This window comes from Coleofasciculus sp. E1-EBD-02 (assembly GCF_040218245.1).
In the GTDB taxonomy this organism is placed as follows: domain Bacteria; phylum Cyanobacteriota; class Cyanobacteriia; order Cyanobacteriales; family Coleofasciculaceae; genus Coleofasciculus.
On the sequence record NZ_JAVJQN010000157.1, the window covers coordinates 1 to 57,671 of the forward strand.

Below are 57,671 nucleotides of genomic sequence, written 5' to 3' on the forward strand. Positions count from 1 at the left end.
AAATGGAGTGGTGTTGTTAATTAAGCCAAGCGGGTCGCCCCTACAGGAGAATTACAGGGGTTTGGGTTCTGGTATCCGGCATGGGTGAAAGGGCAAGCGATCGCCTATTCTTATCTATCCCGATCTGAAGACGCGATCGCACATCCATTAAACCCTGATAACCGAGAGTGCGATCGCGAGAATAGGGCGACCCGACCTAATTAAATGGAATAGTATTGTTAATTAAGCCAAGCGGGTCGCCCCTACAGGGCGATGATTGGGGTTTGAATGTGCTAACCAGAGAGCGATCGCCTATTCTTATCTATCCCGATCTGAAAACGCGATCGCATATCCATTAAACCCTGATAACGGAAGGGAGGAATTTCAAAGCCTCTCTCCTTGTAGGAAAGAGGTTTGGAGAGAGGTTTTCTCGATCTGACCAAAAGTAAGGGCGTTAGCGTTTTTGACCTGACCCATAAATAACTAAACCCGCCCTGACTAAAGTTAAAATCGAGCCAACTGCTTTAAAATCCTCAGCACCGTATATAAATCATTACCCGGATTCAGCAGCGAGAATAACCGGGACAACCCATACTGGGGCGACTCTCCAGATATCACTTTGAGAAAAATAAAACTCCCTCCGGTAGTAATCATGCCAAAACTCGGCTGTTCCTGATCAGGATTTGCCAACATATAAGACAGGATTTGTGCTAATCCCGCTTCAATCGAAAACTCCACTTGTTTAGATTCAATCACCATCACCCAGACAGTATCCTGTAAAACCAAAACATCCAGAGTTCCCGTAATAATTTTCTCCTCATCTTCTGTGGCAATCTTTACCGATTTTTCCGCTTTGACATGAAAAGGGGCTAAGTAAAATCCCCCAATAAACAGCAAGGGGTCAAGAATTGCCATTCTCACCACGCCTTCCAGCATGGGCGGATAATTGAGCAAGTTAAAATATCCAGCTTTCACCTGATCAAGCTGTTGTTGTTGCAACTCAGTAATTTCGGGCAGATTCCCTTGCCACTCTGGAAAAAATTGCGGATCATGGGTGAGTTGCAGACCAAAATTAGTCCTTAGTTCTCGCAGGGTAACATCTCTGGATTGAATCGTTTGAACCATCTGTCTTTCCCCCTACTTAGGGCTTGCTGCATAAGTGTTGTGGTAAGGGGGAGCGGGGGAAGCGGGGGAAGCTGGGGAAGCTGGGGGAGCAAGGGTACATTTTTCCTGAGCAAGGTGATGCCATACTCATGAAAAATACTACCCGATTTCCTTGAATCAAACCCTCTGTCAATAAAGCTCAAAGTATTGATGGGCTTTGCGGTTTCGGCTTTGTGCATCAGCCCCTACTTAGTAGCCTAATCTTATCCATTGGTATCCCGCGATCGCGAATTGGTTTGAGACGGGGCGAATGACGTAGGGGCGGGTTTCACAATTAGGGTTTTTGACCCCAATACCACTAAACCCGCCCCGACTACGTTCTAAATTCTATCGCTTCCCACTCAATTTCCGCCCTAACCGATGGAATCCACCCATAGCTCCCACCAACTCTGGATACACTGGCACCAATGGGGACTTCTCCCGACTAAACCGCACTGCCAACGTGCGAATCAAGGTCAAGATTTCCGGGCGTTCAATCTCCGCGATCGGGAATTGTAATAACGCCTCCAATGTCTGCGGTGTGCCAATCCGACTTAATGCCATCGCCGCTTGCTCCCGGACAAACCAATCATTATCCTTGAGCAAGGGCATTAATGCCTGTAATGCAGGTGCAGTACCGATACGTCCCAAGGCTGTTGCCGTTGCGCCTCGGATATCCCCATCGCTATCTTTTAATAGGGGAATTAACGCCTGTAGCGCCGCTGGAGTACCAATTCTCCCCAATGACTCAATCCCCTGTTTTCGCACTCGCTTATCCTGATCCTGAAGAATTGGGATTAATGCGGTTAACGCGGGTGTTGTTCCCATCCGCCCTAACGCCGCCGCTGCTTCCTGACGCACCACCGGATCAGTATCCTCTAACGCCGGAATTAACACCTCCAACGTCTGAGGATTCCCCGATCGCGCCAAAGCCTCCGCCGCTTCTTCTCGCACCACCGGATCAGCATCTTGCAGTGCTGGAATTAACGCCTCCAGGGTTTCCCTTGTGGCAATTTTCCCCAATACCGTCGCCGCTTCTTCGCGAATCTGATTCTGGGGATGATTCAAAGCCTGGATTAACGCCTGCACTACCGTAGGATTTTCCAGGTGAATCGCGCCACTGGCTTGCCAACGGACAAAGCTATCTGGGTGATTCAGCACCTTAACCAATTCCTGCAAGGCTTCTGGTGTGCCAATTTGCGCCAACGCCATCGCCGCTTCCCCTCGCACATAACTATCAGTATCATGGAGGGCAACCATTAACGCCTGTATCGCCGCTGATGTGCCAATCCGCCCCATCGCCGCTGCTGCTTCACCCCGAACCACGCTATCTTCATCCCGCAGGGCGGGGATTAACGCTTTCACGGTTTCGGCATCGCCAATATAGCCCAAGGCGGTAGCGGCTTCACCGCGTACATACCAAGGTCCTTGATTTAGGGCTTTAATTAACGTAGCGACGGCGGAGGGACTACCAATTTGACCCAAGGCGGCAATTAACGCGGCGACGAAATCCTTGCGGGTATAATACTGTTTCTCATCCAATTCCTGCTGTAACTTTTCCGCCATCTGGGAATTGGTTTGCCCCAAGGCGACAACGGTAGAAGCAATGAAGCCAACGAAGGGATAATGGTGCCACAAGTCATAAATGTGGTCAATCACTTCGGTAATTAAGGGATGAGACAATTGATCACATTCAGCGATCGCACGTCCAGTTAACAGGAGTAAGGTCGAGAAGATATCATCTTTTTCCTGAGTAATGCAGGCGAGTAGCGGAATCGGATCATCCATCAACCCCGCCAGTAGACTAATACTTTGATGCCAATCATAATCCCACAAATGGGCTTTCACCAACGCCATACCCTGACTAGGATTGTCTTGAATCTGCCGTCGTAAATAACAGGCGGTTAAATAATCCTGAGTAATCCGGTGAATAAACACATAGCGATCGCCTTCTTTGGTCAATCGATGCAGAATCCCCTGTTCTCCAGACAGTTGCACCAAGAGTTGGGCGGGGGTTTGTTGGCGTAAGGGTTCTAACCCCTGATCCTGGTTTAGGGCGTTGGCGATTTCCTGTTTCAATTCCTGGGAATCAAACACCTCTTGCCCTTTACAGGTAAACTGATAAGCTAAGTCTTCCAATAAGCGGATTTTCACCCCACTCTCTGACCCCCGATGATGCGTCCATTGACTTAGGAGATACTCAACAGTTTTCTGATAAATTTGACTGCGACGGGCGGGTAAGGTGAGAACTTGCTCATAATATAAGCTGCACAGTAAGTAGAGTAATCGGGGATTTTGTGCCAAGCCGCGCAGTTGGGGATTTTGTCGCAGTTGTTCAATTAAGCTGTTGGCGGCAATCCCTTCTTTCGTTTCATTAGTGCCATGTTGAAACCAGGCGTGAATAAACTGTTCAATCTGGGGTTGACTCAGTGGAATAATTTCCACTTCCTTTGCCCCATTAATAAACGCGCCACCATACCCGACAATCCGAGACGTACAAATAATCGGACAGGGATGGGTTTCCAGGAATTGGTTCAGTTTCGTGGCTAAGGCATTGCGATCGCGTTTGGGAACTTCATCTAAGGCATTGAACAACAACAGACATTTCCCCTGACGCAATTTCGCCTGTAACCAGGGTTGAATATCCGCCCAAGTTGTGGGATAATCCCGTTGAACCAGGGATGCGATCGCCACGGTGATATCATCAGCGGCTTCATACAAATCCACTAAGCGGATAAATAAGGGAAAAACAACATCCTCAACGGTAATTTTGGCATCCACCAATTTTTGCCGTTCTCCTGCTGCTGTCAATGCGGCTTCCCGTCGCAATAGCGCACTTTTCCCCATTCCCGGATCAGCTAAAACCATCAAGCGTTGATAGTTTTTCTTCGCCTGTTCCCAGGGAACCCGATAGCGTTTGGCTTCTACGTCGCGATTTTTGATCGCATAAGCGCGTTTAAGTTCAGCTTCCGATTCCGCGTATCCCCAGAAGGTTTCCACCTCATGGCGATAATTGCGTTCACGGGTGACTTGAATTGGGATATAGAGAGATTTACGGGGAATCGGATGTTGGGTGTGTAAAAGGGTTTTATATTTAAAATGGGATTCGATCTCCTCCAGGAATCGGCAAACCGACTCAATATGTGGATCACGGTTCAGTGGGCGAGTGTCCTCGGTGTGGATATCATGAGAACTAATCATAATCTTACCCCTGTTGATTAAAGCGTTTTTGAATCAATCTGAAAAGCTATAGCGCTGACTTGATGGCACTAAAGTGCCGACTACGAACGAACGAATCTGGGTGGAGTCAGGGCTATGTTGCGATCGCCTTTATTCTGGATTGTCTTAACTCACGACTCAAAGCTGATCGCTATACTATGATCCTATAATTATATCCGTTATGATTCCAGGTTTTCATCCCTGAACCCCGTTATGTCATTCTGAATGGAGTGAAGCGGAATGAAGAATCCCTACAAACGTGTTGCTTCCAAGCCGACTCTACCCCCAAAGGAAGTGAATAGCAAAGTCTAACCTATTTTAAGCCGAATCGTGTCATTCTCAGGAGAGCGATCGCGCAACGAAGACTATCGCCCCCGTCAATCCTGTCGCCACCATCGTCACCACCAGAATCACCCCAGGTAATCCCAACGCGGCAATTTTTTTGACAACTTCATCCATTTTTATGACCTCCCTTCAGCAGCTTTTTCTATCAAGTTTAACCTGCCTTGCCGGAATCGACGGAGAAAACTGTAGCCAAAGATACCAAATAGAGTTAGGCGATCGCATAAATCCATAGACTCCACTGATAGAGGGACATAACATGTTCCCTACCGATGGTGATTCAACTTAAATGGATTGCCAATGCTATATTATCCCGATTATAATAAAATAACCTCACTATTAAAAAAATGCCATGAATGATTTATTCAAAAATGCTTTTATACAAGCATTAGGAGTAGCTGCATTAATTTATATTGGGTTTCAACTTCTGGATTGGGGTATAGGTTCCATCCTTCGTATTTTAAGAAGTTTCGATAATTGGTATAGAATCTATGGATCGAAATGGGCTGAAGAAGTTGCCATTGCCTTTGGCGTACTTTATCTGCTTTTTGCGGCGGTGATTAATAGTAGAAATCGTTAATCGGTTAAAGGTTTAGAACGATAAACAATAGATTTTCGGGTTAAAGACATTTCGTGGATCGCGTCTGTAGGGGCGGGTTTAGGGAATTCTGTTTCGCTATTGATAATAACGTCAATTCAAAACCCGCCCGGATCATCTGTCGCTTTATCTGCTTTTTGCGGCGGTGATTAATAGTAGAAATCGTTAATAGGTTAAAGGTTTAACAATAGAAACAATAGATTTTCGGGTTAAAGACATTTCGTGCATCGCGTCTGTAGGGGCGGGTTTAGGGAATTCTGTTTCGCTATTGATAATAACGTCCATTCAAAACCCGCCCGGATCATCTGTCGCGACGTGACTAAATCCCCCTAATTAGGGTTTGCTGCACAACCAAAAAACCATCAGCCATCAATACTTTGAGTAGTATTGACATTGGCTCATCTTCCAGGAAAGAGAATAAAACTCATCAACACCCTTGCACCACTATCAGGAAAATGTACCCCCGCTCCCCCAGCTTCCCCCGCTTCCCCCGCTTCCCCCGCTTCCCCCGCTTCCCCCGCTTCCCCCGCTTCCCCAGCTCCCCCAGCTCCCCCAGCTCCCCCAGCTCCCCCAGCTCCCCCTCACCACACCACTTATTCAGCAGCCCCTAATTATCCATCCACCGCACAGCGAAACCCAGCCAAAATTTGACGCACACTGGGATAATACCAATTGCGGAAACTACACCGCATCGCCCACGGACGAGTTGTCCAACTACCACCGCGCAAAACCCGATGTTCGCCATCAAAATAGGCTTGAGAATAGCCGCGATAAGGATAACTGACAAACCCTTTGTATCCATCAAACCAACTCGCTGTCCATTCCCAAACATTCCCCAACATGTCATAACAACCTGATGCACTTTGCCCCTGGGGATAGGCATTAACCGGAGTCGTATGTCCTACCGTATTATCGTAGTTACAAGAATAGGATGTGGGTTCTGTATCACCCCAGGGATAGATGTAATGACACCCCTTTTGTACATCCCAACTCGCCGCTTTTTCCCATTCCGCTTCACTGGGTAATCGCTTGCCGACAAAATTAGCATAAGCCTCGGCTTCATACCAACTCACCCCATAAACCGGATGATTATCCCAAAAGGGTTCATCGGACCAATAGAGGGGATGGGCGACAGGATTATCCTGCAACCATTTCCATCCTTCCACAGACCACAAGTTATGATTTTGATATCCCCCCGCTTCAATAAAAGCGCGATACTGTTGACAGGTAACCGGGTAGCGATCAATCCAGTAGGTATCTAAAAAAACGCGATCGCACGGACGTTCGTTATCCATTGCATCAATCTCATCGCTTCCCATCTCAAACTCACCCGCCGGAATTTCAATCATCTGTCCTTTATCCGGCGTCTTATCTCCTTGAGGTGCAAAGGATTCAGTCAGGACTAATGACGTAGGCGTGCGCCCGGTTTGGCAAAGGGTATTACTCCTAGCAGATAGGCGGTGTAATTGCAAGATAAAGGCAATCGTTTCAGTATGTTGACTTTCGTGCTGAACTAACCATCGCCATAAACGTTCTTGGTGATCTAGGGGGGCAATTTCCAGATAGTCAAAGACTTGGGTTCTGACGATATCCAGATAATCTTGAATTTCTGCCAGAGACGGTAACTTTTGGCGATCGCACTTGGGTAAACCATCCGCCGCAAAAAGCCGATGATACTCTGGAAACAGGGGTTTTTTGCCAGCATAGCGTTCTAGAATCCAGTACGCTTCCGTAAAAGCAATATGACCCAAATGCCAACCCACGGGACTAAAATCCGAATGCACTTGGCGATAAAATCGGGTTTCGTCAATCCCTTCGACGAGAACTAACGTACCCATACGGCATTTTTCCATCTTTTGACGGATGCTTTTTCTACAAGCATGAATTGATATAAACGTCACAATTTTCTCCCACTCTAACTGTTATTAGTCATTTGTCATTTGTCATTTGTCATCCGTCATCCGTCATTGGTTATAATTTGCTTTTGTAAAGAAGCAAGCTACGCCACTTATGACTCTTTGCGTCTATCCCAAAAATCGTCTGCCCTTCAATTCTGTTCAAACACTAGTAGAGACGCGCCATGGCGCGTCTCTACAATGGTGTCTCAAACCCTTACAAAGGACAAATGACAAATGACAAATGACTATAACGAATCAGCGGTCTACTGAACCCATGATTACGTCAACACTACCAAGAATCGCCATAATATCTGCCACTTTCACTCCCCGCAAAATATGGGGTACAATTTGCAAGTTGTTGAAATCCGGTGGACGAATCTTCCAACGCCAAGGAAAGATATTATCATCCCCGATAATGAAAATGCCCAATTCTCCCTTTCCACTTTCCAAGCGAACATAGTGTTCACCCTGAGGAATCTTAAAGGTTGGCGGAATTTTCTTACCACTATACTGGTAATCAAAATCATTCCACTTAGATTTCTTTCCTTCAGCCATGCGTTTGGCTTCCAGATTTTCGTAAGGACCACCCGGTAATCCTTTTAATGCCTGACGAATAATTTTCAGGGATTCCCGCATTTCCCGAATCCGAACTAAATACCGGGCGAGACAATCCCCAGCGGTTTCCCAGTGGATATCCCAATCAAAGTCGTCGTAACATTCGTAGTGGTCAACTTTCCGCAAGTCCCACTTCACGCCAGACCCCCGCAACATCGGACCCGACAGTCCCCAGTTAATTGCTTCGTCACGGGTAATCGTACCCACCCCTTCAACACGACGGCGGAAGATGGGGTTGTTGGTAATTAAGCGTTCGTATTCATCGACTTTAGGGGCGAAATAATCGCAAAAGTCTTCACATTTGTCAACCCACCCATAAGGAATATCAACCGCTACTCCACCAATACGGAAGTAATTATTATTAATCAGCCGTTGTCCGCTGGCGGCTTCCCACAAGTCGTAAATTAATTCCCGTTCCCGGAAGATGTAGAAGAAAGGCGTTTGCGCCCCCACATCAGCCAGAAAGGGACCTAACCACAACAGGTGATTGGCGATGCGATTCAACTCCAGCATAATCACGCGGATATAGCTGGCGCGTTTGGGTACTTCAATATCCGCTAACTTTTCCGGGGCGTTAACGGTAATCGCTTCGTTAAACATTCCCGCTGCATAGTCCCACCGACTCACGTAGGGGACATACATAATATTCGTGCGGTTCTCGGCTATTTTCTCCATCCCGCGATGCAGGTAGCCGATAACTGGTTCGCAATCGATCACATCCTCCCCGTCTAACGTGACGATTAAGCGGAGAACGCCGTGCATGGACGGATGGTGAGGACCCAAGTTGAGAACCATTGGGTCGGTTCTGGTTTCGATTTGTGCCATAGTGATGTATTTGGTTTACCCAATTTTTAGCGATGACGCCTATTTATTTACTTACCATAGACATTCAAGTGACGTTCCAAAGTAAGAGTACGATAATATTATGCCCCGGACAGCCTGTTTGGTGATAGTCAATTAAGTAGAGGGCGACCCGACCCAATTGAGGGGAATGGTGTTGTTGATTAGACAAAGTGGGTCGCCCCTACACTCCAGACCACAGGTTTTTCGGCAATCTTTGATTTAGTGGGGGAGGATGTTCAGATGGAGTCTGAGGCGCAAGCGGCGCAGTTTTTTCATCGTTCAGTATTAAGTCAGGAGTTAATCGCCGGATTGACGATTCGTCCGGGTGGGCATTACTTAGATGCGACGGTGGGTGGCGGTGGACATAGTGAGTTAATTCTATCAGCCGCCCCAGATGTCCGTGTCACCGCGATTGACCAAGATGATCACGCGATCGCAGCAGCAGAAACCCGGTTAGCCCCATATCGCGATCGCATCCAATTTTGGCGGGGGAATTTTGTGGACTATCAACCGCCGGACTCGTTATTTGATGGCATTATTGCCGATTTAGGCGTTAGTTCTGCCCAACTGGATATTCCCGATCGCGGCTTTAGTTTTCGCCATCAAGCCTCTCTAGATATGCGGATGGATCAACGCCAATCTCTAACCGCCGCCCAGATTATCAATCATTGGGATGAAACCCAACTGGCAAATATTATTTATGAGTATGGTGAAGAACGCTTATCTCGGCGGATTGCCCGGGCAATTGTGGAACGCCGCCCCTTTGAGACAACCACCCAATTAGCCGAGGCGATCGCGCGATCAGTTCCCAAAAAATACCGTTATGGCAGGATTCACCCCGCCACTCGCACCTTTCAAGCGCTTCGCATTGCCGTTAATCAAGAATTATCCTCCCTAGAAAAATTTCTCAATTGTGCGCCTAGATGGTTAAAACCAGGCGGCAGAATTGGTATTATTAGTTTTCACAGCTTGGAAGACCGTCTGGTTAAACACCACTTGCGGGATTCACTAATATTGCGGGTGCTTACCAAAAAACCCATAACTCCACAACCAACGGAACGGGATGAAAATCCCCGCGCTCGTTCTGCCAAGTTGAGATTGGCTGAGCGTCTTTGAAGGGACAAGAGACTACAGGGCTAGAGTCAGTCAAGTCATCCTATGGGCGCTGGTACTGGATTGGGAAAATCAGACTAGAATACTCGCTTTTTCAAAGCATAGTATGACGATTTTGTCAACGGCTAAGACGAAGTTAGTGTTCTAATATACAAACAGATGGCGACGTACTTGTCGTCACCAATCTACTGTTCCTTTTTATCCCCAAGTTGGTGTCAATAAGCAGATGTTGCTGAAAAATTGCTGAACATATCACTCTGGCGAAGAAATATCAGGGCAGATGCATCGAGCCAAACTTAATCTGACACCAGGGAGTTCTACTCTTAGCCAGTTAAGGTGAATGTTTGGTGTTATTTCGTTTTTAAGAAAACATCTGACAAACCTTTGGATCTTCCAAAAGATACCCCGTCCAAGTTTAAAACTGGAGATTCTCCTAGAGAAAAACGACCGGTTTCAACGTAGACGCGGTTTAGATTGTTCCTTTTGTTGATGACTCACACTTGCCCTAAATGAATTATGAGGGAAATTGTAATTGGGAGCCTCAGGGTGTCCCTAATGATGCCTATTCTTGGTTATTTGTGGTGGATCGGCTCAAAATCACAGATTGAACGACAACCGGGCTGGTTCTATATGCTGGCAGGTTACGCTTTAATTTGTCTAGATGGGTTTATGGATTTAGTCCACCGTACTCTTGGGTTGACAACCCTAAACTCTAGTCCAATCGATACGCTGATGCCAGCGACACTGCTTTATTTAGTGGGATTTGGACTGCTAGTGCTTGGTTTATGGCAATGGTTACCGTTTGTTGCCAAGGTCAAGAAGCTAGACATTTTGTCCCCTTCATACCCTAACTCGGAAGAGTATTATACCTGCAAATTGTACGATCAAGGCGGCACGAACGCCCAGTCGGATGAACTGAAGCAAGCGATAGCAGACTGTCTACATACTAACGCCGAACTGCAACAGCGAGAAGCACAATTTCGGGCAATTACTCAAGCCTTTCCTGTACCTGTCGCGATCGCACAAGCGTCTGATGGCACGATTGTCTATGGAAATTCCCACGCGAACGTACTGTTTGGTGTCGTTACCTCAGAGTTAGTCGGTAACTCAATGCCCGATTTTTATGAAAATCCTGCCGACTGGCAAAGACTGTTAGCCAGATTAGACCAAAAGGGTGTTGTTCAGAATGATCAAGTTCGTGTCCATACCATTAATGGCACGCCCTTGTGGGTAACAGTTTCCATGCAGGTATTGACCTTAAATCAGGAAAAAACAATTCTGAGTGTATTCCATGATATCAGCGATACCTATCAGCAAATTACCCAATATCAGCAAACAGAAGCCGTTCTCAAAGACAGTGAAGCTTGCTATCGGACGTTGGTCGAACAGTCTCCCAACGCGATCGCCCTGGAAAGTCAGGGAACCCTGGTTTATATCAATCCTAAAGGTGTCAAACTACTGGGAGCCATTAGTCAAAACCAACTTATCGGTAAACCTTGGTCAGAGTTTAGCTCTAAGGATCAGGGAAATCAGAGAAATAGGAGAGATCACCAAGTTATTGGTTCTGAGCATACAGCGAAATTCTCTGACCACAAACGAAGGTCGAATCCACCTCACACCCTAACATTACCCACAAAATTTGTTCCCGAACAAGTTGTGCAGTTAGACGGTCAGATCATTGATGTGGAAATTGCCCGTTTACCCGCTATTTATCAAGGTCAAAGAGCAACCCAACTGGTGATTCGAGATCTGATCCATAGAGAACAGCCAGACCGAGACCTGAGAGTACGAGCGCGTCAGCAAGCAACTGTGGCTAAATTGAGCCAACGGGCGCTTTCGGGACTGGATTTAAATACCCTGATGGACGAAGCGGTAAGTACGATTGCTCAAACCTTAGAGGTTGAGTATTGCAAAGTGTTAGAACTCCTACCCAATGGTAATGTGTTTTTACTCAAAGCGGGTGTGGGTTGGTCACCGGGATTGGTTGGGTATGCTTTAGTCGGTGCCCACAGGAATTCCCAAGCGGGTTATAATCTGATATCTCAAGAACCTGTCGTGGTTGAAGATCTACCGATTGATCCTCGCTTTAGTGGACCGCCTCTGCTCTACAATCATCGCGTTGTCAGTGGTGTGAGTGTGGTGATTCCGGGTCAAGAGCAACCCTTTGGAGTTTTAGGGGCGCATACCACCAGCCAGCGCCGTTTTAGTGAAGATGACATTCACTTTCTCCAGGCGGTTGCCAATGTTTTAGCTTTGGCGATTGGACATAAGCAGTCAGAGGCGAATCTCTATCTGATGCAGCGAGCGATCGCGGCGAGTAATAATGGGGTGATTATTACTGACCCCAATCAGCCGGATAACCCAGTAATTTACGTCAACCCCGCTTTCGAGTCAATGACCGGTTATACCAAAGAGGAGGTGATTGGACGTAACTGTCGTTTCTGGCAAGAACCTGATTATCATCAAGCTGGGGTGACTAAGTTAGCGACAGCGATTCAAGAGCAACGAGAGTGCCATGTCATTTTACAGAACTATCGCAAAGATGGCAGCCTCTTCTGGAATGAACTCTATGTGTCGCCCGTCTTTGATGGAGACGGCTATTTAACCCACTTTGTCGGGATTCAAACCGATATTACTAAACGGAAGCAGGCAGAGGAAGCCCTACGACAGAGTGAGGAAAAGCTGGAGAGTATTCTCAGGTCTCTAGATGATGTGGTTTGGTCGGCTTCCCTGGAAAATCAACAGTTTATTTACCTGAATCCGGCGACAGAACGGGTTTATGGTCGCCCCGTATCCGATTTTGTGGATTGTCCCAGTCTCTGGCAGTTCGTCGTTCATCCTGATGATCGCCAACGGGTGGAGATAGCATCTCAAACGCTGATGCACCAGGGGAGTAAAGATCTAGAATATAGGGTTGTACGACCGGATGGCGAAGTGCGTTGGCTGCGCGATCGCGCCCGCCTAATTTATGACCATAGGGGTATTGCCATTCGCATGGATGGAATTGCTACCGATATGACCAAACGCAAACAGGCAGAGGCGGCTTTACTCAAAAGTGAGGAGCAATTTCGCCTCACCTTTGAACTGGCTCCCATTGGCATGGCAATGACATCCCTTAAGGGTCAATTCCTCAAGGTTAATCAGGCATTGTGTGACGCTTTGGGGTATACGGATCAAGAACTGTTGGCTCTCACGTTTACAGAAATTAGCCACCCGAGTGAACGGGCACTCGACTTTACCCAACACCAATCCTTGTTGCAGGGGGAACTCTCTCATCTGCAAACTGAACGGCGATTTATATCAAAATCTGGCAGGATTGTCAATGGTATTTTGAAGGTTGTCTTGGTCAGAGACGCTCAAGGTCAACCCCTACACTACATTAGTCAGGTGGTGGATATTAGCGATCGCAAACGCATGGAGGAACAGTTACTCCACGATGCCTTCCATGATGTATTGACCGGATTACCGAATCGGGCATTATTCATGGATCGGCTGGAGTATGCGTTGCGACGGGCAGGGCAACGCTGGGACTATTTATGTGCGGTGATTGTCTTGGATTTAGACCGTTTCAAGGTGATTAATGATAGTTTAGGGCATCTGGTTGGCGATCGACTGCTGAGTGCGATCGCCCACCGATTACAAAGGTGCTTACGCCCCAGCGATACCTTAGCCCGGTTAGGGGGAGACGAATTTACGATTCTACTGGATGATATCCCCAATGCAACAGCAGCCACGGATATTGCCAAATCGATTCACCAAACTTTGGAATCCTCATTTAACTTAGATGGGTATGAGGTGTTTGCCACAGCCAGTATTGGGATTGCCCTGAGTGGTATGGGGTATAACCGGGGGGAAGATTTGTTACGAGATGCAGATACCGCCATGCATCGGGCAAAACTTCAGGGAACCGCTTGTTATGTCATGTTTGATACCGCCATGTCCGGTCGCGCCCTTGCCCAGTTACGCTTGGAAACCGAACTAAGATGGGCAATTGAACGCCAAGAACTTGAGGTTTATTACCAACCGATTATTTCCCTAGGGACAGGTAAAATTACCGGGTTTGAAGCATTGGTGCGTTGGCAGCATCCAGAACAGGGAATGATTTCACCAGGCGCGTTTATTCCGTTAGCCGAGGAAACGGGTTTAATTATTCCCATTGGTCAGTGGGTGTTGCGAACATCCTGCTATCAGCTACGCCAATGGCAACAACAGTTTCCCCACTATCCCCCGTTAACCATGAGCGTTAATTTGTCGGGGAAACAGTTTTCTCAAACGAATTTAATTGAGCAAATTGCCCAAATTATTCAAGAGACAGAGGTCAATCCCAGCACTCTCAAGTTAGAAATTACTGAAAGCGGGATTATGGAACATTCAGACTCTGCCGCTGCTTTATTGGAGCGACTTAAGGCATTGAAAATTCAGTTATACATTGATGATTTTGGCACCGGCTATTCGTCGTTAAGTCGCTTACATCAGTTTCCCATTGATGCCTTAAAAATTGACCGTTCCTTTGTCAGTCGCATGGGGGATGCGGGAGAAAATGGGGAGATAGTGCAAGCGATTGTGACCTTGGCTCACAATTTAGGCATGGATGTTGTGGCAGAAGGGATAGAAACGAATATGCAGTTAGCCCAACTGCGAGGGCGGCGATGTGAATATGGTCAGGGATACTTTTTCTCTAAACCATTGAATCGGCAAGCCGCAGAACAGTTAATGATTAATTTACCCCAGTGGTAAACGATGAAATGGGGAGAAGGAAATTGCAAGCTGGCTCCCTGACTAGGTGCGCCAGCTTTGGCAGGAGGCTTAATTAATTGGAAGTTCCTCAAGGTAAATTGCTGAACTTCCACCTGACTCATCAGGATATTTCCGAGACGATTGGGCTGACTCGGGTAACCGTAACTCGCCTGATCAATCGGTTGGAACAGGAAGGGAAGATTGTGCGATCACATCGAAATCTCATCCTCACCACTGGTGAACCTTCTCGGTATAATGAATAAGCATTTTGGAAGCATCAAAACCTTGATATACTGTAGGGTGGGCATTGCCCACCAGCCTTAATCAGCGTGCCTTATTGACTTTTGAGCGTTAGAAATCCAGCACTTTGTCAGCCGCTAAAATTAAGTTAGGGATTTCATCATTCTCCAAGGCAAGTTGGCTTCCAGGACGCAGAAAATTTTCATCAATCCCGACGGCGCTAGCACAAACCGGACAGACGATAATCTTGCCACCTGCTGTCACAAAATCCTCATAGAGTTCAGCAACAGTCATAGTACCGTTTCCCCAACGCAGATCTAAGGGTTGTCGAGCATCTGCCAGTCGCACGCCTTCCAAGGTTAGCACCAGTGTAACCTGCGCCCCTTTCCTTTGCATATTGCTTCCCAGCTTCAGCGCCATAAAAACAGCGTGAAGATCATCGGTGCTGTGTTTAAGATGCACAATAATGTTCTGCTGGTTAGCGGCGGTAATTTCCTCCCCTGTGTTGGGTATCATCTCGCCTGGTTGCGCGTAACTCGGTAATGGCGTAGCTAGCGGTAATACCAGCACTGCGCCTAAAAGTGCGATCGCCCCTCTACCTACTCTTCCACTGCCCTGTTGCATAATATCCATACCTCAAGCCGTTTGACAATTGTGTTGACGTTGTTGCTTCGGTGCGGCACAACGTTTGAGAAATGCCGAATCGATGATCATGCTTGTCTTCTGTTTTGTCAAAAGACAAATGGTCAAATCTATGATTAGGGGCGATCGCACTCTATGCTCATGTCATCATACAAGTCTGTTAATTCCCGCGATCGCGTCTTTTTTTTTGTTAACCCGTCGCCTCATCTTTTTCGTTCTTTGGATTGGGTGTCCTCCGGTTGGAATTCTGTCCATCCTCTACAAACAATCTCGTAACATTTTGGTGGGGCAATGGGTAAATTTGTCAAGTTAAAAAATGCTGCTTGATTGGCATACTCCAGCAACAAAACAACATCTTTGTAAGGATTATAATGATCCACCACTTGCAGAATATAGCCATTCATGAAATGTTTTTGCAGTAGCACCGTATCAGCAGCCGCCAGCCATGCATTTAAAAAAGCAGCTAGACGACGGCGCGGTACAAAATGAGCTGGGAATGTTTCTCCAAAAGCACCAACAGTCGGAGTATTGGTACTACAGACAACAGCACCACGATCCCCACTCAAGTAGCCAACCCAGGCGTTATCACCAATGACTAATAGGTTAGTGGCGATAAAATCGTGCTGCCAATCTTGAGAGTTTGTTTCAGTCATTTGTCATTTGTCATTTGTCATTCGTCATTCGTCATTCGTCATTTAGACAGGGCGGGTTTAGTGACGTTAGGGTGGACAAAAAACGATAGTAGTGAAACCCGCCCCTACACATAAAACTCTTTTCTTGTCATTGATCATTTATCTTCCCCATCTCCCTCATCTCCCCCATCTTCCCTAAGCACTTGGGCTAGAAAACTCTGACCTTAGTCGCCAATCCCAGTCTTCGCAACAGACGAATCATCTGCCAAATTAGGTCAATTTCCCACCACAATACGCCGTACCGTGCAGAAGATTGGCAAGCATGGTGATTGTTGTGCCACCCTTCACCAAACGTCAGTAAAGCCACCCACCAGCAATTTGTGGAGTGATCGCCTGTCGCGTGGCTGCGATAACCAAATTTGTGGCATACGCTATTCACACAACAGGTACTATGAAACCCGACAAACAGGCGCACAAAAATGCCCCACACCACAAACGGCATTCCTCCTAACCCATACAATAAAATCGCCAACCCCACTTGCAAACCAATATAGTGCTGATGGCAGAACCGATAAAATTGATCATCAGCAATGTCTTGAGTAAACCGAGACAATTCAGTTTTTGCGGGCACCTCATGCATTAACCAACTGATATGACTCCACCACAATCCCTGAGTCGAATCATGGGGATCAAGGGGTTGGTCACTATACAAATGATGAATTCGATGGTAACCAACCCAACCCAGAACCGCTCCTTGTCCCGCCAACGTACCGCAGAAAATCAGACAATATTCCAACCATTGAGGCACTTGTAAACTACGGTGACTGGCTAAACGATGGAAACCCAACGAAATACCAAGTCCAATCGTTATCCAGTGCAACAATAGGGCAACACCGACAGCACTCCACTTAAAATTACTGGGCAAAAATGCCAAGAGAGTTAATAGGTGTAACGCGCCAGTCGCGAGAATAATTGTCCAACGTGGACGGGGTGAATTTGACATGCAAATGCTCAAAAATTTAACAATTATTACCGAAAACAAGGCTGAAATTCATGCCAACGCCGACGAACTTGTCGGTCACATTCAGGAGGGGAAATTTTTAGGTTATGCAACAGATGAATTTCGGTTTGAGTCTGCGCCGTGAGTAGCAAGATTACATCTTCGTCAGGGTGATAACGATCCACCAGTCGCAGAAGTTGGTCAATGACACCTTCCTCAAATTTGTGTGCTTGTTTGTGTGCTTGCATTTGACTCACCACCTGGGGTTTGGCAATGAATTCAGCACGGAACGGTATCCAATCCAGACTGATTATCTTTGATGCGATCGCGGCATCCTGCACATCCACACAAACCATCCCGCGACCGGATTCAACATAACCGTTCCAAGCGTAATACCCAATCACCAACAAATTGACATGAATAAACTCATTTTGCCAGTCGCCCAAATTACCTTGCCAAACACTATTGTCCGGACGCATGGGTTTCCTCCCGCAGGATTTTTGCCGCTTCTACCATATTTTTCAAGGCCGGAATCACTTCGTCCCAATGGCGAGTTTTCAAGCCACAGTCGGGATTCACCCAAATTTGCTCAACGGGCAAATTAGCCACTCCTGTCCGTAGTTGTTCCAGAAGGTGTTCTGTTGTGGGAATCACTGGACTATGGATGTCATAAATCCCATTCCCCACCTGATGAGCATATCCAGCATTGGTAATTTCAAACAAGGTTTCATTATTACTGCGGCTATTTTCAATCGATAAAACATCCGCATCCAGACGCTGAATGTGCTGAATAATATCCCCAAATTCAGAATAACACATGTGAGTATGAATCTGGGTTTGGGGTTTGGCAATTCCAGCACTGAGACGAAACGCATCCACTGCCCAAGACAGATAATCCTGCCACCGTTCTGGTTTCAGCGGTAAACCCTCTCGCAATGCCGGTTCATCAATCTGAATAATCGTCGCTCCCGCTGCTTCTAAATCCGCCACTTCTTGCCGCAAGGCTAAGGCAATTTGGAATGCCTGTTCCTGTCGGGAAATGTCGGTACGGGGGTAAGACCAATTAATCATGGTTACGGGTCCGGTGAGCATCCCTTTAATCGGTTTTTCCGTTAATGACTGGGCAACGTTAAACTCACGAACCGTCATCGGCGCTTGACGCACGACATCACCGTAAATAATTGGGGGACGAACATAGCGACTGCCATAACTTTGCACCCATCCATGTTGAGTGAAGGCAAAACCTTGGAGTTGCTGTCCAAAAAACTCCACCATATCGGTGCGTTCAAATTCACCATGCACCAGCACATCTAATCCGGCTTCTTCTTGATAGCGAATACACTGAGCAATTTCGGCATCAATTGCCTTTTGGTAGTCAGCCAGAGTGATTTCGCCGCGCTTCCATTGCAGCCGTAGTTTCCGCACCTGTGAGGTTTGCGGAAATGAGCCAATTGTGGTGGTTGGAAATGGGGGCAGTTGAAGTTGTAGTGGCTGTCGTTGGGTATAGGGGAGCAATCGCTCAAAGGCATCAACATTCAATGACTGAAGCTGTTGTTGAACCTGTGCATTGGGGGGACTGAATTGCTCAAACGCCGTTTGGCGTGTGGCAATATCCTGCAATCGCGATCGCGTGTCTTCCCCTTGGAGGGTTTGCGCCAACATGATCACTTCTTGGAGTTTTTGTTCCGCAAAACTCAGCACATTTCGCAGGGGTTCGGGTAACTTGGTTTCCCTTGTCGCATCGTAGGGAACAAACTGTAGGGAGGCGGAGGGTTGAATGGATAGGTTGGAGGTAATGGGTTTAATCTCGTCCAGGATGGGTAAGAGGCGATCGGGTCGAATTTGCCAGACGTTTCGCCCATCCACAATACCCACACCCAGGCGTTTATCGCTGGGAAACCCATGGTGTTTAAGTTGGTCTAGATTGCGCCCCCGGGTAAAGTCTAAACTGATGCTGGCAACGGGTAATTGGATCACCCAGGGATAACTTCCACCCAAATCATCAAAATAGGTGACCAAATCTAGCGGTATACCCACCTGCGCCAATGAAGCGTAAGTTGATTCATAGTCGTCTTTAAACTTAGCCGTATCTCCCAAAACTAGGGCAGGTTCATGAATTTGAACGTTTTCTACACCCAAGGGTTTGAGTGCCTGTAGCAGATTCACATAGCGATCGCACAGGGGACGAATGATCTCCGAAATTGGCATATCTAACCGACTCAATCGTAGGAGTGTCATCGGACCTAAAATAATCGGGTCTTCCGTAGTTAGTGTGCTAAATTGTTAGTTTGATTTGCCAGAATGTTTGACAGCAATAGCTTTAACCATTTTCACCCGAAATTCAATTCGTTTTTAGGCGGTTAAGAGCTACAGTCCTTGTGTGGCAAACTTCCTGATTCATTGAAACTGATAGTTTAGCACACTAAGTCCGGAAGACCCGCATCTGTAGCGTATTTCTGGCACGATCAGAGCGTGAAATCGCGGGATGGGACTATTCATGATTGTATACATCTGTACCTCGCAGATGGATGAAATGATTTGACTGAAATTGCTTGACATTCGGCGGGCATTCTGACTCAGAGACATCAGTCTCATTACAGCTGCGGGACAGCGTCGGATTTGCACCGACCTTTCCCCATTACTTCTAACGGCTGCTCCCCGTTAGAACCGAACGTGATTTTCACTATATCACCATCATGTCTTTTTTGTCTCCCCTGCTCCCCTAATTTTGTCCACCTTCCCCACCTTCCCCACCGACAGAGTATTCTTTCTAAGTAGCATTTGGGAAGAATATAAGCACCGTGATTAGAGTATTTGATTCAAGTGCATTGATTGCAGCCTGCGGTTCTGCTAGTGGTGCTAGCCATTTCTTTCCGCTTCAGCCGTAACGAATTGTCCGAAAGTCCACACGGTTTGTATCCGGCTCATAAAGTGTGTAGGTGGCTTTTCCGGGTTCTCGTCCCACATTACCCACCCCAATGACTCGACGAGGAGATGCTGTTGCTATCTGAACCGACTGTTGACCCTCAAGCGTGGTGATTTGTGAAGATACAGAACCTCCTTGCAGTTGGTACTCAAAAGTTAAACCTGATCGACCACAAAATAGGTTAGTTGCACCCACACGCATCAAGCGATCGCACATCTGCCAAGGGGGTGTCTGAGGCGTCAATTCATCATCCACACTCACGCTGCTACCATGAATCAGTAGACAATCGAGTTCTAAGAACCCAAAATCTAGGCAGCGAATCCATTCAACCGTTTGCCGGGAAACAGCATCCCAAAGCAATTTTACGGTGTCAGCACCATAGTTCTCAATCAGTTGAGTCGGTTCACCTGTAGCTGCTAATCCATGAAGAATCAGACATTGTTCCTCCCACCAACCGGTACAGATTTTGGGTAAACATTCGTTGGGTTTCGGAGAACGAATTCGCCGCACGACCTGTTCACTTTCGGGTCGAGAACTAATAAAATCCCCCAAAATATAAATATCATCCATCCCTTTAGTCTGGTGTTTAACATCGGATATTACTGCTTCATAAGCAGCAATATTTCCTTCAATTCCACTTAAAATTGCCCAGGATTCCATGGTTATTCAGTGTGTGGGAGAATTAAAATTAACGGTGGAGAACGTCATTTGTCAGGCTTTAAAGACAGGATAAACGTGACAACCGTCTGCCTTCTTTAACCTATGACCAAGAAGGGTTTATCGCGCACAAATATGAGTTGGGTCATCCGCTTTTTCGGCATACTCCAATCCTCGCGCCAATCGCCACGCAAAAATAGGAGGTAAGCCTTTATCAATAATTGCCGCACAGGTTTTTTGGTAGTCGTACTCAACCTCCCTCAACGTTACCTGTTCGGTGTCAGTATCGTAAATAACATAGGTAGCATTCGGGCGTCCGTGACGAGGTTCTCCGACAGAACCCACATTGATAATCCGTTTCAGCCGAGCCTGGAAAGTTTGCTGTTGTTGCTGTTCCTCGCTACTAATCTTGACTTGCAGTTGACCCGCTGCTAACGTCCGCACATAAGGCAGATGGGTATGTCCACAGAAAAGAACATCAGCACCCGTCGAGAGAACTCGTTCCACAGCTAAAAAAGCATCTAACTCCGGCAACAGATATTCATGATTACTGTGAGGACTCCCATGAACAAAACAGAGGTTTCCTTCCTTTAAGCTATAAGGCAGTTGGGCGAGGAATTCTCGTGTTTCAGGGTGAATTTCCTGATTCGTCCATTCGTGAGCAATGCGTCCTCGTTTTTCAGCTAATAGTGAAGGATAGGAACATTCGCAAGCGTTTAATCCTTCAACAACATCTTCATCCCAACATCCCTGACAGGTGGGAATATCGAGAGAGCGAATTTGTTCGACTACAGCATTGGGATGGGGTCCATAACCCACTAAGTCGCCAACACAAACGATTTTGTCAGCGTTTTGGTGATCAATATCTAATAAAACGGCATCTAAGGCTGGGTAGTTTCCGTGAATGCAGGAGATAACAGCAAGTTTCATACTACTTCTTCTTCGTCTGGGTCTAAAATAGCTAACGATTCTTTGATTTGTTGTTGGTAATGATGAACAGCTACATCCGATAAACAGCAATCTTTCAGTGTTTGGGCGATCGCGCTATTATCCAACGCCACACCCACCACCTCAATCCCACTGAAGCGCTGGGGACGACCTTCAAGCCAACGTGGAAGCGCTAATTCGGTGTAGGTACTATTGATCCCCGCGACAAAATCAAAATAAAAGGCGCGTCCATCGGCTAGGTCAAAAATTCCCTTGGCTCGATTCACATTGCCATAGGCTCCCTGGGTTAACTCAGCCCAAAAGACATCCAGACTAGCTGGATCAATCACTTGACCGCTAATCGGCGCACGCCAAAGCTCAGGATTTCCCTCTGGGGTGGCAATTTTCACCCCTGGCACGACTTGGTCTGCCCAAACGTGCCATCCGGTATCCTGAACATTAGGTGGCATCACGGCAACGCGACGATAGCAGAGGTGATCTAATACGGACAACACTGGCTCGACTGACTCTAAATCCAGATGAAATCCCAGTTCCATATAGGCAAGACACTCCAGCCGAGCTAAGTCTAACAACCTATACTCATCCCCTTCTTTGAGAAGTGTGACTTGGGGAAATTCGACAGTGATACCCGTTATGTCAATGGGAACAGGCTGAGTACCCGGACTAAAATACAGCACGGGTTGATCGGCAATAGCTAGCTGTTGTCGAATCCAAGTGGTTTTTCCGGCTCCTGGTAAACCAGCGACAGCAATAATCATTGAAGAACATTGTGGGAATGATTCTCATTATAATAACTTAAACGGTTCCCCTTAGAAAAGGAACGTCGCTCGGAGCGTACCAATCACTACATCCGGATTTCGCGCGGATTGGTTAGGCGCCGTCAACCAAATTACACCAGGAGTCAGATAAATATGATCGGTCAGCTTATACCGATAGAATCCCTCAATATGCCAAGGAATCGCATTATCTGGAATCAGGTCAGTAGAATCTTCTCCTAAATCAGAACCCAAGAACCAATTTCCCCCAGTCTGGAACGGTGTTGGAACTTCTGCTCTAGTCGCATAAGGAGAAGCGCCGATAACCAAACCACCGAGATTTCCTTCCCCTCCTAAGTCGGGAAACGCCAAAGCGATGCCATAGGTAAGAATATCAGCGCTACTGCCTTCATACTCTACATCGACGAAGCTTCCCCCTTGAAAAATGCTGGCGCTGTCCGGGTTACTATTGACGCGACTGTAGGCAAACCAGCCATTGATGGCAAACTGAGGACTCACTTGCCACAACGCACCAACACCATAGGAATCAACCGATACCTCTTGAGCCGGAATAATCGGACTATTGCTCAAGGCTGTTCCTTGATCCGCCAAAAAGATGGGTGTACTGCTAAACGGACCCCTCGCAGGATGATAGCTGTGGTTATAGGTCAAACCAAAGGAAAAAGTATCGCTGGGTTTGACCGTTAATTGTGCCAAAGCCGAATATCGACCGCCAAATAAACCCCCAGCGAGAGGATTCGTCGAACGGGCGGAACTGGGTTCATTGGCGTATGTGGCGATATAACCCGCACTCAGACTAATGGCATCACTCAAGTGGTAAGTGAATCCTAGACCGGCTCCTGACTCAAAATTATAAATGCCACTGCGTTGTCCAAAAACCGACAGAGAACCTGTACCCCCATTGTCGTCATCCCAAAGACTAAACGTGGTGGGGATGTAGTCGTGATGTTCTCCGCCGGCTGCCATAATCACGGTTCTCAGCTTTTCACCCAGGGAAAACTCATAGCTCAAACTCGTCAACCCTACAGTATTATTAGCAGGTAAGGACGCGATATCGTTAAAGGTTTGCTGACCTTCAGGGGAAAATTCCCGTCCCCCAAAGAAACCAAACAGGGGATTCGGACCATATCGAAATCCACCGTCGCCTCGATCGGGGTGGGGAAAGTTCCCACTGGCAAGTCCTATTTTTAACTCATCCTCACCCGTGAAACTGGTAAGGAAATTGAGGCGAACGCGGTTGGCAAAAACCGTATTTTGTTCAGGGCTTTCACGGGTTATGGTTCCCGTTGGGCTAAAGACTGACGGGAACGTTACTTGGGTGCCGTCTCCTGCTAAAACATCGGTAACGGCGATGATGACTTCTCCTTGCAGTTTGGTGGTGGTGGAAAACTGATTCGCTTCCAGAGACGCGGTACGATCTTCCAGATTCTCCACCCGTGCACCCAAAGTGGCTAATTCGGTTTCAAAGTCTTGTACCAGCCGTTGCAAAGTGTTTACATCGTCCTGGGAACCTAAATCCCCTGGGTTTTCCGCGAAGATACGCTCGATTTGCTGCAAGCAAGCATTCAATCCGGCGGCAAATTCATACCGACTCAACGCTCGATTCCCTTGAAATGTGCCATTGGGATAGCCAGCAATACATCCATAGCGCTCAACCAGAGTCCGTAAGGCTTCATACGCCCAGTCTCCGGGGAAAACATCCCGCAGTTGAGACACGGAGTTAACTTGGCTCATGGGATCACCTTCCTCTGGAAAAAGCACCACCGATTCATCGACGTGGAACTGAACACTGGACATGGACGGGACTTCACGGATGACTTCTTCCCTTGCCAGGGCAGTATCAGCACCACCACACAGCAGGACAACCGCTGAAATCCCGACAATCACCTTACCCCGGAACCTGTACATTTGTAGCATTTTCTCCTCCTCACACCTTAGTGGGTGAAAATGAAAATCATTCTGATATATTTGAGTATGATAATCATTATCATGCAAAAAGGAAATACGGGAAAACCACTACACAAGGCAGAACAGGATGGATCGCGTGATCGGGCAAACAGCACCGTGGTATCGGGCGCTGACGTTAATTGAACGAATCCCAGACTCAGGGACAATCAGGGAAGACTCTGACACCTATGGCTTTAATCAGGACTTAGCCGAACGCAAAATGCAGCGCTGGTGTTCCCAAATCCCCTTTACAAATTCGGCTTATTTTGATCAGCGATTGGCAATTGAGGGAATGACCCGAGAGCAGTTTCGCGATCGCCTCGGTGAATCCGTTCAATCTTTGGTCAAGCGTTTTCCCCATCCGCCTCATTGGTTAGAGGAACTCCAGCAGGCGTTTTCTCGCCCAAATTTCACAAATGTTCAGATCGCACCTGTGGCGCAACTCCCCCCTGAGCGAGCAACACTAACTTTCCTCTATGGGATTAAACCCTTACTGAGCCATGCGATCGCTCGTTTAGACGCCGGAATTGGCGAATTAGAGAAACATTACCCCAATTTACCCTTTGATCGGCAGACTATTAAGGGACTTTTAGTTGCCAAGCTCCCTGATCAGTTGATTACAATGATCAGTCAAACCATGGTATTGGAACTGAATGTAGCTCGGTTACAAGGACAATTATCTGGGGAGACACCAACCGAACGATTGCACAATTTTATCCAAGACTTAGACAATCCAGAGCGAGCCATCGCCCTGCTGCAAGAGTATCCCGTTTTAGCCAGACAATTAGTCATTCACCTGGAACAATGGGTGGACGCCAGCTTAGAATTTTTAGACCGTCTCTGTTCAGATTGGCAGGACATTTGCCAGACGTTCACGCCCCAAACCCATCCAGGGATTTTAGTGCAAGTGCAACAAGGCGCGGGCGACACCCATCGCGGTGGGCGATCGGTCATGATCCTAAAATTTAGCTCCGGGTTTCAGGTGGTTTATAAGCCCAAATCCTTAGCTATTGATTGCCATTTTCAACAACTGCTTCAGTGGCTCAATCAACGCGGTCAGCATCCACCGTTTTTCACCTTAAACATCATCAACCGGGACACCTATGGATGGGTTGAATTCCTGTCTGCCTCCAGTTGTACCACGCCTGAACAAGTTGAGCGATTTTACTGGCACATGGGCGGTTATTTAGCACTATTCTACGTTTTAGAAGCAACAGATTTTCACTTAGAAAACCTGATTGCCGCTGGCGAACATCCTGTTCCCATCGACTTAGAAACCTTATTCCGTCCCGTGCGAAGCGCCCCCAATTCCCCAGCATCTGTATTGATTGCTAACCGGAAAATGGGTGAGTCTGTAATGGGAGTGGGACTATTACCCCAACGCACTAACATCCAAGAAGCCTCACCAGGAATTGATACCAGTGGAATCGGTGCCATTGGGGGTCAAACTCTACCCACTCAATCCCCTCAATTAACTGGGATAGGAACCGATGAAATGCGCGTGCGTCGCCAGCCAGGGAGGTTAAATAGAAGTAAAAATCGACCGACGTTGAATGGGGACGTGGTTAATGTTTTAGACTACCAAGAGGCAATAGAAACTGGATTTGCCACGATTTATCGATTACTTAAAGAACATCGAGAAGACTTCTGTTCTACATGGATGACAACATTTGCTCAGGACGAAATCCGAGTGGTTTTGCGGGATACTCGACTCTATGGATTATTATTACAAGAGAGTTTTCATCCCGATGTTTTACGGGATGCACTGGATCGCGATCGCCTCTTTGATCGCCTTTGGGTTGATGTCCCGAATCGCCCGTTTCTGGATCAGGTGATTCCCTGGGAGAAAAAAGCTTTATGGCGTGGCGATATTCCCTTGTTTTCAACCTCTGTCAATTCGTGTGATTTGTGGAGTGATGGTGAACGCATCACGAACTTTTTTGAGCAATCGGGAATCGAACGAGTAGAACGTCGAATTCGACAATTGAGTGAAACCGATTTAGACGAGCAACGTTGGTTTATTCGCACAGCTTTAACGGCGTTAAAACTGGAATCCCAAAACCCTGGGCATTCAAGTTATCATTTAGTGGAACCGGAAACGATTCCAGAGCCTCAACAATTGTGCAAACGCTTGTTACAAATAGCCGGGAACATTGCCTCACGATTGGAATCCCTTGCCCTGCACGATCATCATCAAGCCAGTTGGATTGGGTTAGTCTCCGTCAGTCCAGGATATTGGACGCTTAAACCGCTGAGTTGGGATTTATTTGCCGGAATTTCTGGGATGGCTCTATTTCTGGGTTACTTCGGGGCGATGACTCAAGCAGAACGCTATGAAACCTTAGCGCGAGATGCCCTATCTACGGTATTGCATCAGGTGGAGTTTGATCAAAATTTAATTCGTTCGATTGGGGGATTTAATGGTTGGGGTGGATTAATTTATACGGTCACTCATTTAGGCAGTTTATGGCAAAATCAGGACTTATATGATCGTGCCTTGAAATGGGTTAACCAACTGCCTAGGTTAATCGAACAAGACAAACAATTGGATATTGTTTCCGGTTCAGCCGGATGTATTATCGCCTTAATGAATCTTTATCGCTGTATTGGTAATGAAGACATTAAAGCTGTTGCTTTACAATGCGGTGAACGTCTTCTGGCTTGTGCCCAACCCATGGAACGAGGCATCGGTTGGGTAACCATTCCCCATAAAAAACCCCTGGGCGGATTTTCTCACGGTGCGGCGGGAATTGCTTTAGCCTTGTTAGAATTAGCAGCATTTACGGGAGAAGAACGCTACAAAAATGCGGCGGTGGCTGCTCTAGAATACGAGCGGAGTCTCTTTTCGGAACCTGATAAAAATTGGCGAAATAGATTACAGGAAGACGAAGACAATTTTGCCGTGGGATGGAGTCATGGTGCAACGGGAATAGGTTTGGCTCGCTGGAGAATGAGCGCCTATTTAGATGATCCAGAAATTTACTCAGAAATTGATGTCGCTTGGGAAACAACCCTGAATCGAGGCTTTGGTTACAATCATTCGTTATGCAACGGAGATTTAGGAAATCTAGAATTACTTTGGCGGGGAAATTCTGGAATAAAAGTGGAAAACGATTCTCAACATTTATGGCATAAACGTTATCTCCAGAAAACGGCTGCTGTTTTGGACAGCCTTGAACAGCAGGGGTGTTACTGTGGTGTATCTGGGGGAACAGAAGTTCTCGGTTTAATGAACGGTTTAGCCGGAATCGGTTATGGCTTACTGCGTTTGGTTCACCCCGATCGCGTTCCTTCAGTTTTAGTTCTCGATCCGCCTATTTCCCTGCATTCCCACGTCTAAGACAATGGAGTTAATTCGGTTTGAATAAAATTAAAGTTTCGCGACATGACTAATGAAATACCCAGTTGTACTCCAGCACAATGAAGAGGATTGTGGCGCCGCCTGTTTAGCCGCGATCGCTAAATATTATGGTCGGATTTTCTCGATTAATCGGGTTCGAGAAGTCGCGGGTACTGGACCATTGGGGACTACCTTACTCAACCTCAAACAAGGGGCAAAAGCCCTTCGATTCGATCCGAGAGGGGTGAAAGTTCCGATTGAACTCATTGATCAAAAAATAATTCCTTTACCCGGAATTATTCACTGGAACGGTAATCATTGGGTAGTGTTGTACGAACGCAAAGCAAGAAAATACGCGATTGCTGATCCAGCCATTGGGATTCGGTATTTATCGAAAAAAGAGTTGCTAACGGGGTGGACTAATGGAGCCATGCTTTTACTCCAACCGCGTCCAGAATTTCCCTCTCAACCGGATGATCGTCATAAAATTGGCAGTCTTCAACGTTTAAGTCAACGCTTCTGGGAAAAACGAGGTCTTTTGGCGGAAGTGTTGCTGATTAACGGGGTTTTTGGCTGTCTATCTCTCACCTCTCCATTTTTACTGCAAATTCTCACCGATGATGTCTTAATTCGCGGTGATGAGCAACTGCTCAATGGTGTGATTATCGCCGTCTTATTGTCGCACTTACTCCGGAGTAGTCTCCGATTTGTCCAGTCTCATTTAGTTGCCCATTTTGCCCAAGGTTTAGAGCTTAATTTAGTCCTGGAGTTTTGCCGTTCAATTCTCGGACTTCCTCTCGCGTATTACGAATCTCATCGCAGTGGTGAGGTGGCGAGTCGTTTGCGTGATATTCAAGCGGTTAATCAACTGATTTCTCAAGTGGGTATTTTACTTCCCAGTCAGTTGTTTATTGCCTTGGCATCTCTGGGATTTATGCTCGTTTATAGCCGAAAACTCTTGCTGGTGACGTTGGTGATTTCAGCAACCATGACGCTTTCAACGTTAGTGTTTCTTCCTCAACTGAAACAGAAAACCCACAGTCTTCTGGCGTTAACTGCCGAAAACCAAGGGATTTTAGTCGAAACGTTCAAGGGAGCGCTGGTTCTAAAAACTAAAAATGCGGTGCCTCAGTTTTGGGAAGAATTCCAATCTCGATTTGGACGACAGGCAAATTTGAATTTTAAACGATTTAAAATTGCGATTATTAATACGGTGTTTTCGGGGTTTGTTTTGTTGAGTGGTGAAGCGATTTTGCTCTGGTTTGGCGGTCAGTTGGTTTTTGCCAATCAAATGAGCATCGGACAATTAATTGCGTTTAATGCGCTGAATCGCAATTGTCTAAATTTCATCACCAGTGTTATCGATTTCGTCAACCAATTGGCGTTTACAGAAGCCGCTCTACAGCGGTTAAATGATGTGATTGATGCGACACCGGAGGAGCAAGAGAACCTGTTTAAACCCCAGGTTAGCTTGGCGAATAATGCTGAAATTGTTTGTAATAATTTAACTTTTCATCATCCCGGTCGAGTTGAGCTACTCAACGACTTCTCCCTAACCATTCCGGGGGGTAAAGCGATCGCTTTAATCGGGAAATCGGGTTGTGGGAAGAGTACGTTGGCAAAACTGTTGGCTGGGTTATATTTTCCGGACTCTGGCACAATTCGTATTGGCGATTACAATCTTGATGACTTGTCCTTGGATTGTCTCAGACGGCAAATTGTTTTGATTCCTCAAGAGGCTCATTTTTGGAGTCGTTCGATTATCGAAAATCTTAGTTTGGGCGATTTACCTGTCGGGTTTTCTGAGATTGTTCAAGCTTGCAAACTTGCTCAAGCTGATGAATTTATTAGTAAACTTCCTAATAAATCTAAGTCAGGTTCTCACCTAGATTTTATGACTCCGTGAGAAGGTTGGCTGGACATTCATCCGTTACCTAACTTTTCACGGGAAGTCTACAAACTATTGTAGAGACGCGCCATGGCGCGTCTGGGCGGGTTTAGTTACATCTGGGTGCAACCGAAAAGGTAGTCGTGAAACCCGCCCCTACAAACGTTGCGCCAGATACCGTGAAAAGTCAGATCAGTTACTTCCCCTGTTAACCACGGGATCAGGCTTGACTTGAGTATAGTACAAATGTAATTTAATTGCTTAAACAAACTTTACAATAAAAATGATAATCATTATCAAAATTTAGGTAATATAGTCTCGCGGCAAAAAAGCCGCTTCAATACTAGATCGATAGGAGGACAAAAATGTCTCACCCTGATATCATCCGTGCGTGGAAAGATGAAAACTACCGTGCCAGTTTGAGTGCCGAACAACTCAGCCTGTTGCCGGAAAACCCGGCGGGGTTGATTGAACTGAGCGATGAAGATATGTCGTCGCTCTCCGGTGGCTGCACCACCTGCACGGGGACGACTATAGACACGATTCACACTTGCTACCCAGGTTGCAAGATTTCGGTTGAATCTGATGTCTTGACCATTGCCTAGGCAACGATAAGTCGTGATCGCCCAGTGTTGATGGCTTAAAACGCCAGCCAAGGTGACTGAGTTGGATTTGGCTAATTTTCTCAAATTCACCTGTGGTGACGGTTTTAAGCCGTTGTGTATTGACCCGGAACCCTTTCTGGGTCTTTTCCTAGTTTACACTCCATGATTTCCGAAAGAATACTCAACCGTGACCAATCGGCAAACCTATCAACAGTTAAGAGTGCAGATTTTCTGCCTCCCATCAGCCCTTGGCTGAGTTGGGGCGGACTATGTTTAGTCGGCACAGTCGGTGCGGCGTTTACCCTAGCAGCTATTTTCACCTACAACGTCACCGTGAACGCCAGGGCGACAATTCGTCCTTCTGGTGAACGACGCCTCGTACAAGTGGCAACGGAAGGAACGGTTAAAACCATTGAAGTGAAGGAGAACCAGCCAGTTGAACAAGGGGACATTATTGCCACGATTGACGACTCCCGCCTCCAGACGCAAAAAAGTCAGCTTCATAGTAATATTCAACAAAACCAGCGTCAACTGACTCAAATCGATGCCCAGATAATGGCGCTTGATCGGCAGATTATTGCTGAACGCGATCGCACGAAAGGCACAGTTGCCTCAGCGCAAGCCGAATTCAGCCGCAGTCAACGGGAGTACCAAGATCAACAAATAACCGCAACAGCCCAAGTCCAAGAAGCCGAAGCCCATTTGAAGCAAGCGCAAGAAGAGTTACAACGAAGTGAGGCTGAGTTAAACGCCGCCCAAGCTCACTTAAACTCGACGGAAGCCGCGTTAAACGCCGCCAAAGCCAGACGCGATCGCTATCAGCCAATCGCCGAATCTGGGGCTCTTTCTCAGGATCAATTCCAGGAAGTTCAACTTGCTGTGACTCAACAAGAACAAGCCTTAGAAGCCCAACAAGCCACCATCCTGGCACAAAAGCAAGAGATTGAACGACTCTCATCGGGTGTAGATGCTGCCCAAGCTAGACGAAAAGGGGCATTAGCCGCACTCAACCCCAGTGAGGCAATGGTGACAATGGCGAAGGAGAAAATTGCCCAAGAACGCGCCACTGGGAAAGCCAGCCTATCTCGATTACACCAAGAACGAGAGCAGTTAATTCAACGTCGCGGGGAACTCTCGAACCAACTCAGTCGCAACCAGGATGAACTTCAGCAAATTGAAACAGAACTCCAAAACACGATGATCCGCGCCTCAGCCTCTGGTATTATTCAGCAACTGCATCTTCGCAACGTCCAACAAGTTGTCCGTGCCGGAGATGCGATCGCGCAAATTTCCCCCAGTGCAGCACCTTTGGTGATTAAAGCCTTAGTGTCATCTCAAAATATCAGCCAAGTCGAAATGGGTCAACGGGTGCAAATGCGCGTTTCTGCCTGTCCCTATCCGGACTACGGCACTCTCCCAGGTACAGTGACTGCCATTTCTCCAGACGTGACTACGCCCACCCTAACCCCACAGGCGATCGCAAGTTCCACTCAAGCCAGTACAACTTCTGCTACTCATGCTGTGTATCAAGTCACGATTCAGCCAGGAATGTTTCAGTTGAGTGAGGGTGAACGCCCTTGTGTCATTCAATCGGGTATGGAAGGCAGAGCCGATATTATCGCCACAGAAGAAACCGTTCTCAACTTGATTCTCACCAAAGCTCGGTTACTCTCGAATTTGTAATCCGCCAGCGATCAGCGGTTTATCCGCTACTTACCTTTTTTTACCTCCGACAAAATTTTCATCTGCGATTATAATGATTATCATTATCAAAGAATGAGCGTTGCCGAAGTCAAACGTGCGATCAATCCAGCAAAGGAGACTAACCCATGCCAAATTATCGCCATCTAGTTACAACAATCCTGGCTTTAGGAATCGTGTCTTTAGTCGGCTGTGGACAGACTCAAACGAATGAAACAACCGAATCCGCCCAATCTCCTGACTCTAACGTCTCAGAGAACCAGCTTGATGTGGTTGTGAGTATTCCACCGCAAAAATATTTTGTCGAACGGATTGGTGATGAATATGTCAATGTCACCGTAATGTTACCGCCTAGTGCTAGTCCAGCCACCTATGAACCCAAACCCCAGCAGCTACAAAATTTAGCTGATGCAGAGTCGTATGTCCGCATCCAGGTTCCTTTTGAGAATGCCTGGTGGGAGCGCATTCGTTCTGGGAATCCGGAGATGAAAGTTGTGGATTTGACAGAAGGAGTTAACCGAATGCCTATGGCGGTGGAACATTCCCATCCCGGAGAAGAACACCATCACCACCGTGACGCCGACGAACACCAGCATGATCAGGAGGCTAGTTCTCAACCCGAAACCGTAGCCAATCCCGATCCCCACATTTGGCTATCACCCCCCCTGGTTAAAGAACAAGCACAAACCATTTATGCAGCCCTTGTCGAACTTGACCCCAGCCGTCAACCGATTTATCAAGATAACCTAAATGCCTTTATTGCTGACCTAGAGCAACTGGATCAAGACATTAAACAAACCCTTTCTGGGGTTGAGAATCGAACCTTCATGGTTTTCCATCCGGCTTGGGGCTACTTTGCTCGTGCTTACAATTTGGAAATGGTTCCCATTGAAGTCGGTGGCAATGAACCCAGTGCGGCAGAGATGTCCAAGCTGATTTCTAAAGCCAAGGCAGACAATATTCAAGTCATTTTTGCTCAACCTCAATTTAGCACCAAAGACGCTAAAACAATTGCCAATGAAATTGGTGGAGAGGTAATTTTACTCGATCCACTGGCTGAAGACTGGATGAGCAATATGAGCAAAGTGTCTAACACATTTAAAGATGTTCTGGGTGATCCAACCGCCCTGTTAGTTGTCACCCCTCACCTTATGGCTGTGATTAGCAAATAAGTAGGTGGACACAATTAAAGTTAACGGTTGAGATTCGGGAACAGGGAACAGGGGACAGTAAGGGTTTGAGGGTACTTTACAAAAACTAATGAGCTATCATTTTGGAACACTCAACTACATCTGAAGTCGTGATTACGATCGAAAACCTTTGGGCAGGATACGGTAAAGAACCGATTTTGCACGACATCAATCTTTCGGTCAATAAATTGGACTATATCGGTATCATTGGTTCAAATGGAGGCGGCAAGACCACCCTATTCAAGGTACTATTGGGATTATTGTCACCTCAACAGGGACGGGTAAGAATTCTCGGACATTCGATTCAGCAAGGTCGTCGTTATATCGGTTATGTTCCACAGGTTATGACATTTGACCGCAGTTTCCCCATTAATGTTTGGGATGTTGTGCGGATGGGACGTTTGGGCAAAGGTCGTTTATTGAGACATTTTAATCGGAAGGATGATGAGAAGGTAGAACAGGCATTACAACAGGTAGACTTGCTAGATTTAAAAGATCGCCCGGTGAGTGAGCTTTCTGGCGGGGAATGCCAACGAGTCTATATTGCTCGGGCGTTAGCAACAGAACCTCAGATTCTACTGCTTGATGAACCCACAACCAGTCTAGACCGTCAATCCTCTACAGCCATCTATGAATTGCTGCGGCAACTGAATGAATATGTGACAATTTTGATGATTTCCCATGATCTTGGCATGGTATCCTCTTACGTTAAAACAATCGGTTATTTGAACCAACGGCTGTATTACCAGGGTGACAGTCAGGTGACGAATGAAATGCTAGAACAGACCTACGGAGAATCAGTAGAACCGGTGAGTCACAATCGGTTTGTGTCGCGAATCCGTCAAAATTGACCTAAATCAAAATCTGAATAGCCGAGACACAAGGAAATAATTTTGATTTCGCTTATGATGGAAGTTATACAGCAAGAATTTATGCAAAATGCCCTATTAGCGGGGCTATTGATTAGCATTGCCAGTGGCATTATTGGCAGCTTTGTGGTGGTCAATCGAATTGTGTTTATCGCTGGAGGCATTGCCCACGCTGCTTATGGGGGTGTGGGTATGGGATTTTTCTTGGGATTTAATCCAGTGCTAGGGGCAAGCGCCTTCAGTCTGATGGCGGCGTTGATCATGGGCTGGGTGCAGCGTAAAACTCAGTTGCGACAAGATACTGTCATTGGTATGTTATGGGCAATTGGTATGGCAATTGGGGTAATTTTTGTTGATTTGACACCGGGCTATACGGCAAATCTAAGGAGTTATTTATTTGGTAGTATTCTCTCGGTTCCTAGACGCGATCTCTGGATTATGCTGGCGCTAAATATAATGATCGTCATTTTGGTCGCGCTGTTTTACAAAGAGTTATTGGCGATCTCCTTTGACGAAACCTTTGCCACGGTGCGGAATGTACCCGTGAATGCGCTTTACCTGATGCTGATGGGAATTATTGCGCTGACGGTGGTGATGCTGATGCAGGTGGTGGGGGTAATTTTACTGATTGCCTTGCTGTCTATGCCTGCCGCGATCGCGAATCTGTATGTCAAGGACTTGAAGAAAATGATGCTACTGGCTAGCTTGCTGTGTATGGTCTTTACCACAGCCGGATTGTGGCTTTCCTACGTCCTCAATTTTACCTCTGGTGCCACGATCGTGCTGTGCGCCGCGATCGCTTATCTTGCCAGTTTGGGCATCAATTTTCTCCGGCGATACCGCCAAAGGGAGACAAGATTGTTTCAGTAGAGTCTTTCCCGTTTAATTTGTTAGGTTTGAGTTTATTTATGTTAGACACCGCCAGCTTACCTCAAAAACTACCGGTAACTGTCATTACCGGCTTCCTGGGCAGCGGTAAAACAACGCTGTTGAACTATATCTTGCAAAATTTAGAAAATTATAAAGTTGCTGTTTTAGTCAACGAATTTGGCGATATCAACATTGACAGCCAGTTCTTGATCACTGTTGAAGAAGACATGATTGAACGTACCAAGTAATGGCAATAAAAGTCTACAAACTCTTTGTCAATTAACCATCAATAAGCCGATGTCTTTATCCACGTCAATCCCCTATATATTTCCCACCCGTCTGCATGTTGTGTATCCCCAAAAAGCGTTTAATCGCAAAGATTTGCTATCTCTGGGTTCAGACTATCTGTGGAAAATTGAACAAGGTATCGTGCGATCGCTAACTTGGAATGAAGAGGGTCAACTGGTTACCCTTGGCTTTTGGAGTCCGGGAGATGTAGTGGGACGACGGTTATCTCGGATCAAGCCTTACCAGGTGGTTTGTTTGACTCGAGTACAGGCAAGTCAAATCCCTTTAGAGAGTCAATCGTTACCAGAGGCGTTACTGATTCATGCTTGGAAAAGCGAAGAACTATTGAATATTCTACATCAGCACTCTGCCTATGCCCGCCTGCTGCATCTGTTAGAATGGCTATCCTGTCAATTTGGACAAACAGTTCCTCAGGGTAAATTGCTGAACTTTCACCTGACTCATCAGGATATTGCCGAAACGATTGGGACTACTCGGGTAACCGTAACTCGCCTAATCAATCGGTTGGAACAGGAAGGGAGGATTGTGCGATCGCGTCGAAATCTCATCCTCACCACTGGTGAACATTCTCAGTACAATGGTACTGAAAATTTGCATTTGAAAGCATCAAAACCTTGATCTAGCGTAGGGTGGGCACTGCCCACCTGTCAATGGCTGAAGCAGGTCAAGTAACACTTCCACAAGAGGTTTTGGATAGCTTACAGGTGATGTGTTTTGAGTGTTCGCAACAGCCCTATCCTTTGTAGTGGTCAATTGACATCATGCATGGATGAATTTAATCGAGATCAAGTTCCTCTATGTAGCCTGAATCCAGGCTTTTCGGTTAAAATGAGAATGATTATTATTTTTATTCTTGGATTATGGTCAGTCAATTAACTCAGTCTCTGTCTGAGAACAGTCCTCACCAAGATGACCCAAAAAAACTAGAGCGAATTCGCCACACCTGCGCTCACATCTTGGCAATGGCAGTGCAAACTCTCCTCCCACAGACAAAAGTAACGATTGGACCCACCACAGACACCGGATTTTACTACGACTTTGATCGCCAGCAACCCTTTACCCCAGATGACTTGAGCCGCATTGAAGCCAAAATGCGGCAGATTATCAAAGCCAACTTACCAATTATCCGCGAAGTTGTAGATCGGGAAGAGATTCGTGCGGAAATTGAGCAGTTAGGGGAACCCTACAAGCTGGAAATCCTCGACTTTATTCCCGAAGGAGAAACCATTACCCGCTACTTCATCGGTAACCCAGATTGCGGCAGAGGGTCAACCGATACAATCCAGCCAGAACCTTCTCTATTTGAACAAATGACGCTACCCCCAGATGAATACTGGTGGGATTTGTGTTCTGGTCCTCACGTCAACCTCACTGGAGAAATCAATCCCGATGCTTTTGTCTTAGAAACTGTTGCGGGTGCTTACTGGCGAGGAGATGAAACCAAACCTCAGTTGCAACGTATCTATGGTACAGCTTGGGAAACACCCGAACAACTCTCGGCTTACCTTCAACAAAAAGAAGAAGCCAAGCGACGCGACCATAGAAAAATTGGTCAAGACCTCAAACTCTTTAGTATCCAAGACGATGCTGGCGGTGGCTTAGTTTTTTGGCATCCGCGTGGCGCAGCGATACGTAACATTATCGAAGATTACTGGAAAAAAGCTCACCTAGCAGCGGGTTATCAACTCCTTTACACACCCCATATCGCCAATCTGGAACTGTGGAAAACATCGGGTCATTTGGATTTTTATCGAGAGAATATGTTTGACTCGATGGATATTGAACAACAGGCTTATCAAATTAAGCCGATGAACTGTCCCTTTCACGTTCTAACCTATAAGCACGACCTGCATTCTTACCGCGAGTTTCCCTTACGCTTTGCTGAATTAGGAACAGTTTATCGCTACGAACGCTCAGGCGTTATGCATGGTTTGATGCGTGTCCGAGGATTCACCCAAGATGATGCTCATATTTTCTGCTTACCCAATCAGATTGCCGATGAAATCATTGGGGTATTAAATCTAACCGAGCAAATTTTATCAGATTTTGGCTTTACAGATTATGAGGTGAATTTGTCCACTCGTCCGGCTAAATCTGTTGGCACCGATGAAGTTTGGGAGTTAGCGACAACAGCTTTAAAACAAGCTTTAGCTGCCAAAAGTTGGACTTATATTGAAGATGTAGGGGGTGGCGCGTTCTATGGTCCCAAGATTGACCTTAAGATTCGAGATGCCATTGGTCGTTTGTGGCAATGTTCGACAATTCAGGTCGATTTCAATTTACCCGATCGCTTCAATATGGAATATGTCGCTGCGGATGGAACTCGCCAACAACCGATTATGATTCACCGAGCAATCTTTGGCTCGTTGGAACGCTTTTTCGGGATTTTAATTGAGAATTATGCAGGTGATTTCCCTTTGTGGTTAGCCCCCATTCAGGTGCGTCTGTTACCCGTGAGCGATGCTCAACGGGAGTATACAGAATCAGTTGCCACCACTGTTAAAAAAATTGGGTATCGGGTTGAGATTGACCGCAGTGGAGAGCGTTTGGGTAAGCAAATTCGCAATGCAGAGTTAGAAAAAATTCCCGTTGTTGCTGTAGTCGGTAAACGGGAAGTAGAAAATCAAACTCTGAGTGTACGGACAAGAAAGGAGGGAGAGTTAGGAACGCTAACTTTAGCTGAGTTGCAAGCTTGTTTGCAAGGAGTGATTGAAGAGAAATCAACGCTTTAATCTGTCAAGTTGGAGAAAATAATTTAGGTCTGACCGTACAGAAACAGGTAACTGCTTTCTAGTTAATAGCTGTAATGAATTCTTCTAAAATCTTGGATGTAGTTATTGTCGGTGCGGGTGCGGCGGGGGTCGGTTGTGGGGTCGTTCTCAAAGATTTAGGACTCCATGATTTTATCCTATTAGAGCGCCATGAAGTGGGAGCATCTTTTAATCGCTGGCCCGCACAAATGCGATTTATTACCCCGTCGTTTCCCAGTCACGGCTTTGGGTTACTCGACCTGAATGCAGTAGCTCTAAATACCTCCCCAGCTCTATCTTTTCGACAAGAACACCTAACGGGTAAAGAGTATGCCCTCTATTTACAAACGGTTGTCGAGCATTTTCAGCTTCCGGTAAAAACAGGCATTGAGGTTCGCGACATTGAACCGCAACCTGGAGAAAAAGGGTTTATCCTCAAAACTTCCCAAGGCGATGTTCAAAGCCGCTTTGTCATTTGGGCGGCGGGAGAATTTCAGTATCCGCGCCTCGATCCCTTTCCCGGTGCCGATTTGTGCATTCAAAATACTCAGGTACGCTCCTGGGACGAGATACAGGGAGAGGAGGTTATTGTGATTGGCGGTTATGAAAGTGGAATGGATGCTGCCACCAATTTAGTTGCCTTGGGAAAACGAGTGGGAGTAATCGATCGCGCAAAAAGTTGGGCATCCGATAACCCCGATCCGAGCATCTCTTTGTCCCCTTACACAGTACAGCGCTTGGAGTTTGTCTATGGGACAGGTCGCCTTGAACTGATTGGGAATACTGACATTGTGGGAGTCAAGCGCGACGCCAACGGTTATGCTGTCGTCGGGGCGCAAGGTAATGAGAGTGTTCAGTATCGCCAGTGGATGAGTCCCACGCCTCCTATTCTGTGTACGGGTTTTAAGGGCAGTCTCAGTACCATAGCCCACTTGTTTCATTGGTCAGACGGACATACTGTGCTGAGTGAATGCGATGAATCGACCCGGACTCCAGGGTTATTCGTCGTTGGACCTTCTGTGCGTCACGGGGATGTGATTTTCTGTTTTATCTATAAATTCCGGCAGCGGTTTGCGGTGGTGGCTGATGCGATCGCACAGCGTTTGGGTTTAGATCCCTTACTTTTGCAGGTTTACCGCGAACAGGGTTTATTTCTTGATGATCTTTCCTGCTGTAGCAATGACTGTGTTTGTTAATAGTTGAGTTCTTTTATAGACAGATAGCGATGAACCAAGTTACTGGACAACTCTCTACCCACACTGCCGTCGTTGCGATCGGTAAAGAAAGCGTGGGAAAATCCCAGTTAATTGCCTCTCTTACCCAAAAGCCAGCCTATAGCTCGAATTTTCGGGGTACTACCGTGGCTTGTGAAACCTATCGGGACGGCGATCGCACCTTTGTCGATACGCCTGGGATTTTGCGCCAGTCTGATAGCGTGACGACGGCAACCGTGCTGAACCGTTTGCCAGAATCAGATACCGTGCTGCTTGTGGTGCAAGCTACTCATATCGACGAGGATTTAGCGGAGTTACTCCCATTGGTTCAAGGCAAGCGGGGAGTCGTAGCTGTTACCTTTTGGGATAAGGTACGAGCTACAGTGGAAGCCATGGAAGTGCTCAAACGTCTCCGCCAGAGTTCCGGGATTGGTTTCATCCCTGTGGATGCCCGTCATCTGAGTGCGAGCGATCGCGTCCAGCTTCTAGAGGCTCTTTCATCTCCCGGAACCTTTACCCAAGAATTTAAACCAGAACCCATTGGCTGGTGGATCGAGCCATCACCAACCGTATTGGAACACCGCTCCTGGGGACTCGTTGCAGCAATTTTGCTGCTTTTATTGCCTGCCATCATCGCCGTTGGAACAGCCAACGCCTTGGCTGGATTCGTTGAGCCATTAGTACAAGGGTTAACTAAGCCTTTAGTCGAACAACTCAACCCGTTGCCGTCCCTGTTGCGAGAAATTCTTGTGGGTCGATATGGACTGGTGACGATGGGTCCGTTGTTGTTCGTTTGGGCTGTTCCTACGGTTGTACTGTATGCTCTGTTTCTTGGTGCTTACAAAGCAAGTGGTTTGATCGATCGCATCACGGTGGCAATACACCCGTTAATACTTCCCTTTGGATTAACGGGGCGAGACTTGGTGCGGGTGATTATGGGATTTGGTTGCAATGTCCCCGCCGTAATTAACACTAGGGCTTGTTCGAGTTGTTCGCGAGGGACTTGTATTTCTGCGATCGCATTTGGTTCCGCTTGTTCCTACCAGTTCGGGGCAACCCTCGGCGTATTTGCGGCGGCTCAACTGCCTTATCTGGTTATTCCTTATTTACTCTATCTGACAGTAACAACCTTAATTTACACCCGACTGACAGCACCCAAAAAAGCGCGATCGCCGTTAAATAAGTTGCTCGTTCAAGGGCGTAGCTTCCTGGAATTTCCCCACCCGATCGCCATCTGGCGCGAAGCCCGCAGTACTCTATTTCAATTCTTTCTCCAGGCAATCCCCATCTTCTTGGGAATTACAATTATTGCGTCGCTACTCGACTGGCTAGGTGTTCTCTCTTTATTGTCGGGTGTTCTTCGCCCTGTGATGGGATTGTTTCGCCTTCCGGCTGAAGCGGCTTTACCTGTAGTGTTTGCCTCTATTCGCAAGGATGGCATTTTGCTATTTACCGAACCGAATGTAGTGGGTGCTTTAACCCCCTTGCAGATTCTCACAGCCGTCTATCTGGCAGGTGTAATTCTGCCTTGCCTTGTCACCCTCCTAACCATTGTGCGCGAGGTATCTTGGCGCTTTGCCCTGAAGCTTTTGAGCCAGCAAGTTGTGGCAGGCGTTAGCTTTTCGCTGCTTCTGGCTTGGGGCAGCGCCCTATTTGAGCATTTAATGACAACGTTGCTGATATGTGTAATTAACCCACTTCAATGACAACGTTGCTGATATGTGTAATTAACGTCCGTTCATCTTGAGTCACAATTTTGACGTAGCCACTGGCAATACAGTACTCAACCGAAGCATCTTCAATGGTTTGTGTGGGAGTAATCATCGATACTTTGGCGTTCTCAATGTAATTCGTTGCATAGTGCTGAATTGTTGTCATCGCTTTTACCTCCTGATTGAAAATTGGTTTACTTTTTCAAGTCATTCACTGTCAACCTTTATAGCATTGTCCTGTTAGCGCCATGCTTTGAGAAATGGATAAGTATAGTTCGTTGGGTTACCCGGTTCAGTTTGAAACTCAAAGTTCATAATTTTCCAACGAGGTTCTGTATGTTGGTCTGAGCTAAATTCCACTGGCACTCCATACAATCGTTGCTTCACAAAATAAAACTGCCTAAACCAGTCAGCATGATGTTCTAAGCTGTTGCCAAGCATCTCTTTATACCGTTGAGCAACAATCACCTGGGTTGCTCGATATCCATTTCGATAAAGGTGTTCAAGCGCCTCAGCGATTTCAAAGCGTAGGGTATCGGGATGAATATGCTGACGATACCATTGACCTTCCCATTGATGCCAAAATCGCCCCGACTGAACATGAACTAATTTCCCTGTATTGGGGTTGGCTTCAAAAGCTCCATGCTCAGGGCAAACGTAAGAGTCTGTGAGTAACAAGGCTGGAATTGGTTGATGGCACTGAGGACATCGAATCTCTGTGCCGAATATGGGGTAGTCCGAAAGGATAGGAGTCATACCAAGTGTCATCACAAAAATTGTTCCTTTCCACTAGAGAGTTCAAAAACGATGCCAACGGGTTTGTCCGTTGGGCTGATCAATCAAGGTAATGCCTGCTGCTTGCAGTTGATTACGGATGCGATCGCTCTCGACATAGCGTTTTTCTTGGCGTGCTTGGTGCCGTTGTTGCAGTAGTGATTCAATCCAATTCACATTAATCTCTGGTACAGGTAAGGTTTCGGGTTGAACCTCTAAACCAAACACCCCAGCAAGCTGTATCAACGTCTGCGATAAAGCACGTAACTGCACATCCTCAAGTTCCTGAGACCCTTGATGGCAACGCTGATTAAACTCTCGTTTTAGGGATTTTGCCAACTCAAACAACACCGCTAATCCAGCCGCCGTATTAAAGTCATCATCCATTGCCGCTTGAAAACGGGCGATCACCTGTGAGTCCAATTCATCAAGAATCGCAGCTTGTGGCGATAGATTGCATTTAGCCAAGTCTAAATTCAGCGCATCTTTGAGGGTTTGCCAGCCATGAACAGCGGCGGTAATGGCTGATGCCGTAAAATCTAAGGGCTTACGATAATGAGCTTGCAAAACGAATAGCCTGACAACCATTGGGTCGATCGGCTGCGGATACTCTGACCATTTACCGTCTAACAAATCTCGAATGGTGGTAAAGTTGCCTAAGGATTTAGACATCTTCTCCCCATTCACGGTCACCATGCCATTGTGTAGCCAGTATCGAGCCAAGGGCTTACCTGTTAGCACTTCTGATTGAGCGATTTCATTTTCATGGTGGGGAAACACCAAATCCCCCCCACCGCCATGAATATCAATCGTCTCACCCAATCGGGCACGAATCATTGCCGAGCATTCAATATGCCACCCAGGTCGTCCTTTGCCCCAAAGAGAATCCCAAGCAGGCTCCCCTGGTTTGGCAGATTTCCACAGTGCAAAATCAAAAGGGTCTTGTTTTTTGCCCTCTGGTTCGCCTGGGTCAATGCGTCCACCTGCCCCAGCTTGCATCTGCTCTCTTTTTCGTCCAGAGAGTTTGCCATACCCGGAAAACTGCTGCACGTTGTAGTAAACATCACCATCCACGGCGTAAGCATAGCCTTTCCTTTCCAGTGCTTGGATAAGATGAACAATCGCTGGGATATGTTGGGTGACTCGGGGATACTCATCCGCATCCATGACGTTCAACCGCCGAATATCCTCAAAGTATATATTGATGTAGCGATCGGCAATTTCTGGCATCGAGCTGCCTTCAACTCTAGCCCGATTCAAAATTTTGTCATCAATATCGGTAAAGTTCTGCACATACCGTACTTGATAACCCCGCCATTGTAAATAACGCCGCATTACATCCCAGCCGATATAAGACCGGGCATGACCCAAATGGCAATAGTCGTACACTGTTACCCCACAGCAATACATCGTGACTTTACCGGGTTCAATCGTTGTGAACGGCTCTTTTTGGCGAGTCAATGTGTTGTATAAAGTGAGGCTCATGGCAAATTTTGGATTGTCAAGGTTTGGATCAAGTATCCCCGTAGCATTTAGAATGATAATCACTCTCATTTTAACATGACTATGTACAACATTCCTGCCCCACCAACCCCCTGGTCACAGCAACTCGCTGAGCCAACCCTAGATGCCACCGTCTATATCCACCCTCTGACCAACGTGATTGGAGATGTGCGGATTGGAGAGCAGGTTCACATTGCTCCCGGTGTTTCGATTCGAGCCGACGAAGGAATGCCGTTTTATATTGGTGCGAATGTGAACATTCAAGATGGAGCGGTGATTCATGGATTGGAACAGGGACGAGTCATCGGGGATGATGGACAGCTTTACTCCGTGTGGATTAGCGATAACGCTTCGATTACGCACATGGCTTTAATTCACGGTCCGGCTTACGTGGGAAACGGTTGCTTTATTGGCTTCCGATCAACTGTGTTTAACGCTCGTATTGGGGATGGTTGTATCGTTATGTCCCATGCAGTGACATCCTCCTACACCGAATCAAAGATTACGGTGTAGGCTTCCTTTGTCGCAGCCTTACGACTGCGCTTGGGGCATTTTATAGTGGGGAATATGTCCAGCCCCACTCTCTTGATGTTAATCGCAGCGTTCCAATCTCTGTCTAGAATTAATCCGCATAGACACTCGTGTATTCGGACTGACAAATCTTTTTTAACTAGACGATTACAACAAGAGCATATTTGGCTTGTATTTTGGGGTTTAACTTTCACCACCGTCTTACCAGCTTTTGCAGCTTTGTAAGCAAGAATTGACAAGAATTGACTCCAACCAGCATCATTGATTGATTTGTTTAAACCTGACTTGGCACTCTGCCCATTTGGTAAATATTTTCCATCTTCATCCTGCTTGGGTTTATTTTTCTGTGATAAGTTAGCGGACTTGATATCCTCAACAAAAAATACTTGTTCGTCCCGGCTCACCAGCCGCGTTGCTGATTCATAATGGAACTGCTTACGCTTCCGTTGTAACTTCTGATGGTGTTTAGCTATCTTTTTCGCCAATTTTCGTCGCGATGCCGACTTGTGAGGTTTCTTGTCTTTGCGGTTTTGAAGCTTGGCTAATTTGTCTTCGGACTTGCGATAGTGTTGTTGAATAGCTTCTACGGTTCCATCAGATGCCGTCCAAAACTTCTCTAAACCTACATCAATTCCAATAGAATTATCCTCAGTCGCCTCTATCTCTGGCGACGTTAAACTTGGAACCGATTTATCTTCAAGTGTTAGTGTTATGTACCAACCATCTGCTTTCCGAGAAATTAGCGCTGCTTTAATAGTGAACCCTGAAGGGATTGAACGGTGATAAATACAGCGTACCTGACCAATCTTAGGTAGATTGATGTCAGCTATGTCTCGTCTGGCTTCTCCGTTCTTGCGCTTATGAGGATTGGTAATAACTGTAAGGCAATCCGCCTTAAGTTGAGGGAAAGAGAATGTTCTGTACCGCTTAACAGACTTGAATCTAGGTTTACCACTCCGTCGCCGTTTGAAATCACCTTTTAGGAAGCGATTGAACGTATCCTCTACTCTCTTGATTGCCTCCTGAATAACTTGAGAGTGAACGCCATCATATAGGTGATGATGAGACTCTCTTGACCAATGAGTCGCCCGTTTTTGGCTATAGTATGATGGCTGCTCTTTTAGCTCTGGCAGATGGGTGACAAGGATTGAGCAAGCATTGACAGGGGAACGATTACAGTTCCACCAGTTAAACCGTTCCTCTAGCATCAAATTGTGTATTCGGCATAATTTATACAGCCATTCATTTAATTGAACTGACTGTTGCTTGTTGGGAACAATTCGATACTGGTAATTCAGTTTAAATGTGTCTTTGCTTCGCTTCAAAATTATCACCTCCCTACACTATAATAGCAGGGTTGGTTAAATTGTTGATTGAGGGGGATAAATCCCTCCACTGGCAATTCATCTCAACGCCAAATCGAAGATTATGGCGTGAGGCTTCTTGCCGAGTCAGCTAAATCGGTTTTGTTGAGTAAGATGATGTCGCCGTAAATCAATATGAGGGCGATCGCAAAACTCTACTTCTCTATCCCTCGCAGCAAATCCATCGACAACCCATCATACCTGCTGCATCTCCCGCCATGACTGGGAAAGCACTTTCCCCGCTGACTTGGCAAAAATAAACGTTAACAACAAACCCACCGCTAAATCTGGCAGAAGCGAATGAGTCAGAGAAACTAACGCTGCCGCTACTAGAACTGATGTATTGGCAATGATGTCATTGCGAGAACACAACCAAACAGAAGACATATTGAGATTGTCGTTGCGATGACGAGTCAACAACAACAGACACAGCAAATTAGCCAGTAACGCTACAACTCCAACGATTCCCATCGTCGATGCTTCTGGACTTGCGCCCATGAATAGTTGATAAGTGGCTCTCGCAAACACCGCGATCGCAAACAAAAACATGATCAGTCCTTTCAGGAAGGCTGCCCCAGCCTGCGCTTTTATGCTCTTATTAATGACATACAAACTGCTGGCATAAACCAGCGCATCACCCAGCATATCCAGCGAATCCCCAGTTAAAGACAGAGAATCTGATCGAATACCCGCCCCAAACTCGATAGCGCACTGATAATCACATTTGTATCAAAAACGTAGCGCACTTCATTCCTCATTCAAAATTGAGTTCAAAATTTCTGGGGTTAACCCTCGTGCTTGAGCATTCCGACTAATATCACTCATCACTTCCTCCAGAGGTTTTTTGTGTCGAGTTGCATCACTAAGTTTAAGGCTGAGTAATGCTTCCAGTTTACGACGCTGCTCTTCAGAGGCTGTCTCAAAAATACGGGCGACCTCAGCATTAACGCGAATTGTGATCGTTTTGGTTTCCATAGCGGTTATTTAGTCTATAGACGATTTTACCAGGGTTTGCTGCTCAACTACCAGGCTTCATTCAAGATTACGCGATCGCTCCACCAATTCCTGCACAAAGGCTTGATGGATTGGGGCAGCAATCCCAGCTTGCAGCCCATTCAGCACCTCCATCATTCTGCCCTCTAATAAGGCTGGCACGTTCAGCCACAATCCGGGAAACACGCTACTGCGAATCATGCCATCGGCATCCGGTTCAATTAAGACAAATTCCTCTGCTTGCAACCGAAACCAACTGAGGTGGTTCTCAAAGGTTGACCACACCAAATATTCCTGTACCCCATTGCGTCGATAGGCATTCCGCTTGACTCCTAAATCAATTGCCGCACTGCTTGTGGCAATTTCAGCCACTAATTCTGGTGTCCCTTCGATATAGCCATCCTCGCTAATCGTTGAGTTACCGCCAACTTCAATTCGCATCAGGGCATCCGGTTGCGGTTCATTGTCCATATCTAGCCGGGTTGTAGCGTTATCCGATCCGCTAACACCCGGAGTTGCTGTGCAATACACCCCCAGCCAGGTAATTAAATTAAAGTGAGGATTACCATGAAAGACTCTAACTGGGGATGCCACGTAAACCACTCCTTCAATCAATTCAGCTTTAAATTTTTCCGGGGTCGCCTCATAGCGGCGCTCAAACTCAGCACGAGTCAAGCGATCGCCACTTTCCAGGGGGGGAATTGGGATGGAACGAGCAGGCTGCTGCAACACCATAATCAAAAATCAAAGTTTAGAGGATGAAGGAGATGGTTGGTATCCATTTTACAAGATAGCGATGGTGCAGGCTCCCCCGTCTTTTATACAGACTCAAACGGTCAAACTGTCCCAGAAGACAAAGAAAAAGGCGATCGCATTCCCGTTGCCTCTGAGATTGCTCAACAGGTTGGTATGGATGACTATCAAGCTGAGTTACTTCCCGAAGATAAACTTCAAGCAATTTACAACCTTCGCCACCAAGGAACGGTAGGCATGGTTGGAGACGGCATTAACGATACTCCCGCCCTGGCTGCGGCAGATGTCAGTTTTGCCGTCGGCAACATTGTCATATTGCCTTGCATAGCGCGATCGCACAAGGGATTCTCGGTTATTTCAACCAAAACCTTGCTGGATGAAAGCATCCCCTTGACAAGTGGCTGGGAAATCTAGCAAATGAAATCGATCTAGTCGCCGGGGTTATAATTATTTCAATAGAACCCAGACTATCCAGCCCTGAGAGGTGTCTATGCTACTGCAAAACTTAAAGGAAGAAGCTGTCAAGTTATCACCGAGCGATCGGCTTGCGCTGGTTAGTGCCATCATTGAATCCTTGCAGAATACCCCAATTGCCAAGCCTGGTCGTTCTAGTGCAATTCGACGAATGCGTGGCTTATTCAAAACAGACCAACCCGCACCAACCGACCAAGAAGTAGCGGCGATGTTGGAAGAGCGTCGGGTGGAGAAATATCTTCAGTGAACGTTTTAGTTGACACCAATATTCTCCTAGATTTTCTATTACAAAGAGAGCCATTTTTCCACGATGCAGAGCGACTGTTTCAGGCGATCGATTCTGGTCAGATCGTTGGGTATGCCACAGCTACAACGCTCACAGACATTTTTTACATTGAACCATAATTATCAACAGGATTAATCGTTTATTTCAGATCTTAACTTGCTATGCACTCTGCTAATTCTTGTCGAATCCACTCTGCATTTAAATTTCGTCCAATGAAAACGAGTTGATTCCAACGAGGAGGGTGAGAACGTTCACTTTTTATATCACATCGCTTACCACTTAATTGAAACAGATGACGTAACTGACTTCCCTGAAACCAGAGAATGCCCTTCCCCCGATAAACGTTGGTGGGTAGATTATCGACAAAGGTTTGAAATTTGGGCAGATTTAAGGCGCGATCGCTCTCAAATGAGACTGCCATAAACTGATCATGTTCCAGATGGTGAGACTGATGATCATGAGCCAAATGATGCTCGGCTGATGCTGCACTTTTATAGGTGCTAGGCTCATTAAGGTTCACATTCAAAATCAGTGGCAATGACACCTGTCCATACTGGGTTTGGAGGACTCTAGCTCCAGGTTTAAGGGAACGAATATAGTCCTCTAGTTGATTAATTCGTTTTGGCGCAACTAAATCGGTTTTGTTCAACAGAATAATATCAGCAAAAATGAGTTGATTCCGTGCCGCTTCACTGTCATAGTGATTCGGCGTTAACGACTCCGCATCAACAACTGTCAATATGGAATCAATGTGAGTAACGGTTTGTAATTCTGTGGTGATAAAACTCAGCATAATTGGCAACGGATCTGCCACCCCTGTGGTTTCAACCAGGATGTAATCCACCGGAACATCACGGTGAATTAACGCATCAACCGTATCAACGAGATTTTCATTAATCGTGCAGCAAATGCAACCATTACTCAGTTGCACCATATTTTCATCAATCGATACCAAGAGTTTGGAATCGATATCAATGTCACCAAATTCATTAACAATAACGGCTATCTTCAAATCCTGACGATTATGCAAAATATAATTGAGCAGCGTAGTTTTGCCGCTTCCCAAAAAACCCGTGATAATGGTAACAGGTATTCCCCGCCCAGAAGCGGTGAAAGATGTGGGACGAACTTGTTTGACACTAGGGGTCATAAAATTCCTCCGGTTGAGTAACGACAAATTGGCGGATTGAACGATCTGACTCGCCCTAAACTAATTGTATAGTAATAATTAAGTAGGTGGACACAACTAAAGTTAACTGTTGAGATTAGGGAACAGGGAACACCTCGACTTCGCTCGGTGTGTCACAGGGAACAGGGAACAGTAAGGGTTTGAGGGCAATTTACAAAAATCAATACAGTCCCGTTTTCTTTTGTCCGACTACTTATTATCATCAAGACTCAAAAAAAGGGCTTTCTCCTAGGATTAGGTGATCGCCCCTAACTAACAGGCACGCTAATGAAACCTTGGGTTATGTTGCACCAAATCCATGAACTCCTGGCGAGTTCGAGCATCCTCAGCAAACACCCCTCGCACCGCACTGGTCACAGTCCAAGACCCTGGCTTTTGCACACCTCGCATCACCATGCACATATGCGTCGCTTCTACAACTACGGCTACACCTTGAGGCTTGAGTAATCCCACGAGTCCATCGGCAATCTGTGCCGTTAGGCGTTCCTGTACTTGCAAGCGCCGCCCATACATTTCGCAAATCCGAGCAATTTTGGACAGTCCAATCACCTTACCATTGGGAATATAGGCAACGTGAGCGCGACCGAGAATCGGCAGAATATGATGCTCACAGGAGCTAAAAATATCGATATCCCGTACTAGCACCATTTCATTAGCATCTTCGGTAAATACTGCACCATTGAGTAATTCATCCAGGGATTGGTGATAACCCGATGTCAAAAACTTTAAGGCTTTAACCACACGCTTAGGGGTATCTTGTAATCCTTCGCGGTCTGGATCTTCTCCCAATCCCAGTAACAAAGTACGCACGGCTTGCCTCATTTCTTCGTCAGAGACAAGGGGTTTATCAGGAGTTGAAAGGGATGGCATTACACCATTTAACGCCATCGGCTTGGATTGAGATAAGGTCATGATGGAATGATTTTAGGAAGGACAAAAATGAAGGAAAACAAAAAGACAATTCAGCCAATAAGTAGTCGGACAAAAGAAAACAGCACCATACTAAGTTTTGTGAACAAACCTCAAACCCTTACTGTTCCCTGTTCCCTGTTCCCTGTTCCCTAATCTCAACCGTTCACGTGAATTGTGTCCACCTACTTAATTGACAATTAATTGACTATAATTTTACCGATTCAGCTAGACAGTTGTCCAGTAGCGTTTTAATTTCATCTAGATCGAGATGACGCCCAATCAAGACAAGCTGAGTTTTCGGTGAACCTATCCAAGGCTCAGCGTTTAATTCAAACCGAGGACCGCTGAGTTGAAAGATATGGCGTAAAGGGCTATCACTAAACCAGAGAATACCTTTTCCCCGAAACACAGTATTCGGCATCTGTTCAGTCAAAAAATACTCAAATTTGTGGACATCAAAAGGGCGATCGCTCTGGAAAGACAGGGAAACAAATCCATCATTTTCTAAGTGATGGGAATGATGAGAGTGATCATGATGGTGATGAGAGTGATCATGATGGTGGTGGGAGTGATCCTGATGGGAATGATGTCCATGATCCTCGTGCTGGCTTTCCTCCAACTCCTGCTGGTAGTTCTCTATTTGGGTTAATCCCACATCCAAAATTAAGGGTAATGGCACTTGACCATATTGACAACGGATGAGTCTTGCTCCCTGTTTAATTACGCGGATATAACTCTCTAATTCATCTAGCTTTTTCGGCTCAGCGCGATCTGTTTTATTCAGCAACACGATATCACCATACGCCACCTGTGCAAACGCGGCTTCACTGTCAAAATGCTCTGGAGTGAATGTTTCAGCATCGACTACCGTTAAGATCGAATCCAATCGCGTCAGGTTTCGCAGTTCTGTCCCTAAAAAGGTAATCGCAATGGGTAACGGATCAGCCACTCCCGTGGTTTCAATGACTAAATAATCAATCCGGTCTTCCCGTTCTAAAACGCGATAAACAGCATCAACTAACCCATCATTAATCGTACAGCAAATACAACCATTACTCAACTCCACCATGTCTTCATCGAAAGAAACCAGAAGCTGGGAGTCAATATTGATATCTCCAAACTCATTCACTAACACAGCGACTTTTAAATTCTGCTTATTTTCGAGCACTTGATTAACTAAGGTGGTTTTGCCACTCCCCAGAAATCCGGTAATAATCGTGACAGGCATCCCTCGTTTGGGAATGTTTACAATTTCCGATTCTGTTTGTTTTGTTGTCTGTATCATGGTAATCTTTTAGGATGAGAGTCTCGGTTTGTATCACTACAATTAGCGGCAGATGGAATGTTTACGTCCCCGGCAACATCAAGGCGACATCTTTAGCAAAGTAGGTCAAAATTAGGTCAGCACCCGCCCGTTTTATACTCGTAAGCGTTTCTAAAATCACGGATTTTTCGTCAATCCAACCCCTTTGACTCGCGGCTTTAATCATGGCATATTCACCACTGACATTGTAAGCCGCCACGGGGAGTTGAGTCGCGTTACGAACCTGCTGAATAATATCGAGATAGGCAAGAGCAGGCTTAATCATTAATACGTCAGCACCTTCGGCAATATCTAACGCTATTTCTTTGAGTGCTTCCTTCGCATTAGCTGAATCCATTTGATAGGTTTTCTTATCACCAAACTTCGGGGCAGAATCAAGGGCGTCGCGAAAGGGACCATAATAGGCAGAGGCGTATTTAGCGGAGTAGGCGAGAATCCCGACATCGACATAACCCTCAGCGTCTAGCGCTTGGCGAATGGCGCCCACTCGCCCATCCATCATGTCAGAAGGCGCCACAAAATCTGCACCTGCATTGGCTTGTGAAAGTGCCATTTTCACCAACACGTCTACTGTGGGATCATTGAGGATAATGCCGTCTTCTGAGACAATGCCATCATGACCGTGAGATGAGAATGGATCGAGGGCGACATCGGTAATTACAACGATTTCGGGTACGGCTTGACGTATCGCTTTGACGGTTCGCTGTACAAGTCCATCAGGATTATAGCTTTCGGTGGCGGTGGCATCTTTCTTGTCTTCAGGGATAACGGGGAATAGCGCGATCGCATTAATCCCTAACTCAAAGACGTTTTTTACTTCTTTGAGTAGTAAATCCCCGGAATAACGATAGCACCCCGGCATAGAAATTATTTCCTCCTGATGACTCTCGCCTTCCATAACAAACAGGGGATAAATAAGATCGTTCACACTAAGCTGAGTTTCTCGTACCATCCGGCGCATGGCTGGTGTGCGACGCAGACGCCTGGGGCGATTGGGTAACAGGAGGTTGGTTGATTTAGAGTGATGAGACACGGAGTTTTTTGATGACATAAGTTAAGGTAATTGACAGTAATAATTAGGGGGATTTAGCCATCTATTTGGCTCAATCTAGATCACAAAAGCAGTTGAGGGATTCGAGAAGCTGACACAATCAAGAACAGGCTAGTTGAACGTTCGGTGGCTTGAAGGGTGAAAAACTGGAAGTTTTTTTAAGTCTTGGTTAGGCGATCGGATGATATCATGTTCGCCAAAATAACCGTAATATCCTTCTTCATTGCCACCTTGATCTTTCCCTTCTGCCCTCTGCCTTCTGCCCTCTGCCTTGTCTCCACCTAAATGTGAGTATTCAACCGGACATAATATGAATTCCTGTTGAATGCATAACCGATCGCAGCCAATTCTATCTATAAGAATTCCTTGGCTCATTGCCCCTGTATAAATTTCCAGTTGAGCCTCAGAACAAGCTTCAAATAAGAGATGTTGCCGAGGAAATACGACTCGCTCAAAGTACCAATTAGGAATATTGACAATCCGCACAATCTGAACTTGTCTCGTCTGATTGAAATAGCCACATAAGATTTTCGAGGGAAAGTCTGGGGGCAAAGCATCAAGAATTTGAGTCATCGTTATAATTGCTTTGTTTAATCAACGTCTGGATTGAGATAGATGTTGCGTCAGAGTTTCTGACAATTTCTCGTTCAGTTCACTTACCGTTCGGGGAACAGAGGTATGTTCTGAACGACAAAAGTGCTTGGGTAAGGCTTGCCAAACTTGCCATACGGTTGGTAAACCGAGTTGTAACTCTTCAATTAATTCCTGTTGCGAAAAAACCGCTTCCGCCTCACCTTCTATAACCAATTGTCCTTGATGGAGAACCAAGAACCAATCTGCCCATTGATAGGCAATATCTAAGTCATGGGTTGCCAAAACAACCGTGGTTCCTGACTCATGAATCCGATCTAATTCCTGCATAAAATTCTGGGTTTGTCTCCTATCTAAATAAGCCGTCGGTTCGTCTAAAAGGAGTAATTCTGGCTTCAACGCCATCACACCCGCTAAAGCAACGCGCCGCTTTTGTCCTAAGCTGAGATGGTGTAGGGGTAGGTTGACTAATTCCTGCAAAACAAAGTCCGCGATCGCGTCATCAAGTCTCTGTTCAAATTCGGCTTTGGGTAATTGTAAGTTAGCTAAACCATAAGCGATATCCTCTATCACTGTTCCGGCGACTAATTGTTGTTCAGGATCTTGAAAAGCTAACCCAATTCGTTGTCGCCATCGATTGAGAGATTTGCGGTTGTATTTTAATTCCTCGTTTTTCCAGTAGATTTTTCCTTGCTGAACTTTATGTAACCCATCTATCAACAGAAATAGGGTGGATTTCCCTGATCCGTTTTCACCAATTATCGCCGTTTTTTTCTGTTGAAAAATTCTCAGGTTTAATCCCCGAAACAAAGGATTATCTTGACCTGGATAAGTATAAATGATGTCTTCGAGTTGTAGCAATGTATGGGTCATGGATATGGGGATAGGGGAAAAAGAGTTGAATCCACAGTTATTCTAGTTAATTCGCAGATAAATATCTAATCCTGACAAACTTAAACACCCAATCATTCCTTCTAAGGCATAACGCTGGGAATAGTTCCGATGTTGCCCATTAGCCCAATAGAATTTATCAGTAAATCCTCTAGCGGCTAACCCTAAACAAAATTGCTGATAGCGAATGATTGTTCGTTGCAGCAATTGACTAACGAGCAAACTTGTACTCTTAACCGCTAATTTCCATGTGCGATATCCTCCTCTCGCTTGTTGTGCTAATTGTAACTCAATCACGGTGTTAATCAGCATAAAAACAAAGCGGTACATTAACATCAGCAAATCACCGATCGTTTCTGGCAATTGACAACGATGTAGGGTTTGCACAATTTCCAGAAATGGAATAGTCAGCAGCATAAAAAGTAAGCATGAGAGACAAGCAAAAGATCGGATAAAAATTTGGACTCCTTCTTGCCAACCGCTGTGACTGAGATAGAAATATAATCCACCTAACTGAATACCTCCGAGTTGATCATGGGCAACTAAATCGATTTGGTTCGCCCCGATTATGTTAATCATTAATGCTGGCAAACCCATCCCAAAAAATAGACTACTCACACCCAGAAGCTTTAAATAAGATTGGATCGGAATTTTGGCATAACCGATTGTCCAAATTGCCAGCCATAGACTAATCAAAACTTGAGTGAGAGGGGAAGCGATGAGAGCAATTCCTAAAACGGCTAACGCAAACAGTAATTTTTGCTCTGGGGGTAGGGTTCTCAGGTTATTCTTATAAGAAAGCGTATCAATGGGGAGAGTCATGATCTCATTTCATTAGGGTTGGCTGAATCAATATTGTGGTAAGTAGAGACGTGACCGTGGAACGTCTGGAACGTCTGGGGGCAAGGTTTGTAGAAACGTGACTGTGGAACGTCTGGGAGCAATGGTAAATTTTTCATGATTTGGTGATGCCCTAATTTTGACGAATTTGACCCGATAAAATGTAAAGAAAACAAATAACAAATGACGAAGGACGAAAGACAAATGACAATTACCTTAAAGGTGAATAGCACTGAAATAAGATGAGTTCGTAGTCGGCACTTTAGTGCCAGAAGCGCTGAAGCGCTTACTACAAACGCTTAAATCAGTGACATTCTACTTAAAGGTAGAATTGCGCTCAGTTTTTCCTCGATATAAACCGATCGCGTAACCGATTGTCCCCGCACCAATCCCAGCTTGTAAGGCAAATAACAGCGATTCAGTTTCACCACCTGGAGGTGCTAACAAAGGTTCAAACCATGGTTCATACTCAGGCTGAATGTCTCCAATCACGGCTTCGGCTTGTCCATCAGCACCGCTAAATTCAGAATCTCGAATGGTAAGTAAAGGGATAACCGCCAGAAGGATTACGCCTGAAATTAATAACCAATTATTCCAGCTTGATTTTTGTCGTTTCATAGTGATTTCGGTTTAATCAAGTTTAATACTTGTAATTGCTCTTGACTATAGGTAACCAGCCAATTCCAAACTAACACCGTTAACAATCCTTCACTAATCGCCAGGGGAATTTGGGTGATAGCGAAAATACCAGCAAATTTGATAAATGAGCTGAAAATACCGCCCTCTGGTGCAGGAAATGCCAGGGCTAACTGTAGAGACGTGACCACGTAGGTGATTAAATTAGCGACAGCGGCGGCGAGAAATATGGCAACGGTTTGTCTTCCAGTTACTTGCAGCACTAAACGATACAAACCATACGCCACCATCGGACCAACAACTGCCATAGAAAATGCATTAGCACCTAAGGTTGTCAACCCCCCGTGAGCTAATAATAAGGCTTGAAAGAGCAGGACAAAACTTGCCAAAACTGTCATGATTAAGGGACTAAATAATATAGCACCAAGTCCTGTCCCTGTCGGATGGGACGAACTCCCTGTCACCGAGGGAATTTTTAACGCCGATAAGACAAAGGTAAAAGCACCTGCTAAAGCCAACAGCAGTTTTAATTCGGGATAATCCTTCGTGATCTGATTAAGGGAACGTAGTCCCAGCAAAAAAAAAGGCAGGAAGAGTATCCACCAAAAAATTGCCCAGGTTACGGGTAAAAACCCTTCCATAATATGCATCGCTTGAGCGGGTGGTGCGGCTAAAATGGTTACAGTTACACTTGTGGCAGTGATTAAACCTAGAGAAATAAGTTGTTTTCGTTTCATGGATAGTCTCAAAATTTACGATTTATCTAGCAAGTGTTGAATGTCAATTTCTTCTAGTTCTGCAAGAGGTTTGTGGATTTTATACTGTCGCTGGGGTTTGTCTAAGATGGCAATAACGGTTTCAATGGGTGGACATCCCGGTTCAGTACAGCGCAATTGACTCAGAGACACGGAAATTTTTGCATTAATCTCTAAAACATCATAAATCCACAGTTTAACTTGCTGGATTTTTTCGGGATGGGTTTGTTGGTCAGTACGAGAAAATAAGTCCATGACTATTGTCAGTTATTGATTGTTCATTCTCTGTGCCAGCTTTCCAGACGCGCCATGGCAGACGTAGCATGCTACGTCTCTACATATATATGTTCCTTATTCAGCAAACCCGAATTAACCAAATCCTTTACCCCGCTGGGATTCTGACCACACTAAAACCTCCCCATTTTGACCGCCAGCCGCCAATTGACGTCCCCCAGGATGCCAAGCCAGACAAGAAAAACCCTGGGTAGCACCGTTTAAGATTTGGGCAATTTGCTTGGCTTTTTGCCACAGACAAATCCAGCCATCATTACTCGCTGACGCTAACAGTAAACTCTTGGGTTGAAAGGCGATATCCTGGATAATGTCCGTATGCAGATCTAAAACCCGTGCATCCCAACCCTGACGATCATCCGTTTGTTTTTTCCAGATCACAATCCCCTCACCACTGGACGCCGCTAACAATGGTGCAGTATTTGACAGGGATTTTGACCATCTCAAGTTGCGAATTTTGCCGGGAAATCCCCGCATCACCCAGGGATGAGGATTACCCCATTGGACGACTGTAATCGTTAAGTCGAGATTACCAGAAGCGAGATACTTGCCATCCGGTGACCAAGCAATCGCCATACTCGCCGCCGCCATATTGACAAGGAAAGGGTCATCATCCCAATTCCGACTATCCCAAACCTTAGCACCCTGATCACCCGCGATCGCTAAATGTTGTCCTTGAGGTTGCCAAGTCATTCCCAATACTGAGGACGAGTCAAACGGTAATGTGATTATCGTTTCTTGTTCAGCCGCATCCCAGACTTGGACATAACGCCCCAAACTAAATGCCAATTGGTTAGCCGTGGGACTCCAACGCAGGTGGTCAACCCATTTGGGGGCATTCTTGAGAGTCGTGATCCGTTGAAGTTGGGGCTTCACCTGCCAAATTCTCACCCCACCATCTTGTCCTCCGGCTGCCAAAAATTGCCCATCGGGGGAAAAGTCCAGACCATCAATCGACTGTTCGCCTGTGTCTTCGGAACCAAGAATTAAACGTGAGTCACCATTCCCGCCATCCCACAGCAGAACCTCCCCCGCCGCTGAACTCACCGCTAAACACCCATCAACTGACCAAGCCACAGCCGTGATATACTCCGAGAGTTGCCCACGCCACTGTTGTTCTAATAAATTTTTCTGGGTAATCCCTAAACCAGACACGCTCTAAAGTCCTCTCTCAGCTTCGCTTCCTCTAAATTGCGACCAATAAACACCAGTTCGCTTTTCCGGCGTTCTCCAGGTTTCCAAGCGCGATCGCCTCGACCATCAAACAACATGTGTACCCCTTGAAAGACAAACCGTTGGTCTTCTCCAGCTATGTTGATAATTCCCTTCATCCGGAAAATATCAGGACCCTGGGTTTGTAACAATTGCGAGAGCCAATTATTCAGTTTTTCCCCATCTACAGGTTTTGAATCAACCAAAGCAAAGGAATGAACCGACTGATCATGTTCGTGAGCATCTTCGCTGAGGAAGTTGGGGTCAATCTCCAAAGCACGGTTGAGGTCAAAGGCTTTCACACCCAATAACGCCTCCATGCCTAACTCAGAGTTTTGGGTGCGGTAAATTTTTGCTAGAGCATTCATCCCCCGTATCCGCGTCTCCAACTCATCTAACTCATCCGGGGAAACTAAATCTGTCTTGTTGAGCAAAAGTACATCAGCAAAGGCAATCTGTTCTTGCGCCTCATCTGCTTCCCAATGCTGCCAAATATGCTTGGTATCCACCACCGTTACCACCGCATCTAAAAGCAGTTGCTGCCGCATATCTTCATCAATAAAAAAGGTTTGAATCACGGGGGCGGGGTCAGCCAGTC

Annotated in this window: 47 protein-coding genes, 6 pseudogenes and 1 riboswitch (1 of these 54 running past the window's edge); of the genes and pseudogenes, 21 read left to right on the forward strand and 32 right to left on the reverse strand. The window is 46.2% G+C overall.

Features of this window, described 5'->3' with window-relative positions; genetic code table 11:
* Positions 1 to 483 precede the first annotated feature (483 nt).
* Together RIC07_RS25575 and RIC07_RS25580 are read right to left on the reverse strand one after the other, a co-directional pair.
* Positions 484 to 1,104: a restriction endonuclease subunit R gene (locus RIC07_RS25575; protein WP_446396970.1), complete on the reverse strand. Its 621-nt coding sequence runs from the start codon at positions 1,102 to 1,104 to the stop codon at positions 484 to 486.
* A 366-nt stretch (positions 1,105 to 1,470) separates the two neighbouring features.
* Positions 1,471 to 4,323: a HEAT repeat domain-containing protein gene (locus RIC07_RS25580; protein WP_446396971.1), complete on the reverse strand. Its 2,853-nt coding sequence runs from the start codon at positions 4,321 to 4,323 to the stop codon at positions 1,471 to 1,473.
* 712 nt (positions 4,324 to 5,035) lie between these two features.
* Between RIC07_RS25580 and RIC07_RS25585 the strand changes: the two genes are divergently transcribed.
* On the forward strand, positions 5,036 to 5,263 hold the full coding sequence (locus RIC07_RS25585) for a hypothetical protein (protein ID WP_446396972.1): 228 nt from the start codon (positions 5,036 to 5,038) through the stop codon (positions 5,261 to 5,263).
* Between the two features lie 629 nt (positions 5,264 to 5,892).
* Here RIC07_RS25585 and RIC07_RS25590 read toward each other — a convergent pair.
* Positions 5,893 to 7,182, reverse strand: coding sequence for an SUMF1/EgtB/PvdO family nonheme iron enzyme (locus RIC07_RS25590; RefSeq protein WP_446396973.1), 1,290 nt, complete (start codon positions 7,180 to 7,182; stop codon positions 5,893 to 5,895).
* A gap of 252 nt (positions 7,183 to 7,434) precedes the next feature.
* The gene (locus RIC07_RS25595; protein WP_446396974.1) at positions 7,435 to 8,619 is read right to left on the reverse strand and encodes an NAD(P)H-quinone oxidoreductase subunit H; all 1,185 of its coding nucleotides are present in this window, start codon (positions 8,617 to 8,619) and stop codon (positions 7,435 to 7,437) included.
* Positions 8,620 to 8,877: 258 nt separating this feature from the next.
* On the opposite strand from RIC07_RS25595, the gene rsmH reads away from it, so the two are divergent.
* The 3 genes from rsmH (at position 8,878) to RIC07_RS25610 (ending at position 14,750) form a co-directional block, all read left to right on the forward strand.
* Entirely contained in the window at positions 8,878 to 9,753 is an 876-nt protein-coding gene (gene rsmH / locus RIC07_RS25600; protein ID WP_446396975.1) for a 16S rRNA (cytosine(1402)-N(4))-methyltransferase RsmH, read from the forward strand.
* Positions 9,754 to 10,305: 552 nt separating this feature from the next.
* On the forward strand, positions 10,306 to 14,487 hold the full coding sequence (locus RIC07_RS25605) for a PAS domain S-box protein (RefSeq protein WP_446396976.1): 4,182 nt from the start codon (positions 10,306 to 10,308) through the stop codon (positions 14,485 to 14,487).
* A 77-nt stretch (positions 14,488 to 14,564) separates the two neighbouring features.
* Entirely contained in the window at positions 14,565 to 14,750 is a 186-nt protein-coding gene (locus RIC07_RS25610; RefSeq protein ID WP_446396977.1) for a helix-turn-helix domain-containing protein, read from the forward strand.
* A gap of 88 nt (positions 14,751 to 14,838) precedes the next feature.
* Here RIC07_RS25610 and RIC07_RS25615 read toward each other — a convergent pair whose 3' ends face one another.
* The 9 genes and pseudogenes from RIC07_RS25615 to RIC07_RS25655 all read right to left on the reverse strand — a co-directional run bounded on the left by RIC07_RS25615 (position 14,839) and on the right by RIC07_RS25655 (position 24,225).
* Positions 14,839 to 15,360 carry a DsrE family protein gene (locus RIC07_RS25615; protein WP_446396978.1) on the reverse strand — a complete coding sequence of 174 codons (522 nt, stop codon included), beginning with the start codon at positions 15,358 to 15,360 and terminating at the stop codon, positions 14,839 to 14,841.
* 212 nt (positions 15,361 to 15,572) lie between these two features.
* Positions 15,573 to 16,022 carry a hypothetical protein gene (locus RIC07_RS25620; protein ID WP_446396979.1) on the reverse strand — a complete coding sequence of 150 codons (450 nt, stop codon included), beginning with the start codon at positions 16,020 to 16,022 and terminating at the stop codon, positions 15,573 to 15,575.
* A 187-nt stretch (positions 16,023 to 16,209) separates the two neighbouring features.
* On the reverse strand, positions 16,210 to 17,016 hold the full coding sequence (locus tag RIC07_RS25625; RefSeq protein ID WP_446396980.1) for an acyl-CoA desaturase: 807 nt from the start codon (positions 17,014 to 17,016) through the stop codon (positions 16,210 to 16,212).
* A 14-nt stretch (positions 17,017 to 17,030) separates the two neighbouring features.
* Positions 17,031 to 17,480, reverse strand: coding sequence for a hypothetical protein (locus RIC07_RS25630; RefSeq protein WP_446396981.1), 450 nt, complete (start codon positions 17,478 to 17,480; stop codon positions 17,031 to 17,033).
* Positions 17,464 to 19,257: pseudogene (gene metE / locus RIC07_RS25635) on the reverse strand (5-methyltetrahydropteroyltriglutamate--homocysteine S-methyltransferase); the annotation flags it as partial. The pseudogene metE and the gene RIC07_RS25630, both read right to left, overlap by 17 nt.
* A gap of 288 nt (positions 19,258 to 19,545) precedes the next feature.
* A riboswitch (cobalamin riboswitch) is annotated at positions 19,546 to 19,688 on the reverse strand.
* 191 nt (positions 19,689 to 19,879) lie between these two features.
* The gene (locus RIC07_RS25640; RefSeq protein ID WP_446396982.1) at positions 19,880 to 20,587 is read right to left on the reverse strand and encodes a metallophosphatase; all 708 of its coding nucleotides are present in this window, start codon (positions 20,585 to 20,587) and stop codon (positions 19,880 to 19,882) included.
* Positions 20,588 to 20,704: 117 nt separating this feature from the next.
* The gene (locus tag RIC07_RS25645; RefSeq protein WP_446396983.1) at positions 20,705 to 21,514 is read right to left on the reverse strand and encodes a metallophosphoesterase family protein; all 810 of its coding nucleotides are present in this window, start codon (positions 21,512 to 21,514) and stop codon (positions 20,705 to 20,707) included.
* Positions 21,511 to 22,290 (reverse strand): GTP-binding protein, encoded by a 780-nt coding sequence (locus tag RIC07_RS25650; protein WP_446396984.1) that lies wholly within the window; start codon positions 22,288 to 22,290, stop codon positions 21,511 to 21,513. The genes RIC07_RS25645 and RIC07_RS25650 overlap by 4 nt, the downstream gene beginning before the upstream one ends.
* Before the next feature lie 51 nt (positions 22,291 to 22,341).
* Positions 22,342 to 24,225, reverse strand: a complete 1,884-nt coding sequence (locus tag RIC07_RS25655) for an iron uptake porin (RefSeq protein ID WP_446396985.1) — start codon at positions 24,223 to 24,225, stop codon at positions 22,342 to 22,344.
* Positions 24,226 to 24,343: 118 nt separating this feature from the next.
* Here RIC07_RS25655 and RIC07_RS25660 point away from each other — a divergent pair, with 118 nt between their 5' ends.
* From RIC07_RS25660 to RIC07_RS25715, 12 genes and pseudogenes are all read left to right on the forward strand, one after another.
* Positions 24,344 to 27,595 carry a type 2 lanthipeptide synthetase LanM family protein gene (locus RIC07_RS25660; protein ID WP_446396986.1) on the forward strand — a complete coding sequence of 1,084 codons (3,252 nt, stop codon included), beginning with the start codon at positions 24,344 to 24,346 and terminating at the stop codon, positions 27,593 to 27,595.
* Between the two features lie 52 nt (positions 27,596 to 27,647).
* The gene (locus tag RIC07_RS25665) at positions 27,648 to 29,501 is read left to right on the forward strand and encodes a peptidase domain-containing ABC transporter (protein WP_446396987.1); all 1,854 of its coding nucleotides are present in this window, start codon (positions 27,648 to 27,650) and stop codon (positions 29,499 to 29,501) included.
* A gap of 347 nt (positions 29,502 to 29,848) precedes the next feature.
* Positions 29,849 to 30,088, forward strand: a complete 240-nt coding sequence (locus tag RIC07_RS25670; protein WP_446396988.1) for a mersacidin/lichenicidin family type 2 lantibiotic — start codon at positions 29,849 to 29,851, stop codon at positions 30,086 to 30,088.
* A 162-nt stretch (positions 30,089 to 30,250) separates the two neighbouring features.
* Positions 30,251 to 31,771 carry an HlyD family efflux transporter periplasmic adaptor subunit gene (locus tag RIC07_RS25675; RefSeq protein WP_446396989.1) on the forward strand — a complete coding sequence of 507 codons (1,521 nt, stop codon included), beginning with the start codon at positions 30,251 to 30,253 and terminating at the stop codon, positions 31,769 to 31,771.
* 146 nt (positions 31,772 to 31,917) lie between these two features.
* Positions 31,918 to 32,961 carry a metal ABC transporter solute-binding protein, Zn/Mn family gene (locus tag RIC07_RS25680; RefSeq protein ID WP_446396990.1) on the forward strand — a complete coding sequence of 348 codons (1,044 nt, stop codon included), beginning with the start codon at positions 31,918 to 31,920 and terminating at the stop codon, positions 32,959 to 32,961.
* 101 nt (positions 32,962 to 33,062) lie between these two features.
* On the forward strand, positions 33,063 to 33,830 hold the full coding sequence (locus RIC07_RS25685; protein ID WP_446396991.1) for a metal ABC transporter ATP-binding protein: 768 nt from the start codon (positions 33,063 to 33,065) through the stop codon (positions 33,828 to 33,830).
* A gap of 54 nt (positions 33,831 to 33,884) precedes the next feature.
* Positions 33,885 to 34,718 (forward strand): metal ABC transporter permease, encoded by an 834-nt coding sequence (locus RIC07_RS25690; protein WP_446367831.1) that lies wholly within the window; start codon positions 33,885 to 33,887, stop codon positions 34,716 to 34,718.
* Positions 34,719 to 34,756: 38 nt separating this feature from the next.
* A pseudogene (locus RIC07_RS25695) lies at positions 34,757 to 34,954 on the forward strand (GTP-binding protein); the annotation flags it as partial.
* 61 nt (positions 34,955 to 35,015) lie between these two features.
* Positions 35,016 to 35,645, forward strand: a complete 630-nt coding sequence (locus RIC07_RS25700; RefSeq protein WP_446396992.1) for a Crp/Fnr family transcriptional regulator — start codon at positions 35,016 to 35,018, stop codon at positions 35,643 to 35,645.
* Positions 35,646 to 35,887: 242 nt separating this feature from the next.
* Positions 35,888 to 37,759 (forward strand): threonine--tRNA ligase, encoded by a 1,872-nt coding sequence (gene thrS, locus RIC07_RS25705; RefSeq protein WP_446396993.1) that lies wholly within the window; start codon positions 35,888 to 35,890, stop codon positions 37,757 to 37,759.
* 74 nt (positions 37,760 to 37,833) lie between these two features.
* On the forward strand, positions 37,834 to 38,973 hold the full coding sequence (locus RIC07_RS25710) for an NAD(P)/FAD-dependent oxidoreductase (RefSeq protein WP_446396994.1): 1,140 nt from the start codon (positions 37,834 to 37,836) through the stop codon (positions 38,971 to 38,973).
* A 29-nt stretch (positions 38,974 to 39,002) separates the two neighbouring features.
* Positions 39,003 to 40,697 carry a nucleoside recognition domain-containing protein gene (locus tag RIC07_RS25715; RefSeq protein WP_446396995.1) on the forward strand — a complete coding sequence of 565 codons (1,695 nt, stop codon included), beginning with the start codon at positions 39,003 to 39,005 and terminating at the stop codon, positions 40,695 to 40,697.
* Here RIC07_RS25715 and RIC07_RS25720 read toward each other — a convergent pair.
* From RIC07_RS25720 to cysS, 3 genes are all read right to left on the reverse strand, one after another.
* A complete protein-coding gene (locus RIC07_RS25720) occupies positions 40,681 to 40,869 on the reverse strand; it encodes a hypothetical protein (protein WP_446396996.1) in 189 nt (62 codons plus the stop codon). The genes RIC07_RS25715 and RIC07_RS25720 overlap by 17 nt on opposite strands.
* A 74-nt stretch (positions 40,870 to 40,943) precedes the next feature.
* Positions 40,944 to 41,459: a TIGR02652 family protein gene (locus RIC07_RS25725; RefSeq protein WP_446397033.1), complete on the reverse strand. Its 516-nt coding sequence runs from the start codon at positions 41,457 to 41,459 to the stop codon at positions 40,944 to 40,946.
* Positions 41,460 to 41,501: 42 nt separating this feature from the next.
* Positions 41,502 to 42,962: a cysteine--tRNA ligase gene (gene cysS, locus RIC07_RS25730; RefSeq protein ID WP_446396997.1), complete on the reverse strand. Its 1,461-nt coding sequence runs from the start codon at positions 42,960 to 42,962 to the stop codon at positions 41,502 to 41,504.
* Between the two features lie 75 nt (positions 42,963 to 43,037).
* On the opposite strand from cysS, the pseudogene RIC07_RS25735 reads away from it, so the two are divergent.
* A pseudogene (locus tag RIC07_RS25735) lies at positions 43,038 to 43,457 on the forward strand (ribulose bisphosphate carboxylase small subunit); the annotation flags it as partial.
* 8 nt (positions 43,458 to 43,465) lie between these two features.
* Here the strand turns inward: RIC07_RS25735 and RIC07_RS25740 are convergent.
* The 4 genes and pseudogenes from RIC07_RS25740 to RIC07_RS25755 form a co-directional block, all read right to left on the reverse strand.
* Positions 43,466 to 44,836, reverse strand: a complete 1,371-nt coding sequence (locus RIC07_RS25740) for an RNA-guided endonuclease InsQ/TnpB family protein (protein ID WP_446396998.1) — start codon at positions 44,834 to 44,836, stop codon at positions 43,466 to 43,468.
* 234 nt (positions 44,837 to 45,070) lie between these two features.
* A pseudogene (locus tag RIC07_RS25745) lies at positions 45,071 to 45,580 on the reverse strand (cation transporter); the annotation flags it as partial.
* 42 nt (positions 45,581 to 45,622) lie between these two features.
* Positions 45,623 to 45,850, reverse strand: coding sequence for a hypothetical protein (locus RIC07_RS25750; RefSeq protein ID WP_446396999.1), 228 nt, complete (start codon positions 45,848 to 45,850; stop codon positions 45,623 to 45,625).
* A gap of 57 nt (positions 45,851 to 45,907) precedes the next feature.
* Positions 45,908 to 46,603 (reverse strand): Uma2 family endonuclease, encoded by a 696-nt coding sequence (locus RIC07_RS25755; protein ID WP_446397000.1) that lies wholly within the window; start codon positions 46,601 to 46,603, stop codon positions 45,908 to 45,910.
* Positions 46,604 to 46,732: 129 nt separating this feature from the next.
* Between RIC07_RS25755 and RIC07_RS25760 the strand changes: the two are divergent.
* From RIC07_RS25760 to RIC07_RS25770, 3 genes and pseudogenes are all read left to right on the forward strand, one after another.
* A pseudogene (locus tag RIC07_RS25760) lies at positions 46,733 to 46,936 on the forward strand (HAD family hydrolase); the annotation flags it as partial.
* A 175-nt stretch (positions 46,937 to 47,111) separates the two neighbouring features.
* Complete coding sequence (locus RIC07_RS25765; RefSeq protein WP_446397001.1) at positions 47,112 to 47,342, forward strand: hypothetical protein; 231 nt, start codon at positions 47,112 to 47,114, stop codon at positions 47,340 to 47,342.
* Positions 47,339 to 47,491 (forward strand): annotated as a pseudogene (locus tag RIC07_RS25770) (PIN domain-containing protein); the annotation flags it as partial. The gene RIC07_RS25765 and the pseudogene RIC07_RS25770, both read left to right, overlap by 4 nt.
* Before the next feature lie 41 nt (positions 47,492 to 47,532).
* On the opposite strand, the gene RIC07_RS25775 reads toward RIC07_RS25770, so the two are convergent.
* Together RIC07_RS25775 and folE are read right to left on the reverse strand one after the other, a co-directional pair.
* A complete protein-coding gene (locus tag RIC07_RS25775; protein WP_446397002.1) occupies positions 47,533 to 48,531 on the reverse strand; it encodes a CobW family GTP-binding protein in 999 nt (332 codons plus the stop codon).
* A 303-nt stretch (positions 48,532 to 48,834) separates the two neighbouring features.
* Complete coding sequence (gene folE, locus RIC07_RS25780) at positions 48,835 to 49,482, reverse strand: GTP cyclohydrolase I FolE (RefSeq protein ID WP_446397003.1); 648 nt, start codon at positions 49,480 to 49,482, stop codon at positions 48,835 to 48,837.
* A 27-nt stretch (positions 49,483 to 49,509) separates the two neighbouring features.
* Between folE and RIC07_RS25785 the strand changes: the two genes are divergently transcribed.
* Complete coding sequence (locus RIC07_RS25785) at positions 49,510 to 49,635, forward strand: hypothetical protein (protein ID WP_446397004.1); 126 nt, start codon at positions 49,510 to 49,512, stop codon at positions 49,633 to 49,635.
* 52 nt (positions 49,636 to 49,687) lie between these two features.
* On the opposite strand, the gene RIC07_RS25790 is transcribed toward RIC07_RS25785, so the two are convergent.
* The 10 genes from RIC07_RS25790 to RIC07_RS25835 form a co-directional block, all read right to left on the reverse strand.
* Positions 49,688 to 50,767, reverse strand: a complete 1,080-nt coding sequence (locus RIC07_RS25790) for a CobW family GTP-binding protein (protein WP_446397005.1) — start codon at positions 50,765 to 50,767, stop codon at positions 49,688 to 49,690.
* Positions 50,768 to 50,828: 61 nt separating this feature from the next.
* On the reverse strand, positions 50,829 to 51,857 hold the full coding sequence (gene hemB, locus RIC07_RS25795; protein ID WP_446397006.1) for a porphobilinogen synthase: 1,029 nt from the start codon (positions 51,855 to 51,857) through the stop codon (positions 50,829 to 50,831).
* A gap of 111 nt (positions 51,858 to 51,968) precedes the next feature.
* On the reverse strand, positions 51,969 to 52,430 hold the full coding sequence (locus RIC07_RS25800) for a DUF1830 domain-containing protein (protein ID WP_446397007.1): 462 nt from the start codon (positions 52,428 to 52,430) through the stop codon (positions 51,969 to 51,971).
* A gap of 21 nt (positions 52,431 to 52,451) precedes the next feature.
* Complete coding sequence (locus tag RIC07_RS25805; RefSeq protein WP_446397008.1) at positions 52,452 to 53,321, reverse strand: energy-coupling factor ABC transporter ATP-binding protein; 870 nt, start codon at positions 53,319 to 53,321, stop codon at positions 52,452 to 52,454.
* A 42-nt stretch (positions 53,322 to 53,363) separates the two neighbouring features.
* On the reverse strand, positions 53,364 to 54,161 hold the full coding sequence (cbiQ, locus tag RIC07_RS25810) for a cobalt ECF transporter T component CbiQ (protein WP_446397009.1): 798 nt from the start codon (positions 54,159 to 54,161) through the stop codon (positions 53,364 to 53,366).
* Between the two features lie 333 nt (positions 54,162 to 54,494).
* On the reverse strand, positions 54,495 to 54,797 hold the full coding sequence (locus RIC07_RS25815; RefSeq protein WP_446397010.1) for an energy-coupling factor ABC transporter substrate-binding protein: 303 nt from the start codon (positions 54,795 to 54,797) through the stop codon (positions 54,495 to 54,497).
* Positions 54,794 to 55,552 (reverse strand): energy-coupling factor ABC transporter permease, encoded by a 759-nt coding sequence (locus RIC07_RS25820; protein WP_446397011.1) that lies wholly within the window; start codon positions 55,550 to 55,552, stop codon positions 54,794 to 54,796. Before RIC07_RS25820 ends, RIC07_RS25815 begins: the two co-directional genes overlap by 4 nt.
* A gap of 15 nt (positions 55,553 to 55,567) precedes the next feature.
* Positions 55,568 to 55,825, reverse strand: coding sequence for a hypothetical protein (locus tag RIC07_RS25825; protein ID WP_446397012.1), 258 nt, complete (start codon positions 55,823 to 55,825; stop codon positions 55,568 to 55,570).
* Positions 55,826 to 55,939: 114 nt separating this feature from the next.
* Positions 55,940 to 57,016, reverse strand: coding sequence for a hypothetical protein (locus RIC07_RS25830; protein ID WP_446397013.1), 1,077 nt, complete (start codon positions 57,014 to 57,016; stop codon positions 55,940 to 55,942).
* Positions 57,004 to 57,671, reverse strand: partial view of a CobW family GTP-binding protein gene (locus RIC07_RS25835; protein WP_446397014.1) — the 3' portion only. The gene runs 304 nt beyond the window's last position; the window shows 668 of its 972 coding nt (coding positions 305–972); the start codon falls outside the window, past its right edge; its stop codon occupies positions 57,004 to 57,006. Before RIC07_RS25835 ends, RIC07_RS25830 begins: the two co-directional genes overlap by 13 nt.

Excerpts from the sequence above, each read along its gene's own strand:
- RIC07_RS25575 (WP_446396970.1), bottom strand. The coding sequence starts at position 1,104 with ATGGTTCAAACGATTCAATCCAGAGATGTTACCCTGCGAGAACTAAGG.
- RIC07_RS25580 (WP_446396971.1), bottom strand. The coding sequence starts at position 4,323 with ATGATTAGTTCTCATGATATCCACACCGAGGACACTCGCCCACTGAAC.
- RIC07_RS25585 (WP_446396972.1), top strand. The coding sequence starts at position 5,036 with ATGAATGATTTATTCAAAAATGCTTTTATACAAGCATTAGGAGTAGCT.
- RIC07_RS25595 (WP_446396974.1), bottom strand. The coding sequence starts at position 8,619 with ATGGCACAAATCGAAACCAGAACCGACCCAATGGTTCTCAACTTGGGT.
- rsmH (WP_446396975.1), top strand. The coding sequence starts at position 8,878 with ATGGAGTCTGAGGCGCAAGCGGCGCAGTTTTTTCATCGTTCAGTATTA.
- RIC07_RS25605 (WP_446396976.1), top strand. The coding sequence starts at position 10,306 with ATGATGCCTATTCTTGGTTATTTGTGGTGGATCGGCTCAAAATCACAG.
- RIC07_RS25615 (WP_446396978.1), bottom strand. The coding sequence starts at position 15,360 with ATGGATATTATGCAACAGGGCAGTGGAAGAGTAGGTAGAGGGGCGATC.
- RIC07_RS25620 (WP_446396979.1), bottom strand. The coding sequence starts at position 16,022 with ATGACTGAAACAAACTCTCAAGATTGGCAGCACGATTTTATCGCCACT.
- RIC07_RS25630 (WP_446396981.1), bottom strand. The coding sequence starts at position 17,480 with ATGCGTCCGGACAATAGTGTTTGGCAAGGTAATTTGGGCGACTGGCAA.
- RIC07_RS25640 (WP_446396982.1), bottom strand. The coding sequence starts at position 20,587 with ATGGAATCCTGGGCAATTTTAAGTGGAATTGAAGGAAATATTGCTGCT.
- RIC07_RS25645 (WP_446396983.1), bottom strand. The coding sequence starts at position 21,514 with ATGAAACTTGCTGTTATCTCCTGCATTCACGGAAACTACCCAGCCTTA.
- RIC07_RS25650 (WP_446396984.1), bottom strand. The coding sequence starts at position 22,290 with ATGATTATTGCTGTCGCTGGTTTACCAGGAGCCGGAAAAACCACTTGG.
- RIC07_RS25655 (WP_446396985.1), bottom strand. The coding sequence starts at position 24,225 with ATGCTACAAATGTACAGGTTCCGGGGTAAGGTGATTGTCGGGATTTCA.
- RIC07_RS25660 (WP_446396986.1), top strand. The coding sequence starts at position 24,344 with ATGGATCGCGTGATCGGGCAAACAGCACCGTGGTATCGGGCGCTGACG.
- RIC07_RS25665 (WP_446396987.1), top strand. The coding sequence starts at position 27,648 with ATGAAATACCCAGTTGTACTCCAGCACAATGAAGAGGATTGTGGCGCC.
- RIC07_RS25670 (WP_446396988.1), top strand. The coding sequence starts at position 29,849 with ATGTCTCACCCTGATATCATCCGTGCGTGGAAAGATGAAAACTACCGT.
- RIC07_RS25675 (WP_446396989.1), top strand. The coding sequence starts at position 30,251 with ATGATTTCCGAAAGAATACTCAACCGTGACCAATCGGCAAACCTATCA.
- RIC07_RS25680 (WP_446396990.1), top strand. The coding sequence starts at position 31,918 with ATGCCAAATTATCGCCATCTAGTTACAACAATCCTGGCTTTAGGAATC.
- RIC07_RS25690 (WP_446367831.1), top strand. The coding sequence starts at position 33,885 with ATGATGGAAGTTATACAGCAAGAATTTATGCAAAATGCCCTATTAGCG.
- RIC07_RS25700 (WP_446396992.1), top strand. The coding sequence starts at position 35,016 with ATGTCTTTATCCACGTCAATCCCCTATATATTTCCCACCCGTCTGCAT.
- thrS (WP_446396993.1), top strand. The coding sequence starts at position 35,888 with ATGGTCAGTCAATTAACTCAGTCTCTGTCTGAGAACAGTCCTCACCAA.
- RIC07_RS25710 (WP_446396994.1), top strand. The coding sequence starts at position 37,834 with ATGAATTCTTCTAAAATCTTGGATGTAGTTATTGTCGGTGCGGGTGCG.
- RIC07_RS25715 (WP_446396995.1), top strand. The coding sequence starts at position 39,003 with ATGAACCAAGTTACTGGACAACTCTCTACCCACACTGCCGTCGTTGCG.
- RIC07_RS25720 (WP_446396996.1), bottom strand. The coding sequence starts at position 40,869 with ATGACAACAATTCAGCACTATGCAACGAATTACATTGAGAACGCCAAA.
- RIC07_RS25725 (WP_446397033.1), bottom strand. The coding sequence starts at position 41,459 with ATGACTCCTATCCTTTCGGACTACCCCATATTCGGCACAGAGATTCGA.
- cysS (WP_446396997.1), bottom strand. The coding sequence starts at position 42,962 with ATGAGCCTCACTTTATACAACACATTGACTCGCCAAAAAGAGCCGTTC.
- RIC07_RS25750 (WP_446396999.1), bottom strand. The coding sequence starts at position 45,850 with ATGGAAACCAAAACGATCACAATTCGCGTTAATGCTGAGGTCGCCCGT.
- RIC07_RS25755 (WP_446397000.1), bottom strand. The coding sequence starts at position 46,603 with ATGGTGTTGCAGCAGCCTGCTCGTTCCATCCCAATTCCCCCCCTGGAA.
- RIC07_RS25765 (WP_446397001.1), top strand. The coding sequence starts at position 47,112 with ATGCTACTGCAAAACTTAAAGGAAGAAGCTGTCAAGTTATCACCGAGC.
- RIC07_RS25775 (WP_446397002.1), bottom strand. The coding sequence starts at position 48,531 with ATGACCCCTAGTGTCAAACAAGTTCGTCCCACATCTTTCACCGCTTCT.
- folE (WP_446397003.1), bottom strand. The coding sequence starts at position 49,482 with ATGACCTTATCTCAATCCAAGCCGATGGCGTTAAATGGTGTAATGCCA.
- RIC07_RS25785 (WP_446397004.1), top strand. The coding sequence starts at position 49,510 with ATGAAGGAAAACAAAAAGACAATTCAGCCAATAAGTAGTCGGACAAAA.
- RIC07_RS25790 (WP_446397005.1), bottom strand. The coding sequence starts at position 50,767 with ATGATACAGACAACAAAACAAACAGAATCGGAAATTGTAAACATTCCC.
- hemB (WP_446397006.1), bottom strand. The coding sequence starts at position 51,857 with ATGTCATCAAAAAACTCCGTGTCTCATCACTCTAAATCAACCAACCTC.
- RIC07_RS25800 (WP_446397007.1), bottom strand. The coding sequence starts at position 52,430 with ATGACTCAAATTCTTGATGCTTTGCCCCCAGACTTTCCCTCGAAAATC.
- RIC07_RS25805 (WP_446397008.1), bottom strand. The coding sequence starts at position 53,321 with ATGACCCATACATTGCTACAACTCGAAGACATCATTTATACTTATCCA.
- cbiQ (WP_446397009.1), bottom strand. The coding sequence starts at position 54,161 with ATGACTCTCCCCATTGATACGCTTTCTTATAAGAATAACCTGAGAACC.
- RIC07_RS25815 (WP_446397010.1), bottom strand. The coding sequence starts at position 54,797 with ATGAAACGACAAAAATCAAGCTGGAATAATTGGTTATTAATTTCAGGC.
- RIC07_RS25820 (WP_446397011.1), bottom strand. The coding sequence starts at position 55,552 with ATGAAACGAAAACAACTTATTTCTCTAGGTTTAATCACTGCCACAAGT.
- RIC07_RS25825 (WP_446397012.1), bottom strand. The coding sequence starts at position 55,825 with ATGGACTTATTTTCTCGTACTGACCAACAAACCCATCCCGAAAAAATC.